The organism is bacterium (assembly GCA_030699905.1).
Classification (GTDB): domain Bacteria; phylum Patescibacteriota; class Minisyncoccia; order Phycocordibacterales.
Window position 1 is genome coordinate 1 of the sequence record JAUYKQ010000002.1, and the last position, 48259, is coordinate 48259.

A 48259-nucleotide genomic window follows, 5' to 3' on the forward strand; every position below is an offset into this window, starting at 1 on the left:
AATCCGCGTCTTTCTTTTCAATTTCGGCTACGTCTTTGCAAAAATTATTCAACAGATACTCTGTATATGCCTCATAATTTTTGCTTCGCCTCGCTCGAAATTGAAAAGAAATCCATCGGAAGCGAGTTTCGTAACTCAAAGCGGTTGAGACAAAGTCGGTTGCAAAACGAAAATACAGACCTAAAATCGCGCCGAGTGCACCTAAAAAGACAGCAAAAAACGGCCCCAAGTCAACAAAAGAACGAAAGAAAACCCCAATGATAAAGCCCGCGACCGAACAGTAAAAAACGCGAAGAAGCATTTATTTATAATACTACAAGTTTGTCCATGAATTTATTATCTCCTTTTCTTCTTTTTCGTTTAACGCTTTTTTAAATTTCGCAGGTCTGCCTTTGACGCGGGATTCGCACTCTGCCCATGTTTTGTGAGTTTGAATAACGCCATGAACCTTACTGACATACGAATAGGCCTTTGCTTTTGAACGCGCTCTGTTTTGTGATTTTGACTCTTTAGCCGTACGGTCAGAGGTTATATTCAAAATATTTTTGACGGGATAATTTTCCAGATTGCCGGAATACAAAACTTCTTTCTTGCCATCGGCAAAATTACTGGCAATTTCATCCGCCCTTTCGTTGCCAGCGACGCCGATATGTCCGCCGACATGTTTCCATTCAATTTCCATAGGGTTCTTAGTTCCAAGGAGCTCTTTAAGTTCAGCCAAACTCTCCCACAAGTCCCTGTTTTCAACATCTTTTTTTTCTTTGGTCTTCCAGCCGTTTTTCTGCCAACCGTAAATCCATTTGGTAATACCATTTATCAAATACGACGAGTCCGTGTACAGGATGATTTTGGTGATTGATGATTGATGATTGGTTATTCCCTGCAATGCTTTGATTGCGGCGGTGAGTTCCATCCTATTGTTGGTGGTATCTCCTTCCCGCCCTCCAATCTCTGTAACTTCATAATTCATACTTCCTACTTCATTATTCTTCGGCGCGATTATTATCGCGCCGAACCCGCCCGGCCCAGGGTTTCCCCGCGAAGCGCCATCAGTAAAAACAACCGCTCTTTTAAATTTAAATTCCATTGTTGTTCGCCACAACTAAAAACATTCTTTCGTCCTTGTATAATATTCTTGAATTGCGAAATACGGCAAGCGCCACCCCCCCACGAGGAAAGTCACAAAAACGCTCTAATTATCTCACGAAACGCTCCGACTATTTACGACTCTATTTACACAAAATTATAACATTAAAAAAAACCCGAGCGCGGTAACCAACAAAAACCGCGCTCGGGCCCCAACAAACAGAAGGAGTCGTGAATTCTTTACTCCCAGTCCGAAGTCCCTAACATGCAAGGAAGCTAAAGAACTTCACCGAACAACTCTCAATCGACCGCCTTCCTTTCCCCTAAGGTCGAGAGCCATCTTTCTCTATAATACTGTTTTACGGTAATATGTCAACAACTCTAAGGCGAAGCTCTTCTCTATAGCCGAAAAATGACTTTTCCAAAGTGGCCGAAATGTTTAAATGGTCGCCCATCTTCAAATTGGCACATATGCTTCTCTTGTCTTCCGGCGCGAAGAAAGAGATAGCGGATACTCTATTGCCTTTTTCGCTTTCAAAGATTATTTTCAAATGCTGTTTTTCTTTGCCGAAAAATTCAACCGCCCTCACGTAAGCATCCGATATTTTAAAAACCGGCTTTTCGTTGCCCATACCGAAAGGAGAAAGCCGTTCCAACACGGAAAACATTTCACCGGTAATTTCTTCCAAGGAAACCGCCTCAGAACTTTCGGGCAAGGAATCGGCGGAGTTTTCTGCCGTTTTGTCCGAAATGGACAGTCCGTCCGCGGCCGAGTAAAGTTTTTCTTCAAGTTTGTAGACCGCCTCATCGGAGACGGTAAACCCGCCGGAAGCGCGATGCCCGCCATATTCCGTAAAAGTTCCGTCTTCCGCGGCCCCAAGAATTTCAAGTACATTTATTCCCGCGGGAGCTCTACAAGAGCCCTTTAATGTTTCGTCGCCATTTCTGCCCCAGAGAAAAACCGGCCTCCCATAGTCCTCCATAAGTTTATTGCAGGCCAAACCCAAAAGAGATGGTCTCCACTTCGGATTTCCCATGACAATAACCGGCATTTTTTCTTTTTCTTTAACCCGTTTTTCCAAACGCAGGCGCATTTCTTTCACCATCGCGGCCACGGTGCCTTTTCTTTCGTCGTTTATTTCGTTTAAATGGTCTATGTGCGCTTGCGCTTCTTCTTCCGTCTCGGCCACAAGCAAAGAAAAAGCATCCATTGGCACCCCCATTCTTGAGGCGGCATTTATTCTCGGGCCTATGGAAAAGCCGATATCGTCTTCTGTCAGTTGGCGTTGGTTTATGCGCAAAGAACTGCAGAGTCGCATGAGACCGATTCTAGGCGACTTACGCAAAACCTTAATCCCGTAGTACGAAAGGGCTCGATTCTCACCCGTTAAAGGAACCATGTCGGATAGAGTGGCGACACCCACCATATCAAGCAGCCATTTCTCCCACCCCGGAAACGTCGCTTTCAACGGCGATTTTATGTCTTTTAGTGAAGCACAGAGGGCCTGAACCAATTTGAAAGCCACGCCCGCGCCACAAATGTCTTTATTGGGATAACCACACCCTGGCTGTTTGGGGTTTAAAACGGCAAATGCTTTAGGCAGTCCCCGCGGAGACGCTTCGTGATGGTCAGTTACTATTACGTCCATTCCGAGCTCGTTGGCTTTTTCAACTTCTTTTAAGTCGGCAATTCCGCAATCAACGGTTATGAGGAGTTTTCCCCCTTCATTTGCCAACTTTTCTATGGCTTGTAAATGCAGTCCGAACCCTTCGTTATGACGGCTGGGGATATAGTTTTCAAAATTGTTGTAGCCGATTTTTTTAAAAAAATCATGAAGTATGACCGCTCCGGGTATGCCGTCAGTGTCATAGTCGCTGTAAATTATTATTTTTTCATTATTTTCCACGGCCATCTTTACCCGAGAAACGGCCTTGTCCATGTCTTTAAGAAGAAACGGATCGTGAGTGTGTTTTTCGTAATCGGGATTTAAAAACGCTTCGGCTTCTTTAGCTGTTTTCAATCCTCGTTTAATCAAAAGCCGCTCCAAAAGCGGCGGATAAACTTTAAGCTCATCCAAAGATTCATTCATCACGAGATTATATCATGACCTTAAAATGCCTGTTTTTGACCCGCAATAACTTTATAACTAAAAAGCCGGCTGGTAGTGTTCGTTGAGTTTTACCTTCCGCAAATTTACGTTTGCAATCTCACCGTTCCATACAATCGCCTCTAAAAATCCTCCTTCCATTGTCTCTTCCGAAAAATACTGGTCAAAGATAAAGTTTCCCAAACTGTAAGCAATCCATCCATCGCCGTATCTTTCAACCGGCTGTATGACGTGAGGATGATGACCCACCACCAGGTCAGCCCCTTCGTCTATGGCCAATCGGCTGATTTTTTTTTGAAAATCGTTCGGAAGTTTCGCGTATTCGTCGCCATAATGGAAAGATGCTATCACGATATCAGCCATCTCTTTTGCCTTCTTTATCGACCGAGAGACGTTTTCTGAAGAAAGCATGGCTATGCCGGCTTTTTTTTCATTAGCTTCAAAATATCCGTGAAATTGACTGAAAGACACAAATGCCACAGATGTACCGTCTGCAAGAATTGCTACAGCCGGGTCATAGGCATCTTCGTCGTAAAATCCTCCGCCAGAATACAATATACCCTGGCCTTTCAGCCGGTACAAAGTGTCTTCAAGAGCCGCTTTGCCCCAATCGCTCATATGATTATTCGCAAGCGAAAGAACTGAAAAGCCAGCCTCTTTGAGAGCCGGCGCGGCTTTGACATCCATATGGAAAGAATACAAAGAACCCGTGTCAGTACCTCTGTCTGAAATGGTTCCTTCAAGGTTTCCAAAAAGCAGGTCGTAATTTTTAAGCTCATCTCTAATAAGTTCAAATGGAAAACCGAAATCTCCTCCTCCATGCTTTATGATTTTGGCCTCAACTCCTCTGTCCAACATTATATCCCCCACAAAACCCAAAACGAAACCTCGCGCCTCTTCATGAAGGTCTTTCCATTGTTTTTGCTCCTCCAAGAAAGAGACCGCCTCGGTTCTGTCGGTTTGAAAATTTTGGCTGTCGGTGTTATAAACCGCCACTGCCGCTCTCGTGTTTGCTCCTTCAAAATAAAAACCAGTCCACCACACGCCGGCGGTTAAAAAAACAACCATCATAAAGAACTTTACAACAAAAAAGAAACCGTGCTCATCAATTTGATGACCGTAAGACATATACAAATATTATCACGCGATAAACGAGAAGTAACGGGATAAAATTTTACAAAAACATTGTTCAGAATTTTCGCGCGTTTGAATGCCCTGTAAACTTACGGCTGTGATATACTGACTTTATGAAAGAAACGGAAACGAAAAATTGCGTATTTTGTAAAATCGCTAAAAGAGAAATCCCCGCCGAAATCGTTTATGAAGACGAAAAGTTTTTGGCTTTTTTGGATATTCACCCGCAATCTCCGGGGCACACCCAAGTAATTCCCAAAAAACATTACAGATGGGTATGGGATATGCCTGCCGAGGAAATCGGAAAATATTTTGAAGTCGCTCAAAAAATAGCTTTGGCTCAAAGAAAGGCCTTCAGCACCGAGTGGATTTTAAGCAAAACCATCGGAGACGAAGTCCCTCATGCCCACATATGGGTATTTCCAAACGACAAAGTAGAGGGCGACAAAATGAACTTCAAAGAAAACGCGGAGAAGATCAGAAATAGTTTGTAACTTGAAACATGTAGCGTGTAACATGTAACATTTTCCAAACAAACGGCTCACACTACCAGTGTGAGCCGTTTTGGTTAGCGTAACATGAGTGTGCGTTGCGCCAGTTTCAGCCAGTTCTCAAAAGTTTCCATTAATTTCAAGCGCCTTAATGCCGGGAAGCGTTTCATCTGATAAAAATTTAAGCATCGCTCCGCCTCCCGTAGAAACAAAAGAAAATTTGTCGTGAATCCCGAGAGATGAAACAGCGGCTAAAGTGTCTCCTCCTCCGACCATCACATCTCCCGCCACTCGGCCTAAAATTCCGGCTAATTTTTCCGTGCCTCCCGAAAATCCCTTCTCATAAAATCCCAAAGGGCCGTTCCATATTATAAAAGAGGCCTTCTCGCATAGAGTTCTCAAGAAGACCAGAGTTTCCGGCCCGACATCGCGGACGGTTTCGTCCTTGGAAATATTTTCGCTTTTTTTTACCGATATTCGCCCTTCCAAGTTTTCCACCAAAACATCCTTTGGAACCAATACCTTTGAACTTTTCACAACATTTGCAAGATCCACCTTTTCCTTGGCAAGAGGCGAAAGGCCGACTTCCATGCCTTTAGCCGAGAAAATGTCGTTCGCTAAAGCGCCTCCCACAAAAACGGTATCGGCCGTTTGCATGAATTTTTCAACCAAATGCAATTTCGTCTTAAACTTGGCTCCTCCCATCAGAAAAAGGAAGGGACGAGTCGGTTTAAAAGCCCTTGAAAGATTTTCAACCTCTTCCAAAAAAAGAGGTCCGGCGTAAGACGGCATAAGTCGCGCCACGCCGACAACGGAACAATGTTCTCTGTGCGAAACGGAAAATGCCTCATTTACGAACACATGGCCGAGCTCGGCTATTTTTTTGGACAAATCGGCGCTGTTCTCCTTTTCTCCTTTTTCTCTGCGGATGTTTTCAACCAAAATAAACTGTCCGTTGCGCAAATCGCGAATTTTATCTTTGGCCTCTGAAAGCGACTTGGCGAAAGAAATTTTAAACTCGGTCTGGTTTTTAAGATACTCAAAAACCGGCAACAGCGAGGATGTGTCGTCCTTCTTTTCGTCTCTGCGATGGGAGAGAAGGATACTGCGCGCGCCGGAGCGCGCCAAGAATTCCATCGCCGGAAATGTTTTCTTTATCCTAAAATCGTTCAGAACTCGGCCCGCGCCGACTGGCACGTCAAAACCGACCCGTACAACCGTTTTCTTGCCGGCCAAATCGGAAAGATCTTCAAGTTTTTTCAAATTGAAACTCATTTCAGGACTTTTCTACGATTTCTACAATTTCACCGAAATGGGTCGGAGACACGCTTTCTCTGCCCACGAGAAAACCGTCCGCCTTTCCCTCTTTTAACAACTCGCCGGCGTTTATGGAAGAAACCGAACCTCCGTAGAGAACAGGAACGGAAAGGACGTCCTCGTTTTTGTACAGATCTGACAATATTTTTCTTATAAAAAGAGCCGTTTCTTCAAATTCTGCGGGTTTCATGGCATCTTTAAAAGGCCTGCCGATAGTCCAGACCGGCTCATAAGCGATAATCAGTTTGCCCAAAAACCGGCCCGATACTTTTGAAAGAGATTCTCTTATCTGCGTCTCAAGAAAAGAAAGATACTTGCCCGCGTCGTCTCTTTCTTTTTCTCCGACACAAATGACAGGGGTAAGATCAAAAGACAAAGCGACAGCTATTTTTCGGGATACCACCTCATCGCTATCACCTCGGGCGCGTCTCTCGGAGTGTCCGATTATGACAAAAGAGGCACCCGCGCTTTTTACCATTTCCGGTCCGTTTTCTCCGACAAAAGAACCTTGGTTTTCAAAAAAAACATCCTGACTGCCCAAAAAAAGGTTGCCTTTCGCGGCAAGCGATAAAGAACCGAGAAACGAGACGGGTGGACATATAACCGTCTTGACCATTTCCACCTTCAACATTTTCCTCTTTATTTTTCCGAAAATCTCTTTGGCTTGCCGTTTGTCGGTTATGTACATTTTCCAGTTGCCCACTATGATTTTTTTCCGCGTTTTGCCTGATGAAAGTTTTCCTTTTTTTACCATGATTAAAGTATACCAAAAAGCGGTCAATCAAGTAACATGCTTTAAGCCCCTCATTTTAAACGTGTCGTCTGAGGGTTACTCCACCTCTTTCCACTTTCCGACAGTATACCCCCCACCGGGACCGGAGCTAAAAAGAAGGTTAACAAGCCCTGTTTCGTATATTATCTCGGCGTTATTTTTAGCGGTTATTTTGTAAGCGCTCGCTTCTTTTATTTCCAAGTTGTTTTGAACCATGATTTCTCCGTGACCGGCATAAAGAAGAATGTCGCCTACCACGTTGTTTTGAGCATTTATCGCGATTTCACTTCCGCTGTTTTCGGCGCTTTGATTTTGAGAAATAAACATTATGTACGAACCCGCCTCTCCGGTACCTGAAAACACGGCATTGTTTGAAAGGTCAATTTTACTGCTTGTAAGACGGTTTGATTCTTTGTCCGCTATAAAGGCCACCACTTCCCCCCCAAGAGAAGGTGATACTACAACTTCTGAATTGCCCTTTATGTAGATATTTCCGGAAACCCATATATTGCCCGTGAGGGTGACCGTGCCGTTTGTATCTATTTCAAGGTCGCAATTTATTTTTTTTGGACCGATGGTCTGGCTACTTGTGATTGTGTAAGGGCAGGGAGAAGATATGGTTCCTCCGGTTAAAGCGTCTGCCTTCAAGTCCTCAATAAGCGAATCCGGTATGGGTAAATCGGCTGTTTCCTGGTCGGCGCTTCCCGGGTTTAAACTTCCGCCAACGCCGGTATTGGATATCACATTGTAAAAAGCGTCTCCGCCAACATTGGAGTCGGTAATCGTATGAGCGTAAGCGTCTCCCGAAAGGTCTATACCGTCTATAATACCCGTGGAACCGGAGGAAATTACGTCCCCGAATATCTCATTGTTGTTTTCTCCCGTTACAGACCCGTTTGAAAAAACATTTCCTGAAACGAAAGAGTTGTTGAGAAGATTAACACCTCCGGTGCTAACCTGAAGTCCGTAATGAAAAGACGCTCCGCTTCCAAAAGACAATACGGCTTTGATTCTTCTAAACGACCGGTTCGCCTCACCCTCTGAAATCACTTCCTTTCCGCCGGAAATGTCAGAGATAGTAGTAGTGGCAGTGTACCCGCCCAAAGTTACGACCAGTGTGTCCTGTGTTTCCATGTCTTTTATCACCCTGTACAAAGCGTCTTCCACTCCGGCCTGGGTCGTGAAAAAACTCTGCCGTGACAAGTCAAAATGAGTGGCATTTCTCACCGATTTGGCCGCGGGCAAAAGCACGCCGAAAACTATCGTGGACGAAATAAACAGAAAGAAAATAACAACGGAAATAAGCGCCTGACCCGAACTTCTTTCGCGCTTAGGTCTGTTTTTCTTGTTTTTTTTGGCGTTAAATTGCATAAACATGGAAATAATTGTCGCAAACCGCAAATTTTAAAAAGTTAAAAAGATAAACGCATGATTTTAGTAGGACTCTTTCAAAATAGCCGTTCCGTAGAAATTGTCCGTTCTAACTCTGTCACCTTGAGACGCGTGAACCGTCATTTCTATTTTAACGCCTTTTGAAATTCCCGTATCCACTTCTCTGAATATCAAGTTCGTAACGCTTGCCGAAGCCACGGTCAAAGGCCCTTTGTCCACGCCGTCTTCCTTTAAACGAAGAACATTGTCCTGAATAAAAAATTCAACTGTCTGGTCTCCACCGGTTTCATCGGTAGTTAAAATGACAAGTTTGCCCGGATGAGAACCGAGTATTGAATTTGCTCCGTCTATGCTTTTCGCATCGCGAATTTCTCTCACCATTCGCTCCATTGAAGAACTGGCCGACTGCTCTATTATTCTTACAAGTTTTACGACTCTGTAACTTTGCAGTATGGACGCGAGCATGCTGACCACAACACCGAGAAGTATCGCCAGTACCGCTATATATATTATACCCTCCACAAGACCTATTCCTCGTTTAAAAGTCAAAGCCCGCGAAGTTCGGCCGGATTTTTCAGGCGAAAAAGATGTCGCGTTTTTAATTAATCTTTTTAAAAACATGTATGTTTACTTTGAATTACGAAACTCAAAGTTATTCAAATAAATTCGTGATATAAGTTGTCATTGACTTGGTCTTAACCTCCGAAGCTTCGTTCCAAGAAACGATTACAGTGATTTTTTTTGTGCCGTTATCCAAAGTGCCACTTACCGCTATGTCATCGGAACCGTCCCTATATACATCTTCCACTATAAAATGTCGCGTGAAGGAACCGTCTATCACTTCTTCCGTTGACGTGGAAACAAAACGATTGCCGTCCCAGTCGAGATAGTATGTTGCGCCACTCGTCAAAGAAGCGATTTCGCTGTCCCAGCCAATATCACGCAGAGAAGTTACCGCCTCCAAACCCTCTTCCGCCAAAAAGACCGCCTGTACGGAAGAAGTGGTGCCAAGCGCCGATTTCACAGCCACGTGGTACGAAGCAATAAGGCCCGTAAGAATCACAAGCATGATGGCGGTACCTACGACAACTTCTATCAAACTGATGCCTCTTAAATCCCGCCGTTTGAAACAAGGGAAATTTTCCGAGCCGGCGCGGGGACAAAACTTCTCTTTCTTCGGGAAATATTTTTTGTTATCTTTATTTTTCATGTTACAAATCGCTTGTTCTGCGTTTAATTTTTATTCAACAACTCCGCTCGCGTGCACCGTCACGGTTTTGCTTTCTCCTTGAGGCGTGGAGAATGTAATCGTTCCGTAGTTATCGGTCTCGCCGGAGAGACGCTTAAAAACGACTTCACTGCCACCGCCGGAAAGAGAGATGTCGGAGATGGAGACCGTCGGACCGACAGAGGTAGCGTGATTGGAACTGTCGTCAGGGTCGTAGGTCTCTCCTTTAAATCTTACCATGAGTTCCTCTTCAAAATGAATACCATAAACTGTGTTTTCGCGAGAAGACAGCGTCAAGGTTTTTGCTTCCGTCAAAAAAGAAATCGCTGTGGCAGTTTTCTGCTCAAGCGATTGTCTTCTGTTAAAACCGCCAAACACAAAAAAAGAAATGGTTACCAAAATGGCAAGCACCGCCACAGTTATGATCAATTCTACGAGAGTTGAGCCCTTTTTCATGTAATGTTCGGATTGACGCGGAACACCCTGTTTCGCTTATCAATATATTTATAAAAATCATCCATCTGAATGTTTCTGTCCCCAACTACAGGGCGTTTACCAAGGAAAGCGTCGGGCTAAGCATTGAAATGGCGAAAAATCCGACGCCAACACCTATGGCTATCATGAGAAACGGCTCTATAAGAGCGGAAAAGTTTTTGGTTTTCTGATCAACGTTGTTTTCATAAAAAATCGCCACTTCCGAAAACATTTCCGAAAGTTTGCCGGTCTCTTCCCCGACGCTTGCCATTTCCCCGACAAAAGGCGGGTAAAGGTCCTCGTGAGCGGCAAAAGCGGTGGAGAGAGGCGAACCTTTTTTTATCTCTTGCGATGCTTCCTCCAAAACAGCTTTGTAGTGGACGTTTTGCACCACCTCCCCGGCAATGGATATGGCGGACATTACGTCAACTCCGGAGTACAAAAGGGAAGACAGTGTGCGCGCCGTTCTGGCGGAGTTTACCTCTTTGACAAGCTCGCCTATTAACGGGACTTTGACGTAAAAAAGATGCAGAAAAAATTTTCCCTTTTTGGTCCTCGCCAGATAAACAACCGACGTAAGAAACAGAAGAATGGCTCCTAAGACCATAATTCCCTGGTTTTGGACCAAGTCACTAAGAGAAATTATAAATCTGGTGCTTAGTGGCAAATCCACTTCCAAGTCCGCAAAGGTTTCAGTAAGATTCGGAACAACATATATAAGCATCACGACAGTGATGACTATCATAAGGCATATGATAATTACCGGATATATGAGAGCCCCTCTCACTTTTCTCTGCAGAGAATATATTTTATCCATCTGGTCGGCAACAATGGCAAGCGACTCCGCCAATGAACCGCTCTCCTCTCCCGCTTTGACCATTGAAACAAAAAGCGCGGGGAAAACCGTCTGATGTTTGGCCAACGCTTCATGCAATGTTTCCCCTCTGCGGACATCGTCGCTTAGCCGACCCACGACCGCCTTTAATTTTTTGTTTCTGGAATCCCTTATTATGACATCAAGAGCCCGAGAGAGAGAAAGGCCGGCTTTAAGCATGGAGCCCAAGTTTTTGGCAAAAAGAATTTTCTCCCTCAAAGCGATATTGCCAAAAAATCCCAAAATGAAGCCGAGGTTGAATTTGCTCTTTTTACCCTCTTCCACGGCAGAAATCACGATGTCACCCTCTTTTTTCAACTCCCTATACAGGGCAAACTTGTCAGGTGATTCCCTTCGTTCTTCATATACACTGCCGTCAGGTTTTTGAGCTTTGAATTTGAAAATCATGGAACATGTAGTATGTAACATGCAGCATCGGAAATAAGGACTTTATCTTATTGTTCCGTGTCGCATGTTACATGTTTCGTATTATTCCGACACCACTCTCAACACTTCCTCAACCGAAGTCAGTCCCTGCACCGCCTTGAAGATGCCGTCCTCTATCATCGTAAGCATTCCGGCTTTTCTTGCCGTATCTTCCACTTCGTCAGATGTTTTTCCCTGTATTATCATGTCTTTAATGGCCGGAGCGACTTCCAAGACCTCGTGGATTCCAAGTCGCCCTCCATAACCGTCTTTGCTTTCTTCCGATGGTTGCGGTTTGTAAAAAGGAATTTTTTCCCATTTGGCATCCGCCCCGACTATTTTCTCCTCTTTTAGCGCTACAAGAACCCTGTCTAAGTTCACGGTTTTTGCCAATGCCTCTATTCCGGCCTTGTTTAAGAAATATTTCTCCTTTGAGTCGCAGAGTTTTCTGACTAAACGCTGGGCTATGACGCAGTTGACCGTAGACACGATAAGAAACGGTTCCACTTTCATGTCTATAAGACGGGGGAATGCTCCGGCGGCGGAGTTGGTGTGCAAGGTTGAAAGAACCAAATGACCAGTCAAGGCGGCATTGACGGCCAAAGAGGCCGTTTCGTTATCTCTGATTTCTCCGACCATTATTATATCGGGGTCCTGACGGACAAGCGACCTGATACCGGAACTGAAAGTAAAACCGATTTCCGGCTTGACCTGCGTCTGGTTGACTCTTTCCATTTGATATTCAATCGGGTCTTCCACTGTTGAAATATTTACGTCAGGCGTGTTTAATATATCCAAAACAGTGTACAGAGTGGTTGTCTTTCCGGAACCGGTAGGACCCGTTGTCAGTATCATTCCGGTTTTTGCCCTCATGGCTTTATGTATTTTTTCCAAACCACCGCCATGGAAACCCAGCCCCTCAAGGGTAAACCCTGAAACATTTTCACGAAGCAGACGCATGACCGTCTTTTCGCCAAAATGTGTAGGAAGAACAGAAACACGAAAAGAAACCTTTTCGCTATTCATTTCAACCTTAAACCTGCCGTCCTGTGGCAGACGTTTTTCGTCCAGCTTTAAGTTAGCCAACACTTTCACTCTGGCTGTAATACTGCCTGAAACATTTCTGGGCAAAACCATCGTGTCGTGCAAAATACCGTCAATTCGGTAGCGGACCAAAAGTTCGGTTTCGTGTGGCTCTATATGGATGTCGGAAGCATCCTGAATTATCGCGTGCTTTAAAAGAGTGTCCACTATTTTAACCACAGGGACGTCTTCAGCCATTTTTTTAAGCTCCTCTCCGGTCTTTTCTTCTTCTCCCGTTTTATCTATAACGCTTTTCAAGCTTTCGGATTCTTTTTTTATAATGTCGCCGAATTCGGCTTTTAACGACTTCTGATACTGCAAAAGAGCCGTTTTCATGGAGGCACTGTCGGTCAGGCGCGGCAAAATTTTCAAATGGGTTTTCTTTTTTATAAACCCTATGGCGGCCAAGTCGTCCGTATCAAGCATGGCCACTTCCAGTGAGTCGCCGGTTTTTTTAAAAGCCACGATGTTGTGGGTGCGCGCCACTGGCTCCGGTATTATAGACAGAACTTCAAAGTCAACTTTTTGACCCTTTAAGTCAACAAACGGAATACCTAAAATGTACGCCTGAACTTTGCGGAGGTCGTCGTCGTTTATTTTGCCTTGACTTACAAGAATCGTCCCGACACTTTCGCCTTTTTTGTCCGCCTCTTCTTTGGTCGCGTCAAAATCCTTGCGGGAAACCAGTCCCGAGTCGCGAATGAATTCTCTTAGTTGTTTTTCTTGAATAAACATGGGTGAGTTTTCATTCTAATTATACAACACTCAAAAAAAACCACTTAAGAAAAGTGTGAATAGCCCATTTGTTCTACACGGCTACTAAAAATCTTTGGAGACGCTTTTATTGAGAAGTGGCTGTTCTGTTTAGCGCTTCAAAAATCAGTTTTCTTTCCTGGTCTGAAAAGTTAAAAACTTCAGATTCATCTGAAATTATGTCTACTATTCTCTGTCTTTCATCATAGGACAGTGGCTCTGTTCCGCGCGCTTTTTCCAAAATAACGGTCTTTTCTTCGGCAACCGACGCGCTCTGGTTGTTACCGGACGATTCTCTTTGTTGATTTTCCCCCTTAGCCGCGCCACTAAACAAACTTCCATTGCTACCGCCCAGCAAATACAGCATAGTCGCGCCTAAAACAAAAACAGCTACAAGTCCCGAAATAATTGTTTTTTTGTCGTGGGACATCTTAATTAAATTCAAAAGCTCTTTTACCGACTTTGATTTACTAATAATACAATACAAAAACAGGTCTTGAAAGGGTTTTGTGTTGATAAGATTTAGAACCTATCTCCAATCTCACATCCGAATAAAACGGCGCAATTTTGAGGTAAAAAACAAGCTGGAGTCCGAGGCATATCAGGATATGTAGAGGACGAAGCGAAGTTTTTTAACCAAAATTGCGGCGTTTTAGCGGATGAGTTTTTATTTATTTATGACCGCATATTTAGCGCTGAGATTGGAGATAGGTTCTAAGAGCAACAAAAAACCAGCGAAGAGCGTCGCTGGTTTTGCGTTTTTTACGATCCGCACAAGAAGGCGGAACGGTGGTGGGGAATCCTCCACCTAAGTTCATTTCCCCGCAGAAGGCGGGGATGCGATTCTGTAGAATCGGGCGCTGTCGCCACCGGATTCTATTTCCACCAGGTGCTGGGCATTGCCCCTTAGCGCCTGAAGCGGGGAACCCGGAACTGACTTCCAGGGACCGCTTATTGAAGTGGAGTGTTCCAAGAACACCGACTGTCCTTGAACATTCTCCACCCGAACCGAGAGGATCGAACCGGCGCGCTTTATTGAAAGCAACGCGGAGCGCCGTCTCTCTCCCGTCATGAGATCGTATGTTACGGTAGAACCGTCTTCCACGGTAACGACGACTTCGCCGGGAAACCCTGATAGGCAGGGCTCCACGGGCAGGGAGAAAGCGTCTTTGTCCCAAGTTATCATAGGCCACTTGGCCCATGAGTCCGACCACCCCTCCTTCTCATAGAGCGGATTGTACAATCTTACCACCCGATCTAAGTAGTCAGGAAAGGCATCTGAATCCCACTCTTCCAAGAGGGTGCCAGCTGTATCTCGCACAAGAACTTGCACGCGCGCTACCCCGATGGCAGGGACCAATACACGGTCGTATGTCTCCCACGACAGTTCAAGCGAAGGGCTGTAGGCCTCATCCGGATTTAGAATCCGAAAGTCGCCGTCAGCACCCCTGTCCAACCGAAGAGGAGTGCCGTAGGCAAGGACAAGATTTTCTCTTGAAGGCAAATCTGCCCAGATCCCACCCGAGACGTAAAAATATGGCGACCATTCTTCAAAAATCTCCGATGTGATTTTCTCGGAGACCGCCTCCTCTAAAACCCTACGGTGAAGCTCGGCCACTTGCTCGCGAATGTCGCGAGAACGGTCGGCTGGGACCTGCCGTCTGGTGCCGGCAATTGTTGTCCAGCTGTAATAGTCGTGAATCGCACGGACATCAATCTCGATGGTCCTTGCGACACTGCTTATGTGTTGCCACCACGCCTCTTCGCTTCCGATGGGAAGCGACTCGGGTAAATTCTGGGCGGAAACAATTCCGCCCAAAAGAAACCGGAGTATTACTACTGCTAAAAGGACTTTTTTCATTCCTTCTCCTTTCTTTTTCGGTTGTTTCCTATCGTTGCCATCAAGCAACGAATATGCTAAATTGTCAAAACTATTTTGAGTATACACTATTCTCCTGAAAAATCAATGGATTTATGCACATATAGAAGTTTTTTCCTGAATTTAGGCCGAAAACACGGATAAAACGGCTCCGCAGAGCCGTTTTATGATTTAGAGAATATAAGTTGATTCGTCTCTTGGTATTTAGAATTCTTCAAACGTCGGCGGGGCAGAAGATGATGCTCTTAAATTGACGTTAACAGTGTCTCTGAATATTCTCTCTGGGTCATTGGATAATCTATTTTCGTCGGTGCATTCTATTTCAAACACTTTATTGCTTTCCATGACTTCTCCTTCTACGGCGGTTTCATTCGGTCTAAGGTCCTCTCCCACAAAGCCCGGCTCAGATGGAGTTTTGGCTTCACAACGGGTATTCGGACTGTAATCCCCCCGTGAGAACCATTCAAATTGAACACTCATGCCTGCCGGCACTTCCGCGGGGTCGCTGTAGTTTGCGGCCGAACCCATAGCGCGAGCGCGCAGGTCAACGGACGGCGGTTCGGGTCCCACAAGAACCGTTACGGTATCTTCGGCTCTTTGACGATTGGACTCTTGGTTGGGGCCGTTCGGGTCTATCAGGTTGTAACAACTTATTTTATAAGTGGTATCTCTTGATAGGTTGTTGCCGGTGTGATAGTGCGGTTCAACGCTTAAAGACGGACGAATGACAAAAGTTGACCAGCTGGTATCAACCCCTTCCGTTATGGACGACTGGCAGGTATTGGTAGTAGAGCCACCAGTACTGTCAGTGGTGATGCCGGTTGTCGTCCATTGAAGCTCCGCTTGGTCGCCCCAGTCAACACTTGTTGAATTTAAATAAGAACCGCCAACGCTTTTATTTCTGACTTTTAAGTCAACAGTAGGTGGCCCCGCCACGGTAAATTCACACGCCTTCCAGTTGTTTGATTCGTTACTCTCCGCTATGTTATTTGAAAACGGGTTTGAATCGGCAAAAAGAACTACGGTGTGAACCTTGCCCGGCTCGTTTGCCACAACGGTCCATTTGTCACGAGAGGTCACTGTCTCTTCTTGGCCGGGGAGCATGCCTCTTATGTCCGGACTGGCGCCCAGAGATTTTCTGGGCACTCCCGGCGTTTCACACTCGGCATAATGACGCTGGATGAAGGTATCATTTTCGCAGATTACAAAATTGTTGGAAAACACTTTGGACGCCTCTATCTCTTTGCCCAAGTTCTTTATTTTACCAATAAAGTCAACCTGCTCACCCACCACCAAACTTCCGGAATTTATTTGAGGACAGGTGAAGGCGGTTATGTCGTAGTCGTTGCTCGAAACCGTTACATTCCCGCAGTCCGCTTGACCTGCCAAACTTATCGCGTGTCCTTGAGAATTTTTATTATAAACCCTTAAGCTTAGAGAGTACTCTCCCGGGTCGGCGACGACATTAGTGGCGAAGTGATAATATCCCTCCGGTCCTCCCCAAACATATGACTTTTCGCCGGTACTTTTCATAAGCAACCATGAATAAAAGTATTCATGCGGAGGGTCATTGGCAGAGTCGGTTTCTTCTTCTTCGTAATAACCGTCAAAGGTAACGTGACTTCCGGTAAAGATACTGGAATTTGAAGCGGAAGATGCGCAACTTATTCCTGAACCTTCTTCCGTTATGAGCTCTTCTTCAGGGTCTTCTTCATAGATATCCAGTGGCATAGCCGAACAGTTGTTGTTTTCATTTGACTCCGAAACTTCTTCAAGTCGCATATCGGCGCAAAGCATAATAGACCAGAGGCCCGCACCACCCGGATTTTGAGTGGGAGAAACAGCTCTGCCTTCCCCCGGGCTAAACGGCAAAGCCGTATCTGTAAGAGGAACTTCGTACAGGAAAGGCAGATATCCTGACTTGTCATTTAGAGGTTCTGGGTTGCTTCTGTTTTCCAAACGATAGTAGAAAGTGTTTTTGGAAATAGGCGAGGCATCCGCTTCACCGAAATTTGAAATCCGGCCACCGTAAGTAAATGTACCCTCTATAAACTGCCCCGCGGAATTTTTAGGCCCGCTTATTGAAATGGAGGACTGCAAATCAGACAATTTGACTTCCGGTGGCACGACACTAACGCTACCGCATGAAAACAACCTGCTTTGATTTCCGCTTACTACCGTTACTGAAGCCGTTTTTGTGCCGGAGTTATTGTACGTTTTATTGTAACTCGTACCCGAAGGGGCGGGGTTTGTCGGAATTTCCGTACCCGACCAGCTAAATCCATAGGTTGAATTGTTGCCTCCCGAATAACTCGTAACGCGCCACGTTACGGACCCCCCTAAAGGCACGGATGCTTGGCTTGGAGAACATACTGCCTGAATGGGATTCAGTACAAAATATGCTACTGCAAATTTACTGTCGCTCATGTTTACACTACAATTCGGATTCGTTCCGGAACACGCGCCGTTTGGTCCCCAACCATAAAATATTGATTCGTTATTGGCCGTGGCGGATAGATTGACGGTTGAATTAAAGTTGAATTCTGAACTGCAAGTGCCGGTATTTGCGCTTTGAATGGAATTCTTGGAGCAGTTTATGCTTCCGGAACTGGCGGAGCCCGTTACCGAGCCCCCTCCTTCTCCTTGTAAAATTACAGTCAATAATTTTTTGTCACCTGAAAGAGCATCGGAAAATGTTACGGAAACATTTTTATGCGCGCTCATGGATACGCTGCAATTTTTACGGTCAAAGGAAAGCGACTCACATCCGACCCATGTCATGACATCAGTGGCCGTGGTCGGACTGGCGGTCAGAGTTACGGTCGGATATTCCGCTACATTATCATTGTTTGTATCCGTCGGAGCATATTCCGCGCTACATGTGGAACCGCATTGAATTCCGGAAGGGTTGCTCGTAACGGTGCCGGGATTGCCGTTTTTTGAAACAGTCAGTTTTGGATTTACGATTTTCACGGACGAAGGGAGCGAGCAGTTGTTGCTTTCGTTTGACTCGGAAACACCGCTTCCGGTATCGGCGCACAACATGAAATACCACTCTGTACTACCGCTTGAACCGGCTATCCAGCCCCTATTCGGGTCTTGTGGGTATTGAACTACAGACCTGAAACCGCCGGCAGAAAGAGTGGCAGAACTCGTAAGAGGAGCGGATACCCAGTTGCCACTATAGGCGCCTCCACCTAAACTGTATCTGTAATGGTTGCTGAAATTCCCGGGAGCTGAACCGTTTCCCCTGTTGTCAATTCTGCCGTTTATGGCAAAATTGCCGGCGTAATATTCATTGGCATTGCCGGTGCCTCTACCTGTAAAACCCGTGACTGTGGCGGTCAAGTCGGGACTCACGGCCGTTTCGGTCGTACAAGTTACGGAAACATAAGGAGTCGCGCTGGAGTTGGAACCATTCCTCAAATAGTATGTGTAAGAAGTGCCCGATGCTCTTCCCGTATCGGTAACCTGACCGGAGCCGTTTGTTCCTCCAAAGGTCTGAAACAAATCATTACCCCTAAACAGAGAAACATTGGTACCGTTTGAAAAACTATAGCCCAAGTAAACCGAATTGGTGGTTACGGCGCCACATGTCAAGGTAAGCCCTACGGTTCCGGCATCATCCACTGTTACATATACGACATCCGCGGCTTCCGACCCTCCAGTGCCTGAACAACTGATGTTATATGGATACGTGCCGGCCACTTGAGGCGCGTAAACAACGTCGCCACTTAGATTTTGCGCCGAAGTTCTGCCACTCCATGTATTTACAGGACAAGAACTGACTTCAGAGGATGCCCATGAGAAAGTTATCGGGTCTCCTTTTTTTACTAAAATGCTTTTATTACCATTGACCCGCAAGTCCACTGTCGGAGTTACGAAATTCGCAGTGACATTCTGGATTTCTCCATCAGAAACTGACACATTGCAGTTTAAACCGAGTGAACTGTCGCATCCCGACCAAGCTTTAAAGCCCGCGGCTTTGTTATTTATCGGTGTTGTTACGGAAAGGGTTTCTGACACACCGACCGGTAAGTTGAAATTGTAAGACGTGTTGCCTCCGTATTGAGAAGACAGAGCGGATACGGGAATTCCGATGTAACCCGCGCCATCAAGAACAGAAGAAACGTTCACTCTGCCTGTCTGTTTGTGGAACGTGGCGGAAACATCAGTGTTTGAATTTATGGTAAGAGTGCAAGAGCTTGACGACACGCCAAGACAAGCTCCTGCCCATATTACAGAGCGCGAACCGGCATCGGCGCTTGCCGTAAGCGTAACTTGAGCGCCTTCAGTAAAACTTTTTACGCAGACCCCTCCGGTTTTACCGCAGTTTATGCCGGAAGAAGATGTTACCGAACCGGAACCTGTACCCAAAACCGAAATGGACAAAGAATACTCGTTCTGTCTGACAAAGCTTACGGAGACCGTTCTATCAACATCCATCACTATGTTGCTACAGGTATTTCCGGAGGCGTTACCCGGACAATTTAGCCAAACCGTATTGTATCCGCCGTTTGGATTGGCTGTTAAATTTACGGTCTTGGCAGAACCGTCGCTGTTTGGCGCGAATTCGTCAACACATTGAGTTCCGCAGTTTATCGGCGTTCCGTTATCGGCAGAAACAGAGCCACCATCACTTCTCTGGACTGAAAGGACAGGATTTCTGACTCTGACAGATACGAAATTTTTACAGTTACTTGTCTCGGAAGCGTCTTTTTCGGAAATAGTGCTCCCCCTCCCCTCCAGCGCCCTGTTGGCGCAAAGGCGGAAATCCCATGTGCCGGGTCCCATCGGTGTACCACCACCTAAAGCGCCGAGGTATGGCGAAACGTCCCGAGAGCCGTTTTCGGCTATTTCTCCGGATGAAACAAGAGAGCTATTTACAAGGTCTCTCCAAATAGAACTGCTGGACAATTTGTATTGATAGTTGTTGGTAAAAGTGCCGGCCGCCGGAGCGTTTCCTGTATTCTTAACATAACCGGAAACTACCATGTTGCCGGAATACACATAACCGTCTCCGGTATCACGCCCGCCGCTTATTGGATTTATATAACCCTCAAGGTCAGGTTTGGGATTTTCACTCGGCGAACAGTTTATGGAAGAAAGCAAAGTAGAGTTGGCGGAAGTGCCGTTTCTTAAATAAAAAGTGTAAGGTGTAAGCTCCAAAAGACCGTTTTGAGTGAAACTTCCGGAACCGCTTCCGGAACCGATGTTTAGGAGTAAACTGCCTCCGTTCCACAAAGTAACATCGGAGCCGTTTTCATAGTTGTACAGGAGAGTAACGCTGTTTGGTGATGGGATTCCGCAAGTTAAAGCCCCGGACACAGGGTTGTTTTCAGTGGTCTTGAAGAATTTCACCACTACAGTTTTGTCGCTGTCCACAACCACTCGGCACTTGTTTGGAGAATTTGGCACGGGGGTACAGTTGCTTGACCAGCTAAAAAAGTTTGAGTCGGAATTTGGAGTGGCCGTAAGTTCAATTTCCAAGCCATTTGTAAAGGTCTCTTCACAGTCGTTTTCGCAAGAGATTCCCGGAGGGTTGCTTCTCACAACCCCGGTTCCGTTGCCATCTATTACGACAGAGAGTCGTCTGGCCACGGGTGCCGTACCAATAATAAGCGTAGGAGTGGGAACTGACTCGTTTGGGCAGGAGATAGAGCCATATGTCTGGTCGTATGATTTATCTGAACAAAACGACTCAAAGTAATTGTCAGAACCGGCTGAAGCAAAAAAGTTTGAAGGTAAGGAAAAACATTTTCGTGTCTGTACGACCATGGTTATTGACCCGTTTTCTCCGTTTTGGCATTGATAATTCGCTTTAGCGGAACTTTCAGTCCACAAGCTATAATTACCGAAATAGTTAAGCATGTTGGCTTTTATCAAAGTGTTAGAACCTCCTCCACTTGAAAGTTGAAGTCCGGTATATTTCCTACCTCCGGTCAGGTCGGTCTCAGGCATAGATATGGCGTTACTGTTTCTACCCACCGAAGAATCCGGCTCTACCGTTAAATCCACTTGCAGACGAATATCAGAATTTTCTTGGCTTGTAAGACCCCTGACACTCCACGAACTAACATCGGGAAACTCTACTCCGTAGTCGGACTCCGGTCTTTCTCGGATACTCGTTGGCGCCACAAAAAAAGCGTCCGTTTGGAAATTCGCGCTCCAATTTCCGCCACAACCCACCGACTCCGCGTCCGTGAACACTTCATACTGGTTATCGCTATTGAGTACCGGCCTGTGATTTATATATATATCACAACCGGCGGCATCTGCTTTTTGAGCGTTCAAGAATGAAAAAACAGCCAAAAACAAAAAAGCTGATATGAACAGCCCTCCAATCAGTATTTTGGGTAAAAAAAGCAGTTTCCTGTTTAGAAAAAAGGACATATATTGAAATTTCAATCGGAAGCGAGCTTGAGGAGCTTTTAGTAAAATTCTGCGAAACTCGTGAGGCCTTGCCGAAACAAGACAACGAAGATTTTACAAGAAATTAACGAAAATCATCAAGCGTAGCGAGAAAGTATCTACTGGGACGCGCTGTTAGTCAAGGCGGAGAAAATCTCTTCTCTTTCTTCCGAAGAAAAATTGTATATGTGGGCCTTAGCGAACATTATTCCGGAAATTCTCTGACTTTCATCTGCTGAAAGAGGTCTGCCTGAACGGACAATCGCCAATATCTCCGCTTTGTCGCTCGCCACATCACCGCTCTTTTCCTCTTCTGTCAGACGAAGTTCGGGAGCAAGTCTGTCTTCATCGGCCATTTCAGCGTCCTGAGAAGGTCTGTAGTAATAAAAGAATGCCGCCACCGCTACTGCTAAAATTATTACGACAACAAGCCACAAAAGACCTCTCCCCGGTTTTTTGCTTCCCATATTCATGGATTCGTTATTTATAGATTCATTCATATGAAACTGATTATACGGATAATTACAGTAATGAACAAGAAAAAAATGTTGATAACTTAATGGATTCTATTGCTGAACGAGCCCCAAATAAGAGGAAAATGACGTAACCCCTCACACCTATCAGAAAGTGGCTTTATTCCTCCTTTTCTACCGCGTGTCGCCTTAGCTTTAGCGGTGGCGCAAAGGAGGGTGGTCATTCTGATGACGGAGGATTTATAAATCCCTCGGCTCATCGGAATGAGCCCCTCCCTTTAGAAAAGGGAGAATAAGAGTGTGAGGGGTTACAAAATGGCATGTTGACAAATTTTGCAGGTCTTGCTATGCTTTTTATATGAACGTTCGCCTCCTGGGCGGACATTTTTATTAAAAATTAAAATATGTAACATGTAGCTTGTACCATGTAACGCCATATCGCAAAACGCAAAACTTGTAACGTGTAACGCCGGAAAAGAAATACTCTGACGCTACACACTACACGCTTCTCGCTACACGATTTTGACGCTATACGCTACACGCTATACGCTACACGAATATGTTATTCGACCTAAAAGTAATAAATTCGGTTCTTGACCAACTTGAAGACGAGCGAGGGATACCGAGAGAAAAGGTCACCGAGGCCATTGAGGCCTCTCTGGCGAGCGCCTACAAAAAAGAGTACGGAAAAAAGGGACAGATAGTAAGGGCCAAATTTGACCCTGAAACAGGAAAAACGGAGTTTTTCCAAGTAAAAATTGTCGTGGACGAAACACGTGTTATTTTGCCTGACGAAAACGGGGAATTCCCCGATAGGGCGGATGACGATGAGCGTCTTTTCTTTAACGCGGAACACCACATAATGATAAATGACGCCTCTCTTATCAAAAAAGACGCTCAAATAGACGACGAAGTCATATTCCCACTTGAGGAAAAACAGGACTTCGGACGCATAGCGGCCCAAACAGCCAAACAGATAATAATTCAGAAAATTCGGGAAGCTGAAAAGGTGTCCGTAATGGGCGAATTCGGAGAAAGAGAAGGTGAAATCATATCCGGTACGGTTCAGAGAATAGAAAGAGGCAACTTGTTTATAGACCTGGGCAGAGCTACGGGACTTCTTTCTTACGAAGAACAAATCCCGGGGGAGCGTTATAAACAAGGCGAACGTATCCGCGCGTATCTATATCGCGTGGAAGAAACTCCAAGAGGGATAATGTTGCGTCTTTCTCGTTCTCACCCGAAATTTCTTTATGAGCTTTTCAAAATAGAAGCGCCTGAAATAGCTTCTGGGGCAGTGGAAGTGAAAGCTATCGCCCGCGAAGCGGGATCTCGTTCCAAAATAGCCGTAACCGCCACAGACCAGCACGTTGACCCTGTAGGTTCTCTTGTGGGACAACGCGGAGTCAGAGTAACAACAGTCATGTCCGAGCTTGGCGGAGAAAAAATAGATATTATTGAGTGGTCGGAAAATCCGGCAAAATTTGTTGAGGAAGCCCTCTCGCCCGCTAAAATACTTAATGTTAAAATAAAGGAGGAAGAAAATAGCGCTTACGTGGAAGTGTCCGAAGACCAGCAATCTCTTGCCATAGGCAAAGGTGGCCAAAATGTGCGTCTTGCGGCCAAGCTTACCGGCTGGAAAATAGACATAAAATCAGCCAAAGGAGATACTTTAGCCGAGGTGGCGGAAAACGGCGAAACAGAAGCAAAAGAGCCCGTAGAAGATGGTGGCGAAAAGAAGGAAAAGGAATTATAATAATTAAGCAAATCGTGTAACTTGTAACTTGTAACGCCATATCGCAAAACGCAAAACATGTAACGTGTAACGCCATAATATACAACGTGTAACTTGTAACGTGTAACGCCGGAAAAGAAATACTCTGACGCTATACGTTATACGCTTCACGCTAAACGATTTTGACACTACACGTTATACGCTTCGCGCTACACATTATACGCTTCGCGCTACACGATTTTGACGCTACACGCTACACGCTACACACTATGAATCTACTCCATGACATTTCTTCGGGAGAAAAAGACAAAATCAATGTAATCATTGAAATCCCGAAAGGTTCCAAAAACAAATACGAGATAGACAAGGAAACGGGAATTATTGCTTTGGACAGAGTGGCCCATACGGCCCAGGATTTTCCTTTTGACTATGGTTTTATTCCACAGACACTTTGGGACGACGGCGATGCCATTGATGTAGTCCTTCTTACCACATACCCTCTTTTGCCGGGGATTTTGGTACGAGCCAGACCCGTGGCTCTTTTGGAAATGATAGACGGTGGCGACTCAGACGACAAAGTCATAGCGGTACCGAAAGACGATCCTCGTTTTGACGACACGCGGGACTTGAAAGACCTGAACAAACACACACTCAAAGAAATAGAACATTTCTATTCAACCTACAAAAAACTTCAGAACAAAGAAGTTGAAGTCCGCGGATTTAAAGAAAGATCGGCAGCTGAAGAGGCATTTACCAGAGGACGAGCCCTTTACCAAGAAAAATCAGGAAAATAAAAGCGTTAACAGCAAATTAGTTATTAACAACAAAACCCCTTGAAAAGGGTTTTGTTGTTATATAATAACTATCATAATGAGAACGCATACATCTTGTTTTCTTGTTGGACTTTATTAAGATACTTTGAATCACGAAACTCAAAGTAAAGTATTAATTAATCAAACACACAATGATACTAAGTCAAAAAATAGTCGGGGTGGTAGTTTTGGCGGGACTTTTAGCGCCGACGGCATTCATTTCCGCTCAATTGCGGGCTGATGTTGACGTAAACACACAGGCGGAAACAAGAGTCAATGCTGACCGCCAAATACAAATTTTGGAAACGGTTCGCCAAAGGCAAGAAATGACGAAAGAGGAGATTTTGGAGAAGAGAAAAGCGATAGAAGCGCAAAGATTGGCAGACCAGAAACGAGTTATGGAAAAACGAGAGGCGAACAGAACCGACAAAATGACAGTTGACGGCAGAGCAGTAACTTCTGTTGACACTATGGAAATAAGGGCGGAACAAAAAGAACGGCTTCAAACCCGCCACGAAGAACTGGCCGAGAATCGACAGACGGTGCGTTCAGAAATGGAAGAGAAGAGACGAGAACTTATTGAGGAACGCGAAAGCAGGATCGAGGAAAGACAAGAACAAAGAGACGAACGGCGTCAAGAGCTTGAAGAAAGAGCGAAGGAAAGAATTGAAGCTCATATAGAAAAATTGGTTGCACGTTTTGAAGCGGCAATAGAGAGATTGGTCGGACTGTCTATACGAATAGAGTCAAGAATTGAGAAGTTTTCCGAAAATGGAGCTGATACGTCAAGAGCGGAGACCAGTTTGGAAATGGCCAAGGCGAAGATAAGAGAGGCGCAAAACAGCTTGGCTTCCGCCGCCGTTTTGAGCATTGAAATTCTTGAAGGTGAAACTCCCGGGGAGGCGCTTACCAGAGCGAGAAGAGAATTTGAGAACGCAAAACAGGCCGTGAAAGACGCTCACTCGGCGCTTATAAACGCGGTGGAAGCTCTGAAAATTTCAGCTGACGCTCGGGTTGAAGTGAACACGGAAAGTGACGAAAATTAATCTTTTCACAGACGGGATTATAATTAATTAAAACAATCTAAATCATGACAGAAGAAAATCAAAACCAAAGTCAAGACCAAAATGTCACGCCCTCCTCCCCTGTTTCAAACAACCAAACCCCTCCCGTTCCGGAAACAACCGACGGTGGGACGGAAAAAACCGGCGCCGGACCGATTTTGGGCGCCGTAATTATTGTGATTCTTTTGGCTATAGGCGGATATTATTTTTGGACAACCTATTTGGAAGAGACCACTTTTACTGACACGACAAACGAACAGATAATGGAAGAGGAGCCACCGACAGCGGAAGAGCTGCAAGTTCAAAGTTCTTCGGATGCCATAGACGACATAGAAATGGACTTGGATGCTTCAGAATTTAACAACTTGGACGCCGAGCTAAACGACATAGAGGGCGAACTGACCTTCTAACTAAGCCCGTAAAAAACCCGCGCGCCACCAAAAGGCCTGCGGGTTTTTTCGTGGAAGGTGAGTCACGGAGGCATGGTTTTGACTCCGCCCCGCGGTGAAATTCAATGCGAATTACGAAATGTCTTTTTCGGCGAGGTCTTCGTGGCGCACGAAGATTTTTTACTAAAAATCTTCTCTCTCCGGCGCCAGCCGCGCCTCCGAAGGCGCCTCTCAAACCTCGCCTCAACACCATTTCGTAATTCAAGATACTTTACGGTTGCGAAACACGAACAGACGGGTTAGTATGGGCAGAATATGAATAAAAATTTATATTCTATCAAAGGCAGAAAAGACCTTCCGGACTCACGTGCGGAATTTGAATTGGAAATATCGCCTGAAACCGTAGCTATTCACCGAAAAGAAGTTTTGCAGGAATTGAACAGCAAAACAGAAATGGCCGGTTTCAGACGAGGCCATATTCCTGAAAAAATTCTTACTCAGCGATTCGGGGAATTCAGAATATGGGAAGAGCAAGCGCGCCAAGCGTTGTCTTTCGCGATTACCTCTCTTTTTGAAAATGAGAACATCTCCTCCTTGGGACATCCCGATATCATCATTACGAAAATAGCTCCAAAAGAAATTTTGGAAGCCAAGGTGACAATAACCGTTCTTCCTAAAATTGATTTGCCCGATTACAAGGCGCTCTCCAGAGAAGTCAACGCCACAAAAGAAAAAACTGAAAACGTTACGGAAAAAGAAGTTGACGAAACCATAGAAAACATAAGAAAACAGCTATCCGCCAAAGACGCTCCTGACTCGGAGAAAAACTCCGCTTCGGAGATTGCGAAACAGGATTTGCCGGAGTTAAACGACGCTTTCGTCCAAACGCTCGGCAACTTTAAAAATGTTGAAGAATTTAAAGCGAGAGTTAAGGAAAATTTGATGAAGGAAAAAGAACATCGCTCTTTTGAAAAACATCGGATAAAACTGGCCGAAAAAATTTCCACCTCAGTTGACTTCCCCATTCCCGACATTCTGATAGACAGCGAACTGCACCGCATGGAGGCAAGATTCCGCGGGGACGTAGAAAGAATGGGAATAAAATACGACGACTATTTGGCGCACATAAAGAAGAGCGCTGATCAAGTTCGGGTTGACTGGAGACCGGACGCCATAAAAAGAGTAAAGATTGAGCTTATCCTCAATAAAATTGCCGAAAAAGAAAAACTTTTTCCTGACGCGGAAAAAGTGGAAGCCGAAGTAAACCATATAATGGAGCACAATAAAAACGCCGACCGGTCGCGAGTAAAATCATACGTTGAATCGGCGCTTGAAAACGACAAGGTTTTTGAATTTTTGGAAAAACAACAGTAAAACTTTGAAGTGTTAAATCCGCTTTTCTGTTTTACTGTGAATTACGAAATGTAGCAGGCGCTCCCCCACTAGGAAAGTCACAAAAAAGTGACCTGAGCCCTGGGCAAGCGCCCTTGGAGCGGTCACTTTTTTGGGAGCTTTCCGAGTGGGGGGGGTAAAACAGGTGTTTAGTAATTCGCAGTTATAAAAGTAGCAGTGCCGCCGCCGCCACGGCGGCTGTTTCGGCTCTAAGCGTCTGGCTACCCAAAGATACAACGGCAATTTTCCTTTCCTTAAAAAACGAAATCTCTTTTTCACTCCACCCCCCTTCCGGACCCACAAACAAAGCAACCTCCCCAAAGTGGGGAATTTTTGATTTTTGGAGTTTTTCTCCGCCCATATCCAAAGCAAAAGACGGCATTTCAAATTTTTCCTTAAACAAATCCCGCAAGTTTTTCACGCCATGAAACTCGGGTACCGTCCCTCTGCCCGACTGTTCTGACGCCTCTTTTATTATCTTTTTTACCCTGTCATCGTTCAATCCTTTTTTCTCGCTTCTTTCAGATAAAACGGCCGTAAAATCGGCAACTCCTATCTCCGTGCATTTTTCCGCCACCCACTCAAACTTGTCTTTCTTTATTACCGACTGAAACAAAAAAACCCTCAAAGCCGGACTTTTTGCGGGAGAATCGGTCGTCTCCGCCACCGACAGGAGCGCGTTATTTTTTGCGATTTCCTTGATTTCACAGACAAAATCGGTGCCACTACCGTCAAACAAGATGACTTTATTACCCCTCTTCAGGCGAAAAACCTTCAGCCACTGATGAAGGATTTCTTTATCGCGGACTTCCACTTCCCCACTTTCAATTTTTTCATTTATATAAAAACGATGTAAGCGCATATAAAGAGCATAAAGTGAAAAGTAAAAAGTGTAAAGATAGCCCCATGAAACTGCTATTATGCCGTATTCTCGCAATTCAAGGCAAAAATGGAAAAAGCGACAACGACAATTTTGTTGTAAAATCGCCCAAATTTGGTAGTATTATTATCACTGGCAATAGAACATGCTGTATTTGTAGCCATTGTTACATGTTACAAGTTTAATGTTACAAGATTATGCTTATCCCCACCGTTATAGAAAAATCGCAATTCGGCGAACGCGCGTATGACATTTACTCGCGTCTTTTACGAGAAAACATAATTTTCTTGGGCGGACCGATAGATGATCATAGCGCAAACATAATAATAGCCCAAATGCTTTTTCTCCAAGCAGAAGACCCGAAAAAAGACGTCTGGCTTTACGTCAACTCCCCCGGTGGTTCCGTTACTTCCACTTTGGCTATAATAGACACCATGAATCATATAAAAAACGACGTGGCTACGGTTTGTATCGGCATTGCCGCCTCGGGCGGTGCCATCGTTCTTTCAGCCGGCAAGAAGGGCAAACGCTACGCCTTGCCTAACGCGGAAGTCATGATACACCAGCCCCTCGGAGGCGTAGAAGGCCAAGCCACGGATATTGCCATTACGGCAAAACATATTTTGAAGACAAGAGAAAATCTGAACAAAATTTTGGCTGTAAATACCGGACAATCTGTTGAAAAAATAGAAAAAGACGTGGAACGCGACTTCTTTATGGATGCTAAAGAAGCGGTAAACTATGGAATTATTGACAAAGTATTGCCAAAAAATAAATAGAGGTGCGGAAGATAATTTGCAACCCCTCACACTCTTATTCTCCCTTTTCTAAAGGGAGTACCGCCTTCTTAGGCGGGGAGGGATTTATTCTCCTTTCAAAAATCCTCCGTCATCAGAATGACCACCCTCCTTTAGAAAAGGAGGAATAAAGCCACTTTCTGATAGGTGTGAGAGGTTACGATAATTTTTATTGCCACTACCGAGAGTAAATTGGACAGTTTGGAACAACTCCTGTATGATGAAAATGTTACCATAATATTTTCGACTCTGTCTTAGCTTAAGCCAAACTGCAATGTTTAAGAAACCCATAATTTGTAAGGTTTTTCCAACGAAAACGAAACTTTTCTCTTAATATTTTGTAGTCAAAAAATGGTGCGGAAAGCCAGAGTCGCGTCGTACCATGTCATTAAAATTAGTAGTCGTGCTCGCGGGACTTTCGGGTCTTGTGGGTATTGCGCTTGGCTACTATCTGCGTCTTATCATTTCTCTTGGTAAAAAGGGCTCCATGGAGCTTAGAATCAAAGAAATGGAGCTCGCGGGTAAAGAAAAGGCCAAGCAAATCATAGTCAAAGCGGAAGAGGAAGCGGTTGATGTTTTGAAAGAAGCGCGCGTTGAGATGAAAGAAAGAGACGAGAAACTTAAAAAAACAGAAGAGCGTCTCATAAAAAAAGAGGATTTTTTGGACAGAAGACAGACCGATATTGATAAAGAAATAGAAGGATTGAAGTTAAAAATCGTTGACATTAAAAAAGTCAAAGAGCGGGTTGATAAATTGTCCGAAGAAAAGCAGGCGGAACTTGAGAAAATCGCTTCTCTTAGCGAAGCTGAAGCCAAACAAGAACTTTTGACTCTGGCCGAGAAAAGATATGAGGCCGACATATTGTCCAGAATGCAAAAAATGGAACAGTATGGCGAAGAAAAGCTTGAAAAAAGAGCCCAAGAAATACTTTCCACGGCCATACAACGTCTTGGAAATTCCGTGGCTTCCGATGTTTTGACGACCACCGTTACCATCCCTTCCGACGAGTTGAAGGGCAAGATAATAGGAAAAGAAGGTAGAAATATCAAGGCCTTTGAACGAGCGACCGGTGTTGAAATTATTGTTGACGACACTCCGGGAGCCATAACTATTTCTTCTTTTGATCCGGTACGCAGGCAAGTGGCGCGAGTAGCCCTTGAGAACTTGATACTGGACGGCCGAATACAGCCGGCCAAAATAGAATCCGCGGTGGAAAAGGCCGGCGCTGAAATAAACAAAGTAATAAAGGAAAAAGGAAGCCAGGCGGCATACGAAACCGGCGTCATAAACATGGACCCGAGAATAATCGCTATTTTAGGCCGTCTTCACTTTCGCACAAGTTACGGCCAAAATGTCCTGCAACACTCTATTGAGATGGCCCATATCGCGGCTATGATCGCCGAAGAATTGGGCGCCAATGTAGCCATAGCAAAAGCCGGAGCGTTGCTTCATGACATAGGCAAAGCCGTAGACCACGAAGTCCAAGGCACCCATGTGGAAATCGGACGCAGGATTTTGCAAAAATTCGGCGCGCCGGAAGAAGTCATAAAGGCCATGCAGGCCCATCACGGAGAATATCCTTACGAAACAATAGAATCTGTTATAGTGCAGGTTGCTGACGCCATCTCAGGAGCTCGCCCGGGCGCGAGACGGGACACTGTGGAAAATTATCTGAAGCGCCTTGAAGAGCTGGAGACCATTGCCTCTTCTTTTGTTGGAGTTGAAAAGGCCTACGCTTTGCAAGCAGGACGCGAAATAAGGGTCTTTGTCACACCAACCGAAGTGTCCGACTTGGATGCCAAAAAAATGGCTCAAAATATGGCTGAACGGATAGAACAGGAGCTTAAATATCCCGGGGAAATCAAGGTTACAATCATCAGAGAGACGCGAATAGTGGAATACGCCCGATAGTAATAAGGGCTTTTGGTTTTCGTTTGTTAAAAACAGAAAACAATATAATCATTTTGTCAATGTTTACTGTGCTATTGCGTCAATATTGGCTTGGTATATAATGTTTTCAGGCATCACTGCCAGACAAAATAAGCGTTGGTGTTGAAGGGAAACATTTACAAGTGTTATTAGGTCGCTTAATAGTAAAAAAACTCGGAAGGTATGATTTCGCCACGGCGGATTCGTACCGTTCGCAGTTAGTAGCGTTATGAATAAACAAGCAATAGTAGAAGCGGTGCATGCAAAACTCGGCGGCACCAAAGTACAGGCGGAAGAAGCGGTGGACACGGTAGTTGATTCTATAATAAACTCCCTTAAGAAAGGAGATGAGGTTTCAATAGCCGGTTTGGGTATCTTTACGGTCAAGCAACGCGCGGCTCGTCAAGCCCGCAATCCTCGCACAGGTGAGACCATCCAAGTTCCGGCAATGAAAGTGCCGAAATTTAGAGCGGCCAAAGCCCTCAAGGAAGCAGTGAAATAATCCTTCAAATTTCGTGATTAAAAACAAAAACGGCTCACACTGGTAGTGTGAGCCGTTTTTGGTTTGGTGCGGGATACCGGAATCGGACCGGTGCCAAGAGTTTGGAAAACTCCTATTCTACCATTAAACTAATCCCGCTTTACTACGACACTTTGAATTACGAAACTCCTAATCCCTCGTCTTTCTTTTCAATTTCGGCAAGGGCTTGTCAAAAATTATTCAACAGAACTCTCTCATATGCCTCATAATTTTTGCTTCGCCTCGCCCCGTTAGAAGCAGGGTTTCTAACAGGGCTCGCTCGAAATTGAAAAGAAATCCATCGGAAGCGAGTTTCGTAACTCAAAGTACGACAATCAAAAAAACTATAACAAACTCCGCCCCGTTTCGCAATGAAACGGGGCGGAGTTGTGACTTACTACTTTGTCTGCTCTCCTCCTGTCTTCTTTTCTTCTGTCTTCTCTTCTTCGTTTTTAAACAACATTTTTATGTGGCGGAACTCGTTTTTATCTGGGCGACTCTATCTTTCCCAGACGAAGCTCCATTAACAATTATACCACTGAAAACAGCTTGATTTTTTACTCGTAACATTCATTGACACGACGTCAAAAACCGCAATCCAGTTTATCTCTGTTTATCAACGCTTTTGACATTATGTTTTTTGAGTCGTCAAACTTAAAACACAATACTGGACTTGTAGCAAGGTTTACCACCCTTGCCTTACTCTGAAGCAGACCTTTGCTTCAAAATATCTCGGCAAAAGTTTGGAACAGATTTTGCGGTCATCATTCGTCTGAACTTCAGAAGCGAGGACGAACCACGGCAAAAAAACTTAACCTATTCCAAGACCCCCGCTTCTTTCCGCCACTTTGATAACTGCCTCAAACGAATCTTCGTCTTGCATTCGGTTTCTTTTTTCTGTTCGACACTCACTGCACCGGTGTATTATTACATGCTCGCCATTTTTTGTCTCCACTCGTACCGGCTCCATCAAAGCCCCGCAGTCGGCCTGCCTGTCTCCCGGATTTATATCCACGTGTTTGCTCCAGAGGCACTTGGGACAGTGGTTGGTGTAGCCCGTGCCGTCAGTGTTTTTTCCACAGTAACCGCATCGGAAGTTTTCTTTCCTGCGCTGAAATTTTTTTGTTTCCGAAAATTTACCGCCTGCGGAATTATTTTTCCGCGTGGATACCGATGTCGCTTTCACCGAAATTTTTTTCTTTCCTCTTGTGACGCTTGATTTTTTATTAGTCAAGGAGCGTTTGCCGGAATTTGCTTTTTTCTTTTTTGACTTTACTTTTTTATTTTTTGTTTTTGCCATTGTATTGAATTGTATCTAATATTAACACGAGAAAAAAAGTTCCTTAACGTTGTCCAAAAAAGAAAAAAGGCAGAGTCAACTTAACCTCAAGGGTAAACTGAAATTTGTGAAACGGTGTTTATGGCTAAAACAAAGGGTTTCACTCGGTAGCAAAGTTTCTTCCCGTGACTCTGGGCTCTGGTCTGTTTCACGTCCTGAAAACAGGCAAAAGGACGATGAACCTCACAGGAGTCAAAAAAAACGCCTGAATCGCTTCGGATTTTTAACCGAAATTTTTTATTCACTCCTGCCGAGTGTCGCGCCCACGTCTTCAAACATTTTTCTCATGGCACTTGCCACGATGTCCCAGTCGTATTTTTCTTTCACAAGATTCCTTCCGTTTTCTGAAAGTCGTAAATGTAAATTCTTATCCGTTAAAATTATTTTTATTTTTTCCGCCAAGTCGTCCGCGTCTTCCATTTTACAAAAAAGTCCTGTTTGGCCGTCTTTTAAAAAATCAGGTATGCCTCCAACGGGCGTACCGATAATCGGAAGCCCCACCGCCATCGCCTCAAGAAACGAGTTGCCCAAACCTTCCGAACGCGAGACGCGAACAAAAACATCGGCAACAGAAAGGTACTCCGGAATTTTTTCATGTGGCAGAAACGGAACGAAAATAGTTCTCTCGGCAATCCCTTCCTTCTCGGCAAGTTCCTTAAGCTCTTTTTCTTCTGATCCGGAACCGACTATAAGCAAGCGGAGTTTTGCCTCCAGTTTCCCATTCTGCAAATTGGAAATTGGAAATTTGAAATTTGAAATTTCCCCCATCGCTTTTATCAAAACATCCACCGCGTTTTTTTTCTCCAACCTTGAAGTCGTAATCACAACTTTCTCCCCTTCCCCAATCCCCAACTCTTTTCTCAATTCTTGTCTCCTTGATTGAAAATTGAAAATTGAAAATTGAAAATTATTTACATCCACTCCATTCGGTATCACCCGCACATTCATATCACCGCCTTTGAATCCGAACTTTTTCCACTCGGCGAGATATGAACTGATAGCTTGAATTCCGTCCGCCCTTTCAAAAATTTTATAAAAAAGTTTTTTGAAAATTCCAAGGCGTTTAAAAATATGCTCAAGCGAATCCCCTTCTTGAAGCGTCAAAAGAAACGGAACGTCGGGATTTTTCTTTTTAAAAAAACTTGCCGCAAACCCGCCATAAGACGCCATCACAGCCCACACCAAATCATATCCGCATGATTCTATTCCTCCTTTACTAAAGGAGGTGGCGAGTCCGCGAGCCGGAGGATTTTGCAATGCCCTCTTTTTCATTCCATTGTGAATTTTCCCCGCCACCCTCGCCCCAAACATCGACAACAAATATTTATCCAAAAAACAACCGAAGCCGATTCTTCGGATCGTAACATTTCCAATCGTTTCCTCTTTCGGTATTCTCCCTTTGTTAAAGGGAGCACTTGCTGTCTTCAGCAAGGAGGGATTTTTTCTCCTCAACCTCGCCACATACAAATCAAAATGCACATCCGGCATTCTCTGCGTAATTTCTTTTATAGCCAATTCCGCCCCGCCGACATAAGGAGGCAAAAAATCCTCCGTCGTAAATATAGCAATTCTTTTTATTTCGTTTTTCATAACTCAAAGCAAATTTCACATCTCAAATGTTACGATATATCGTAACATTTTTTTCTTTATCAATTTCTACCGATTTTAATACCACCACTCTAATCTTTTTCTATCCTCTCCGCAAGTTTCCACATTGTCTCATATATCACCCTCATATTCTCCGGCAACTTTCTACAGAAACAGGGTTCCAGAAGAAATTCCTTACAACTTCCTTTTATGCGCCAAATCATAAACATCTTTTCTGTGCGCGATAATCAGTACGTAAACATCGTTCCCTTTTATAAGCGACGTAGAGCGAGCGAAACGAAAATGGCTTTGCATTTTCATTTCTGAGCCGAGGAGCTTATATACGCCCTGTTTAACACTCTGCGCTTGCGCAGGGGTGTATATTTCATAAACCACTCGCCAGTCGCCTACCCGCAGTTTCCAGTATTTTTTTAGCGTACCACGCAAAGGCAAGCCGTATATTTCCGGTCTTGCTCCAAGTTTTGCCTCAATCACGCGCCGAATGTTTTTTACAGAGAATCTGTCAAGACGAGGTATGTCCTTTTTTACCACAAGCGGATGATAGAAAATATTACTTCCAGGCCGATCCATGTTTTATATATTTCACTTTTTTGGAAGAACGACTGTCGGCAATGGCGGAAAGTGCCATATCTTCCTCAAGTTCCAATCCGATAACGACAAACTCGGCCGCTTTGGTCGCAACCGGTACCCCCTCCCTTTTGGCGATTCTTTTAAGAGCCGCTTCGGTATTCGGGTCGGTTGTGATATTTATTCTTTGTTTTGCTGTTGGCATATATTTAAGTGTATCAAAAGTGTATCACTTCCGCAATGAGGAAAAAGTGAATTATTCCTTAACCATCCTAGGCTCCCCCGAGAGTTCAAATATGAGCCGCATCATTTTTTGAATCTTCTCATTCCAACATTCTGCAGAATGTTGGAATGATGGTTTTTTAAAATGCTGAGATTTTTGTCGGGGCGCCGAGACGCTTCGCTATCTCACTCGTCGCAAGCTCCTCTTTGAGAACCCACGGTTCGGAGTGCCGAGACCGCGAGTACACTTATCGGTCATTACATGACCAGTACAGGTTTCCCGTTTTTTCACTTTAAGAAAAGTTCAAAAACATGGGAGAACCTCTTCGATTCTCGACGCAAGTGAAGCAGTTCACTTGCTGCACCCCGCCAAAAAACCGCTTCGCTATTTTTTTGTCGGGGTGCCGAGAATCGAACTCGGACCGTACGCTCCCAAAGCGTATATACTACCACTATACTACACCCCGTAGAGACCTATCCTATCACAAGAAGACAAATTAAAGAATCACATTGTCATGCAAAAAAACTCGAGCTAAACGTTTTTTTTCATCAACCATAACGGTGACGACATCAAATTGCCAATCGGGGTCGTTTTTCTGATTTGCAAGATAGGTCTGAATAACACGGCGCAGACGTTTTACCTTCCACGCGTGTATGTTATCTTCCGGTTTATATCCATCAACTATCCCCTTCTTCCGCGCTATTTCCAATGACTCCAAATCTCTTGAAACGGTTTTCACTTCCACAAAATGCAACTTCCCTCTTTTGACCGCCACTATGTCCAATTCCCCCCATTTTCGGCTGTAATTTCTATCCAAAACCCGAAATCCTTCTCCGGTCATGAATTTACAAGCAATATCCTCTCCCAACCGGCCTGTTTCGTTATGTTTAGCCATATTAATCCATGGAACATGCAACACGAAACACTCAACATAAGAAAAATACAGGAAATCTCATTCTTTGTCTTTATGTTCTATGTTCCATGTTACAAGCTACATGTTACATGCGCGAGCGCCTCCCGCGTATATTCGTCCAGTCCGTCAAATCCCATCATTTCATCAAGTGTCAGCCACCGAAAGTCCTCCTCTTCATCTGATAACCGCGGCTCTCCCTCCCCTTCCCCCGTATAGGTCAAACGGACAATATGTTTGTCCGGACGCAAAATGTCCTGCGCGGTAATCAAGACAGGAACGGAGTCAAGTTCAATACCGGTTTCCTCCCTGACTTCCCTCTTCAAGTTTTCCAAAAGAGAAGAGCCGGGATTTATCCTACCGCCCGGAATGTCCCAGAGATTTTTAAGTCCTGGATATCTCTTGGCAGAACGCTTGAGAATTAAGTATTTATTCTCCTTATTTCGGAGAAATATTTTTACGCCTACTTGTAAAGTCATATTTGTTTCACGTGAAACACTCTATTAGTCAAGGACTTTCTTCATCTGTCCTTCATGTCTACTTAACGCCTATTCATAGCCGTTTTATCGTGTTAAAGGGACAAACTTCATTCTTTTTTCAGACAAAATAAAGTGTCTTTTATACACATATCCCCAGAGTTATCCACATTTAATGCGGATAAGACGCAGATTTACGCAGATGAAACGCGGAAAGTAATGACTGTGAGGCACCCACAACTTTCGTTTTATTGCATACTTTCAAATATCTGGTGCGGGTAGGGAGAATCGAACTCCCGCCAACTGATTGGCAACCAGTTGTTCTACCACTAAACCATACCCGCTCATTTTACACCAAATCCTTGGCTACCAATTGAAACCATATTAACATTTTTTCTTTAAAATATCTATTGTGAAAACCCACATTACAAACACCATAATGTAGGCGTTTAATGGTACTTTTTCCTTTAATAATTATGCTTTTAGTAAAACGAATATTATCCAGACCGGCTTCCTTAACCCAAAAATTTCGGCAAACACTCGCATCTAAATCAGGATATAGCAGTATCCACCCGACAATCCGATCATATTTAACGCCACACAATACCAGAAATTTAACAAATATTCTTATCATCTTAGGTTCTGTATTGGCTACAGAACACCTATATTTCGAAAGCTTATCTCCTTCTCCCCAATATATCATTAAACCGGCTATAAACAATGGATTCTCTCGAAATTTTTTGTATTCATCTTTAGCTTCTCTTCTTGCTTTTTCGTATAAATTCTTCAACTGCGTAGACCTTGCTTTATGCATCAATTCTAATTTGCAGGCATTCTTTGCTGAAGCTTTCGAAGCTAATCTCGATTTAATTTCATTTGACCACGGCTCATTTTTAAACCAGTCAGAAAGAGTAGACAAAGACATGCCCAACAATTGGCTAATTTCCTTATAACTTTTACCCTGCTTTCTTAATTCAAAAGCTCTAACTTTATCAAACCGCATATTATACTTATATTATCATAAATCTTACAGTTGCATTATGGGGAACTAACATTTTTAAGTAAAATGGCATATAATTACCATGATGCGCCCGTAGCTCAATGGATAGAGCACTTGGCTTCGGACCAAGGGGTTGTGGGTTCGAGTCCTGCCGGGCGCATAAATTCAATGGATAGGGAGACATTTAACATTCCAAAGGAGGTTGCAAACGTGGCAAAAACCCTTGAAAACAAGGGTTTTGAGGCGTATTTGATAGGTGGTTGCGTACGAGACACCCTTCTTGGGAAGAAGCCGAAGGACTGGGACATAACAACAAATGCCAAACCGGAAGAAATACAAAAGCTGTTTACAAACACTTTTTACGAAAATGAATACGGTACGGTGGGAATAGTGAACGAAAACGTTTCAGATGAAACATTAAAAGTCGTAGAGGCCACTCCATACAGAGAGGAAACATCCTATTCGGATAATCGCAGGCCCGATTCGGTCAAGTTCAGCACAAAACTGGAGGACGATTTAAAACGACGGGACTTTACAATAAACGCCATAGCTTTGAAATTGGAGACGACGGAAGGCAAGGACGGACAGGGAGAATATAAAGGACAGCTTGTTGACCTGTATAAAGGACAGCAAGATTTAAAAGACAGGGTCATACGAGCCGTAGGCAACGCAGACGAGCGTTTCAAAGAAGACGCCTTGCGAATGCTAAGGGCAGTACGTTTGGCGGCAGAACTTGGCTTTATTATTGAAGAAAATACAGAAAAGGCCATTTTAGAAGACGGACACCTCCTCAAGAAAATATCAGCCGAGCGTATAAGAGACGAGTTTTCACGTGTAACAATGTCAGAAAGGCCGATGGAGGGTATAAAATTGGCTCAAAAGTTGGGTCTTCTTAAGCATTTCCTTCCGGAACTTGAGGCGGGGGTTGGGATTGAACAGAATCAAGCGCACTCTTTTGATGTCTGGGAGCATATTTTGCGCACTGTTCAACACTCCGCAAAGAAGGGTTTTCCTTTAGAAGTACGGCTGGCAACACTATTTCATGACATAGCAAAGCCAAACACAAGGGTCTGGTCTAAAGAAAAAAAGGACTGGACATTTTATGGGCACGACGTAGTCGGTTCACGTGTAACCGAAAAAGCTCTGAAGCGACTGAAGTTTCCCGTGAAACTCATTGAAAAGGTGTCAAAATTAGTTAGATGGCATATGTTTTTCTCTGATACGGAAAAAATAACCTTATCTGCCGTTAGGCGACTTATTTCAAAAGTTGGTACGGAAAACGTCTGGGACCTTATGGATGTGAGAACATGCGACCGCATAGGAACAGGAAGACCCAAAGAGAGCCCTTACCGCCTACGCAAATACCATTCCATGATAGAGGAGGCCAGTCGCGACCCGGTGTCTGTTGGAATGTTGAAAATAAACGGGGGAAGGGTAATTGAGGTTACACATGAAACACCCGGGCCACGAATAGGGTACATACTCCACGCGCTATTGGAAGAAGTATTAGACGATCCCAAAAAGAACACTGTTCAATATATGGAAGAAAGAGCTTTAGAGTTGGCTAAACTTCCGGATAGTGAACTTACAACTTTAGGGGAGGCCGGGAAAAAGGTCAGAAAAGAAGAGGACTCTAAAAAAGTGGCTGAAATACGGAAAAAATACTGGGTGAAATAGTGGACGACTCAAGACCAAAGTCGGAAATCAAACGTTACACGTGTAACGTTTCAAATACCTGAAATTAAAAAGATAGGGACGCGTATTACACAACAAAAAGCCGCTTGCGCACGAGTTTTTGAAAAAATGTGCCACCAAGCGGCTTGTAGGAGAGTTGAAAAGCTTCAGAGCTTTTGAGGAAATTATGCTCATGAAGGGAATTTTGGGAGCGCATTTCCGGCAAAATATTATAGAACTGGAGCTTTTCCACAAAGGAGAGAGTGCCTTTGTATGTTTAGAATCAGCCACCAAGGCAAATTCTATTTGTTAAAAAGAACAATTTGGTTCCCAGAGGAGATTTTTGTCCACATAATGATAGATGTCTTTTATGAACAAAAATCTCCTCTGAAAATGTCTGATAAGATTTTACCAAGCATAAAGGACATCGTAAAGGACATAGGTGTGGATAACTGTTTATCAAATACGTTCCTGTGGGTTACATTCTTGTGGTGGTTGTCGGACTTTTGCTTTCAGATTTCGCCACCCGGAGCACCACCCTCGTGACTTTTTGGCGAGATTTCTCTCCTCTTATCTTGGAGAAAGTCGGCTTCGGATGAACAGGGTAGCGCGCAGGGAAAGCTTTTGTAAGTAGATACGCTTACGAACAGCGCATGCGAATGGGGGACACCCTGCGCTTGCGCAGGGTAAGTTTGGGGCGACCCGCGGGGTTAACCCCCGCAGTGTCGCTCTTAACTTTGTAGTAAGGTTTAGAAAACTATGAAAAAAATTAACAAAAACTTGCCGAAAAACGAAGACGAAGAAAGAGAATTCTGGGCCGGTTTTGACTTAAGCGAAAATTTCAGTCCAAAAGATTTTAAAGATGTCTCATTTCCAAACCTAAAACCGACCACGCGCTCTATTTCTATCCGTGTTCCGGAATACCTACTTGCGAGAGTGAAAGAGCGCGCAAACAAACTCAATATTCCGTATCAGTCTCTCATCAAAGAATATATCGCGGATGGGACTAAAAGGAGATAGCTAAAGAAAACCCCGTCCGAAGACGAGGTTGTGCGAAGCTTTTTTAACCATGGGTAGCTTCAAACCAAACCCGTGAGGTGATGCTCCGCTGAAGCATCGTCCGGTTTCGCGTAGAGGTAGCGGCGCGAGATTGGGTTTTGACGGTTGACCCGGGACCGAGTGCCCGAGGACTACTTGCGACGCAGGAAAACCCAGCTCGGATTATCACGCCGCATTAGGTCAAGACGGGCACTGTAGCCGTCGAGAATCCGCTCGCCGTCATTGAGTCGCCCAACGTTGAAGACGCGGCTACCGTTGAATGAGTCGGTAATAGGTTCCATCGCAACGAGGAGCCATTCACCTTTCGGCTGGTCCTTATACTGCAAGCGTAGTTGCGGACCGACTTCGTTCGGGCAGAGCTCAAGTCCGAACTCCTTGGCGCGGGAGTAGGTCTCTTTGACAGTCGCACCGTTCTCGAAACCGAGTTCAGCATTAGAGACAATGACCAGATCCACTTCCGTTTTCTTATCAGCCACCTTAAAGGTAGGCTTACCGAGAATGTCGTAACCCCAGACGTTGATGTTGCATTTGAGGTTACAATCGGCTTTCATCAGGGCTTCGCAGAAGTCATCGGCGGTCTTGAGACCTGTGCCAAGCATAATCGTCAACAATTTCTCATAATTCATAGCTTTTCCTCTTCTGGTGTTCGACGGCACATTTACCCGTTAACTTGCTCTTCCAAGAGCTAGTGATTTCGGGCCTACTTGAAGCCGTTTGGTTGTGAAAGAACTACTAACTCTATGGATTCACCAGCCCAAGCTGACGAATCCAATGAAGTGGGGAATATTCCGCTGAAATATTCCCCGAGTTTCGCGTAGAGGTAGCGGCGCGAGATTGGGTTTTGACGGTTGACCCGGAACCGAGTGGAGGGACCACTAATCGTGTGACACGAATACTGCCACCTTGAGTTTGGCGTTTTTATGACAAACCCCTTCAACCCATCCCGGATTAGATGCGGCGTGATGTGAACGCACCCCGAAAAATTCGAGGGAATCATCGCCAGGATCACATCCATTCGGAACCCAGTAGTCGCCGACGGGCAGCATACCTTCGGCGATAAGATTCTTAAGCTCTCTCCCGTCACCCCGATGCCAAACCAACATGTCAGAATGAAAGTTCCTATTCCTCAGTAATTCCAAAGCCTCGTAGTAGCTATGCTCACCGGGAAAAATATAGACTTCCGTTCGCTCGTTAGCATTCATGTAATTATCCTCACGAAGGCGTTCTGTGTACCCCAAAACGGGACCTTATCAGCGCGCGTTCGTTGCGGGAATCGGGGAAGTGAATGAGGGCGACCGCCCCGGTTCCCGCAACGATTTTGCTACCTGAATTTCAAAGAACTTTTCTGTTTCGCTCTTTTGAGCTCATCAGCTCCGACACACATCGGAGGACAGTGGGCAATGTTCCGCTGAAACATTGCCCGGATATCGCGTTCAGGTAGCGGCGCGAGATTGGGTTTTGACGGTTGACCCGGAACCGAGGGGAGGGACCACTACGTACCAATTACACTTGGAAGACCTCTCAACTCCTCTTCCAGTGACGCCCGTTGTGCCTCAAGCTGACGAATACTTGAGTGAATCTCACAGCGCCTTTTCTCGTCACGCGCGGACTGCCGTGCATCTTTCGCAGCCCTCATCACCTCCTGTGGCACATCCTGATCCTGCGTTAAGACAAACTCCTTCCGTTTCACCGGAAAATATTTGTCTATATCGCACTCGTCAAGATGGTTATGCCCGCCGGTTACCCAATGAATGGGCCGGCTCACCTCATTTGCCGCGGTTGCCAACGCAGGATACATTTCTTCCGAAATGCACGACCCGCACGGACATGCCGCACCACCGCGCGCCATGATGTAACCCTTACCTTCTGAGGTAGTCACCATAAAGATTCCATGGCCTTCACCGAGACAAATCACTTTGCAATTGTTCGCGTTCATAGTAATTCCCTCCCGTTCGCTTGCTGTGTACCCCAAAACGGGACCTTATCAGCGCGCGTTCGTTGCGGGAATCGGGGAAGTGAATGAGGGCGACCGCCCCGGTTCCCGCAACGATTTTGCTACCTGAATTTCAAAGAACTTATCTTCTGGCATAATTATATCAAGCAACATTTGCGTAGTCATGTAAAGCGATTTAATGTCACGAAAATTGCCGATTTGTCGCTTAATAAAGCCACCGTACGCAATTCATATTTGACTAATTTTTAGTCATTTGATAAGATTTGCGTATGAAATGGGACGATGAATCACTCGCCGTCTTCGGTTTGAACAAGACGGAAACGAAGATACTGGGGGTGTTGAAAACGGCCAAAAGCATCCAAGAAGTCGCCAAAGAGGCCCGTATATCAAGAACGGGCGTTGCGTATAGCCTTTCTCTCCTCACAGAGCGGGGTCTTGTGGAGCGCCATAAGCGGGGAAAGCGTCACGTGTATGTGGGTATAGGGATGTCGGGTCTGGCTCGCAAGCTTGAGCGGGTAAGCCAAGGGGTGCACATTGCGGAGGGAGGTGTGCGGGGAGCTCGTATCAGAACGTCCAAGAAAAACGAATTCATTATTCATGTCGGCGCCAAAGAAATCATACCGGCGTATTCGCGTATCGCTTCCGTCAATAAGAATGAACGGGTGCGCGGGCTCCAACATCACCGCTCGTATAAAGAGATTGTAGAGAAGGCATCGTCAAAACTCTTGGCGGAGTTCAACGGGGCGATTATCAAGAACGACATCATTTTGGACGGTATTCTGAACGAAAGCGCCTACAAGGCCTATGCGGAGGAATTGAAAGCCGACCCGAAAAAATTCAAGAGCGCTGTGGAAAGTTTGGAAGGTAGAATGGCCGATTACACTGTGTTCCCGGACAATTTTTTTGATTATGATGCCGAGATTTGGATATTCAAAACAACGACGCTCATCATCAACTGGCAAGAAGAGGTGGCGATTGAGATAACAAACACCAATATGACGGGCTTTCTGAAAGACATGTTTGAGTTCGTGAAGATGGGCGGGAGGAAGATTGACCACAATCAAATGATGCGCGAGGTACTTGCGGAAGTAGAGAAGGGCACTACGAGTGGTACAGATGGTGAATAGGAAAGGAACATCCCGATATTTAACCTGTCTCAAAGCAAAGAGACAATGTTCGCTCACAAACTATCTGCGTTGACCGACCGCTTCAAAAAACAGGGAAGATCGCAGGGCGCGATGTTTATGATATCCATCACTTTTTTATGAGCGGTTTTGAATATGACAAGGCGATTGTGGAAGAGCGCGCAGGAGTTCCTGTAAAGCAGTATCTTTTTGATACGGCTGATTTCATTGAAAAAAATGTTACGGAAAAAATCATAGACGAGGACTTAAACGCTCTTTTGTCGCCAGATAAATTTCAGCGATTGCGTAAAGTATTGAAAAGGGAGACGATTACTCTCTTAAATGATGAAGCGGCGAGGAAATAGGACTTTGCCATATTCCAAGCAGATGCTATATTAAGAATAACAGATTATGCGACAGGCAATGAACATGACCAAAAAGACCATTAAACAGCGCTCGCGTTGAGGGTTTCTTTTTGGCATTTTAACGAAGATATTAAAGAAAAGCCCTCAATGACGAGGGCTTTTCGTTTGGCATAGCGCCGGACAATGAAATAGATCTTTGCAAAACCATCTCCTAACCATGACAACCCGCCTAATCGTTTTCCGCAGTCCCGGGTCCGACAAACTTTTCGCTCATATTACGAGAGGTGAGACCCCGGATATGAGTACGGCTCCGGTATGCGACGCGGTCGTTGTCTACGTGGCATTTGTTCCGACAGATGCGAGCGACGAAACTTCCGTCCGCCGTCTGGCCGAATCCGACCTCAAACGTCCCCATACTACAAGGATTGAGTGGTTTGAAAGCGGTGTGATTTGGAAGTTTTAAAATTTCAGAAACTTGGTTTATGTAAATTAAAAACCGCCGAGATGTTTATCCGGCGGTTTTATGAATATTCGTAAATACCCAACCATAAACTCAAATTTAGCGGGAACACAGGGCTTCTTCATTGACTTTTTAGGTGGTTTGTATATGATAATATAATATTAGAATATCATACAAACATTATGACAACTTTATCTACTCCGGTTCCTTCCCATATGGAGGAATTTATAAAAAAGCAGATCAAGGAAGGGAAAGCGGCAAACAAGGCCGATGTTGTTAGGCGCGCTCTGAAAATGCTTGAGGAAGAGGAAGCGGTGCAAGCTATATTAAAAGCCCATAGAGAACCAACTCTTAGGGGCGATTTGCGTGATCTCTCCAAAAAAATAAAATGATAAAAATCGGCTACAAACCGTCTTTTGTAAGACAGTTCAAACGGCTTGAATCAGACCTGCAGGAGGAGATTATAACAAAAATTGAATTGTTCAAAGATCGCGCCAACCATAAAATACTGAAGGTCCACAAATTAAAGGGCGCGCTCAAGGATTTCCACAGCTTTTCAGTAAACTATAAATTCAGAATCGTTTTTGAATTTGAAACAAAAAACGAGGCGGTTTTACTTTCTGTAGGGGATCACGATATTTACAAGTAGATGAAAACAGGGTTTTAACCTATCTCCAATCTCACTTCAGGCGGTTTTACCACTATACGCTTAACGCTACACGCTAACCACTAACTCAACCGGACAATGGTCGGAGCCAAAAACTTCGGGAAGTATCTCGGCTTTTTTTACTTTAGATTTGAGAGTGGGGGAGATGAGAATGTAATCTATACGCCAGCCGACGTTTCGGGCGCGGGCGTTGGCAAAATGCGACCACCATGAATAGTGACCGGAACCTTTGTGAAATATCCGGAAAGTATCAATAAATCCGGCGTCTATAAAGGACTGAAACCCTTCACGCTCTTCTTTCGTAAATCCCTTAAGTCCCTCATTGGCCTTTGGGCGAGCCAAGTCATCGGGAGTGTGGGCAACATTTAAGTCCCCGCAAAAGATCACGGGCTTCATCTTTTCAAGCTCTTTGCAATGCGCTAAAAAAGCCGGATCCCATTGTTTATGGCGAAGGGGAATGCGGGAAAGGTCGTCTTTGGCGTTCGGCGTATAAACAGTAACTACAAAAAACTTTTCATACTCGGCAGATATAACACGGCCTTCAGAAAGGGGGTTGCCATATTTATCCGCGCAAAGTCCGTATTTCTTCACAATATTTTCCGGCAGGCCGTTTATTACCGCCAAAGGTTTTGTTTTTGTAAAAATAGCCGTCCCCGAGTAGCCCTTTTTATCGGCCGAATTCCAGTATTCTTCGTATTGAGGCAAGTCAATCACCACTTGACCCTTTTCGGCTTTTGTCTCCTGAAGACAAAGAATATCTGGGTCGTGTTTTTCAATAAACGGTAAAAAAAGGCCTTTTTTCATAACGGCCCGAATGCCATTTACGTTCCAAGAAATTATTCTCATAGGTACATATTAACACAATTCGCTTCCCCGCAATTGACGTGGCAATGGACAAATTATGCCTAAGAGCATATCTCCAATCTCAACGCTAAAATAAGGATCAGATTAAAGCTCATCCGCTAAAATGCCAAAATTTCCGCCAAAAGCCGTCGCTTCACCCGAGCCATATCTTGATATGGCTCGGGCTCCAGCTATGCTTTTGCCTGGAAATTATGCCATTTTATTCGGATGTGAGATTGGAGATATGCTCTAAAATAGGCCGTTTTTAGAGAAAATCGGCCTAAAACATTGACAAGTGGCAGTTGTCTGTGTTATACTTAAAGTATAAAGTTCGTTTTAAATACGGACAATAAACACGACATTTTGACTATAAAACGTTCAAAGTGCCGGTTAAAGTAAAAACATGACAACACAACTTCTTCAACTTATAATTTCTTCAATTATTGGAACGACTTTCATAGTAAACGGCGTGGTTTTGAAAACTGACGATATTTTGGCTGCCGCTACCGAATCGGTAAACGGAGCAAACATTCATCAAATAGCCACAGTGCTTGAAATGTACTACATGGATAATGGCGAGTATCCGGCCGTTTCCGGCGGGGAAGAGCTTATAGACCTTTTTGAAAAGGAGAGCCGAATAAGAAACAGGCCTCTTGACCCGAACGTTTTCTCTTATCACATAACAGAGAACGGACAAGATTACAAACTGGAAATCACAAAATAGCCCCTCGAAACAAGCCCTGTGGTAAAAGCAGTGCTGTCGTCTGATACTTATAACCGACTTTTTACTGAATTTCAGTCCTTGCTTTTTTCATTGTTTCGTGCTACTCTACAAAAATGTTAACCAAAATTAGGAAACAGCGAGTCATGAAGGAGACAGCCGTTCACGATAAAGATACGGGTTCTGCTGACGTTCAGGTGGCCATTTTAACTAAAAGAATCACTGAATTGTCCCGTCATTTGAAGAAAAACCCGAAAGACAAGCACTCCAGAAGGGGACTTCTCGGTATGGTGGCCGACAGACAAGCTCATTTAAGATACCTTCAAAAGAAAAATCCGCGCAGATACGGTACACTGATTAAAAAGTTGGAATTAAAAAAGTGAACAAAATCGGAATTTCTTCTTTTCACCCGCTCTGTGTCGCCAACAAAACCTCGCGTGCGAGGTTTTGTTTTTTCTGATAAAATTTAGTTAGATTACCTTGAATTACGAAATGGTGTTGAGGCGAGGTTTGAGAGGCGCCTTCGGAGGCGCGGCCGGCGCCGGAGAGAGAAGATTTTTAGTAAAAAATCTTCGTGGCGCAAAAAGACCTCGCCGAAAAAGACATTTCGTAATTCACAGTAGATTAGCATTTTAAAAAATTATTTTTAATAAGGAACGTATGCCAATAATAAAACACAAAGAACAGAGAGTTGGAATTTTTATAGACACGCAAAACATGTACCATAGCGCCAAAAACCTATACAGAGCGCACTTGAATTTTGGCCATGTGGTAAAAGACGCGCTTGCGGGTCGGGCCCTTATACGTGCCATTGCGTATGTCATAACCACGGAAGACGGGGCGGAAAGAGGGTTTTTTGACGCTTTAACAAAGGCCGGTATAGAAACAAAAACAAAAGACCTGCAAGTTTTCGCGGGAGGAGCCAAAAAGGCGGATTGGGACGTAGGGCTCGCGGTAGACGCCATTACAATGGCCCCCAAATTAGACACAGCCATAATAATATCAGGAGATGGCGATTTTGTTCCTCTTGTACAATATCTGCAAAAAACCGAAGGATGCCAAGTGGAAGTGGTGTCTTTTGGCAAATCCACGTCAGCCAAATTAAGAGAAGAGGCGGATGATTTCTTTGATTTGGACAAAGCGTCAAGAAAATACCTCATGTCTTCATATTCGGGCGTCAGGAATAAACGAAACAACCCAAGCGAATAGCTGGGGTTGTTTCGTTTCTTGTAGATTTCGTTCGGAACGGACGACTTTAAAAAGTCACCGTTTTCCACGAACTTAAAGATCTCTGGTAAAAGATTACTTTTCTTTAGTGAATTTTCTGTGAAAGGTTCCGGGTGAGGACAAGGTGATTAACTTTGAATTACGAAATATTTGCTTTTTACCCCCCCCACCAGGGAAAGCTCCCAAAAAAGTGACCGCTCCAAGGGCGCTTGCCTAGGGCTCAGTCACTTTTTTGGGAGCTTTCCCTCGTGGGGGGTAAAGCAGGTGTTTCGTAATTCAAAACAAATAACATAACAGAGTGCTTGTTAATTGACGGGGACTCAAACTGACGAGGAGTGGCAGGCCGTTGCCGTTTTGCAAAAACCGTAGTAAAGTACAAGGATTATAAGATAGTTGGCCCTTGGATATAGGTTTGAAGGATAACCTTTCAAACTTGAGTTCCAAAGACCAACATAACGGAAAACCGGATTCGCTCTATTTGACTTTGAATTACGAAACTCCAGATCCGCGTCTTTCTTTTCAATTTCGGCTACGGCTTCGCAAAAATTATTCAACAGATACTCTGTATATGCCTCATAATTTTTGCTTCGCCTCGCTCGAAATTGAAAAGAAATCCATCGGA

Annotated in this window: 48 protein-coding genes and 4 tRNA genes; 20 read left to right on the forward strand and 32 right to left on the reverse strand. The window is 44.6% G+C overall.

Translation table 11 applies throughout. From position 1 onward, the window contains the following. From Q8P86_00255 to Q8P86_00270, 4 genes are all read right to left on the reverse strand, one after another. The coding region (locus Q8P86_00255) for a hypothetical protein (GenBank protein MDP3996114.1) at positions 1–301 on the reverse strand (301 nt) is incomplete at its 3' end. Between the two features lie 12 nt (positions 302–313). After that, complete coding sequence (locus tag Q8P86_00260; GenBank protein ID MDP3996115.1) at positions 314–1087, reverse strand: ribonuclease H; 774 nt, start codon at positions 1085–1087, stop codon at positions 314–316. A gap of 358 nt (positions 1088–1445) precedes the next feature. Then, on the reverse strand, positions 1446–3176 hold the full coding sequence (gene recJ, locus Q8P86_00265) for a single-stranded-DNA-specific exonuclease RecJ (GenBank protein ID MDP3996116.1): 1731 nt from the start codon (positions 3174–3176) through the stop codon (positions 1446–1448). Between the two features lie 57 nt (positions 3177–3233). Then, on the reverse strand, positions 3234–4322 hold the full coding sequence (locus Q8P86_00270) for a CapA family protein (GenBank protein MDP3996117.1): 1089 nt from the start codon (positions 4320–4322) through the stop codon (positions 3234–3236). 119 nt (positions 4323–4441) lie between these two features. Here Q8P86_00270 and Q8P86_00275 point away from each other — a divergent pair, with 119 nt between their 5' ends. After that, entirely contained in the window at positions 4442–4822 is a 381-nt protein-coding gene (locus tag Q8P86_00275) for an HIT domain-containing protein (protein ID MDP3996118.1), read from the forward strand. Between the two features lie 117 nt (positions 4823–4939). On the opposite strand, the gene pgk is transcribed toward Q8P86_00275, so the two are convergent. From pgk to Q8P86_00335, 12 genes are all read right to left on the reverse strand, one after another. Continuing rightward, positions 4940–6094, reverse strand: coding sequence for a phosphoglycerate kinase (pgk, locus tag Q8P86_00280; GenBank protein MDP3996119.1), 1155 nt, complete (start codon positions 6092–6094; stop codon positions 4940–4942). 1 nt (position 6095) lies between these two features. Beyond that, a complete protein-coding gene (locus tag Q8P86_00285) occupies positions 6096–6890 on the reverse strand; it encodes a triose-phosphate isomerase (protein ID MDP3996120.1) in 795 nt (264 codons plus the stop codon). A 75-nt stretch (positions 6891–6965) separates the two neighbouring features. Next, positions 6966–8285 (reverse strand): hypothetical protein, encoded by a 1320-nt coding sequence (locus tag Q8P86_00290; protein MDP3996121.1) that lies wholly within the window; start codon positions 8283–8285, stop codon positions 6966–6968. A gap of 57 nt (positions 8286–8342) precedes the next feature. Beyond that, positions 8343–8921, reverse strand: coding sequence for a hypothetical protein (locus Q8P86_00295; GenBank protein ID MDP3996122.1), 579 nt, complete (start codon positions 8919–8921; stop codon positions 8343–8345). Positions 8922–8952: 31 nt separating this feature from the next. Beyond that, entirely contained in the window at positions 8953–9510 is a 558-nt protein-coding gene (locus tag Q8P86_00300; protein MDP3996123.1) for a hypothetical protein, read from the reverse strand. Between the two features lie 30 nt (positions 9511–9540). Further along, positions 9541–9984 (reverse strand): prepilin-type N-terminal cleavage/methylation domain-containing protein, encoded by a 444-nt coding sequence (locus Q8P86_00305; protein ID MDP3996124.1) that lies wholly within the window; start codon positions 9982–9984, stop codon positions 9541–9543. Positions 9985–10069: 85 nt separating this feature from the next. Further along, positions 10070–11284 carry a type II secretion system F family protein gene (locus tag Q8P86_00310; GenBank protein ID MDP3996125.1) on the reverse strand — a complete coding sequence of 405 codons (1215 nt, stop codon included), beginning with the start codon at positions 11282–11284 and terminating at the stop codon, positions 10070–10072. Positions 11285–11365: 81 nt separating this feature from the next. Next, positions 11366–13120 carry a GspE/PulE family protein gene (locus tag Q8P86_00315; GenBank protein MDP3996126.1) on the reverse strand — a complete coding sequence of 585 codons (1755 nt, stop codon included), beginning with the start codon at positions 13118–13120 and terminating at the stop codon, positions 11366–11368. Between the two features lie 106 nt (positions 13121–13226). Next, positions 13227–13568, reverse strand: a complete 342-nt coding sequence (locus Q8P86_00320) for a hypothetical protein (protein MDP3996127.1) — start codon at positions 13566–13568, stop codon at positions 13227–13229. Between the two features lie 384 nt (positions 13569–13952). Next, on the reverse strand, positions 13953–14999 hold the full coding sequence (locus tag Q8P86_00325; protein ID MDP3996128.1) for a hypothetical protein: 1047 nt from the start codon (positions 14997–14999) through the stop codon (positions 13953–13955). Positions 15000–15221: 222 nt separating this feature from the next. Further along, on the reverse strand, positions 15222–21410 hold the full coding sequence (locus Q8P86_00330) for a hypothetical protein (protein MDP3996129.1): 6189 nt from the start codon (positions 21408–21410) through the stop codon (positions 15222–15224). A gap of 137 nt (positions 21411–21547) precedes the next feature. Next, positions 21548–21928: a hypothetical protein gene (locus tag Q8P86_00335; protein MDP3996130.1), complete on the reverse strand. Its 381-nt coding sequence runs from the start codon at positions 21926–21928 to the stop codon at positions 21548–21550. Positions 21929–22460: 532 nt separating this feature from the next. On the opposite strand from Q8P86_00335, the gene nusA reads away from it, so the two are divergent. The 5 genes from nusA (at position 22461) to Q8P86_00360 (ending at position 27275) form a co-directional block, all read left to right on the forward strand. Then, a complete protein-coding gene (gene nusA / locus Q8P86_00340) occupies positions 22461–23657 on the forward strand; it encodes a transcription termination factor NusA (protein MDP3996131.1) in 1197 nt (398 codons plus the stop codon). 248 nt (positions 23658–23905) lie between these two features. Next, positions 23906–24430, forward strand: coding sequence for an inorganic diphosphatase (locus Q8P86_00345; protein MDP3996132.1), 525 nt, complete (start codon positions 23906–23908; stop codon positions 24428–24430). A 170-nt stretch (positions 24431–24600) separates the two neighbouring features. Next, entirely contained in the window at positions 24601–25494 is an 894-nt protein-coding gene (locus tag Q8P86_00350; protein MDP3996133.1) for a hypothetical protein, read from the forward strand. Between the two features lie 44 nt (positions 25495–25538). Then, positions 25539–25922 (forward strand): hypothetical protein, encoded by a 384-nt coding sequence (locus Q8P86_00355; GenBank protein MDP3996134.1) that lies wholly within the window; start codon positions 25539–25541, stop codon positions 25920–25922. A gap of 294 nt (positions 25923–26216) precedes the next feature. Further along, a complete protein-coding gene (locus Q8P86_00360; GenBank protein MDP3996135.1) occupies positions 26217–27275 on the forward strand; it encodes a trigger factor in 1059 nt (352 codons plus the stop codon). Between the two features lie 181 nt (positions 27276–27456). On the opposite strand, the gene Q8P86_00365 is transcribed toward Q8P86_00360, so the two are convergent. Continuing rightward, entirely contained in the window at positions 27457–28155 is a 699-nt protein-coding gene (locus Q8P86_00365; protein ID MDP3996136.1) for an RsmE family RNA methyltransferase, read from the reverse strand. 212 nt (positions 28156–28367) lie between these two features. On the opposite strand from Q8P86_00365, the gene Q8P86_00370 reads away from it, so the two are divergent. From Q8P86_00370 to Q8P86_00380, 3 genes are all read left to right on the forward strand, one after another. Next, positions 28368–28952 carry an ATP-dependent Clp protease proteolytic subunit gene (locus Q8P86_00370; protein ID MDP3996137.1) on the forward strand — a complete coding sequence of 195 codons (585 nt, stop codon included), beginning with the start codon at positions 28368–28370 and terminating at the stop codon, positions 28950–28952. 400 nt (positions 28953–29352) lie between these two features. Further along, positions 29353–30882 carry a ribonuclease Y gene (rny, locus tag Q8P86_00375; protein ID MDP3996138.1) on the forward strand — a complete coding sequence of 510 codons (1530 nt, stop codon included), beginning with the start codon at positions 29353–29355 and terminating at the stop codon, positions 30880–30882. Between the two features lie 247 nt (positions 30883–31129). Continuing rightward, positions 31130–31402 carry an HU family DNA-binding protein gene (locus tag Q8P86_00380; protein MDP3996139.1) on the forward strand — a complete coding sequence of 91 codons (273 nt, stop codon included), beginning with the start codon at positions 31130–31132 and terminating at the stop codon, positions 31400–31402. 64 nt (positions 31403–31466) lie between these two features. On the opposite strand, the gene Q8P86_00385 is transcribed toward Q8P86_00380, so the two are convergent. The 11 genes from Q8P86_00385 to Q8P86_00435 form a co-directional block, all read right to left on the reverse strand. After that, positions 31467–31540 (reverse strand) — tRNA-Gly (locus Q8P86_00385). A 70-nt stretch (positions 31541–31610) separates the two neighbouring features. After that, the gene (locus Q8P86_00390; protein MDP3996140.1) at positions 31611–31745 is read right to left on the reverse strand and encodes a hypothetical protein; all 135 of its coding nucleotides are present in this window, start codon (positions 31743–31745) and stop codon (positions 31611–31613) included. A 486-nt stretch (positions 31746–32231) separates the two neighbouring features. Beyond that, complete coding sequence (locus tag Q8P86_00395; protein MDP3996141.1) at positions 32232–32720, reverse strand: RNHCP domain-containing protein; 489 nt, start codon at positions 32718–32720, stop codon at positions 32232–32234. A 276-nt stretch (positions 32721–32996) separates the two neighbouring features. Continuing rightward, on the reverse strand, positions 32997–34349 hold the full coding sequence (locus Q8P86_00400; protein ID MDP3996142.1) for a glycosyltransferase: 1353 nt from the start codon (positions 34347–34349) through the stop codon (positions 32997–32999). Between the two features lie 192 nt (positions 34350–34541). Beyond that, complete coding sequence (locus Q8P86_00405; protein MDP3996143.1) at positions 34542–34937, reverse strand: hypothetical protein; 396 nt, start codon at positions 34935–34937, stop codon at positions 34542–34544. Continuing rightward, the gene (locus Q8P86_00410) at positions 34918–35139 is read right to left on the reverse strand and encodes a hypothetical protein (GenBank protein ID MDP3996144.1); all 222 of its coding nucleotides are present in this window, start codon (positions 35137–35139) and stop codon (positions 34918–34920) included. The genes Q8P86_00405 and Q8P86_00410 overlap by 20 nt, the downstream gene beginning before the upstream one ends. Positions 35140–35552: 413 nt before the next feature. After that, positions 35553–35623, reverse strand: a tRNA-Pro gene (locus Q8P86_00415). 30 nt (positions 35624–35653) lie between these two features. Further along, entirely contained in the window at positions 35654–36052 is a 399-nt protein-coding gene (locus tag Q8P86_00420) for a YraN family protein (protein MDP3996145.1), read from the reverse strand. An 89-nt stretch (positions 36053–36141) separates the two neighbouring features. After that, positions 36142–36546 carry an NUDIX domain-containing protein gene (locus tag Q8P86_00425; GenBank protein MDP3996146.1) on the reverse strand — a complete coding sequence of 135 codons (405 nt, stop codon included), beginning with the start codon at positions 36544–36546 and terminating at the stop codon, positions 36142–36144. A gap of 267 nt (positions 36547–36813) precedes the next feature. After that, a tRNA-Gly gene (locus tag Q8P86_00430) sits at positions 36814–36887 on the reverse strand. 5 nt (positions 36888–36892) lie between these two features. Then, entirely contained in the window at positions 36893–37546 is a 654-nt protein-coding gene (locus tag Q8P86_00435; GenBank protein ID MDP3996147.1) for a helix-turn-helix domain-containing protein, read from the reverse strand. 84 nt (positions 37547–37630) lie between these two features. Here Q8P86_00435 and Q8P86_00440 point away from each other — a divergent pair. From Q8P86_00440 to Q8P86_00450, 3 genes are all read left to right on the forward strand, one after another. Beyond that, positions 37631–37703 (forward strand) — tRNA-Arg (locus Q8P86_00440). 8 nt (positions 37704–37711) lie between these two features. Next, entirely contained in the window at positions 37712–39220 is a 1509-nt protein-coding gene (locus Q8P86_00445; protein MDP3996148.1) for an HD domain-containing protein, read from the forward strand. A 756-nt stretch (positions 39221–39976) separates the two neighbouring features. Next, positions 39977–40237, forward strand: a complete 261-nt coding sequence (locus Q8P86_00450) for a BrnA antitoxin family protein (GenBank protein MDP3996149.1) — start codon at positions 39977–39979, stop codon at positions 40235–40237. A 170-nt stretch (positions 40238–40407) separates the two neighbouring features. Here Q8P86_00450 and Q8P86_00455 read toward each other — a convergent pair whose 3' ends face one another. Both Q8P86_00455 and Q8P86_00460 read right to left on the reverse strand, forming a co-directional pair. After that, the gene (locus Q8P86_00455; protein MDP3996150.1) at positions 40408–40902 is read right to left on the reverse strand and encodes a hypothetical protein; all 495 of its coding nucleotides are present in this window, start codon (positions 40900–40902) and stop codon (positions 40408–40410) included. A gap of 866 nt (positions 40903–41768) precedes the next feature. Next, a complete protein-coding gene (locus Q8P86_00460; protein MDP3996151.1) occupies positions 41769–42212 on the reverse strand; it encodes a hypothetical protein in 444 nt (147 codons plus the stop codon). A gap of 287 nt (positions 42213–42499) precedes the next feature. On the opposite strand from Q8P86_00460, the gene Q8P86_00465 reads away from it, so the two are divergent. The 5 genes from Q8P86_00465 (at position 42500) to Q8P86_00485 (ending at position 44828) form a co-directional block, all read left to right on the forward strand. Further along, a complete protein-coding gene (locus tag Q8P86_00465) occupies positions 42500–43357 on the forward strand; it encodes a winged helix-turn-helix domain-containing protein (protein ID MDP3996152.1) in 858 nt (285 codons plus the stop codon). A 137-nt stretch (positions 43358–43494) separates the two neighbouring features. Next, on the forward strand, positions 43495–43719 hold the full coding sequence (locus Q8P86_00470) for a hypothetical protein (GenBank protein ID MDP3996153.1): 225 nt from the start codon (positions 43495–43497) through the stop codon (positions 43717–43719). Positions 43720–43936: 217 nt separating this feature from the next. Then, positions 43937–44182 (forward strand): hypothetical protein, encoded by a 246-nt coding sequence (locus tag Q8P86_00475; protein MDP3996154.1) that lies wholly within the window; start codon positions 43937–43939, stop codon positions 44180–44182. Between the two features lie 179 nt (positions 44183–44361). Then, the gene (locus Q8P86_00480; GenBank protein ID MDP3996155.1) at positions 44362–44571 is read left to right on the forward strand and encodes a type II toxin-antitoxin system ParD family antitoxin; all 210 of its coding nucleotides are present in this window, start codon (positions 44362–44364) and stop codon (positions 44569–44571) included. Further along, positions 44568–44828, forward strand: coding sequence for a type II toxin-antitoxin system RelE/ParE family toxin (locus Q8P86_00485; GenBank protein MDP3996156.1), 261 nt, complete (start codon positions 44568–44570; stop codon positions 44826–44828). The genes Q8P86_00480 and Q8P86_00485 overlap by 4 nt, the downstream gene beginning before the upstream one ends. A 66-nt stretch (positions 44829–44894) precedes the next feature. Here Q8P86_00485 and Q8P86_00490 read toward each other — a convergent pair whose 3' ends face one another. Continuing rightward, positions 44895–45692 (reverse strand): exodeoxyribonuclease III, encoded by a 798-nt coding sequence (locus Q8P86_00490; protein MDP3996157.1) that lies wholly within the window; start codon positions 45690–45692, stop codon positions 44895–44897. 400 nt (positions 45693–46092) lie between these two features. Between Q8P86_00490 and Q8P86_00495 the strand changes: the two genes are divergently transcribed. The 3 genes from Q8P86_00495 to Q8P86_00505 all read left to right on the forward strand — a co-directional run bounded on the left by Q8P86_00495 (position 46093) and on the right by Q8P86_00505 (position 47619). Continuing rightward, entirely contained in the window at positions 46093–46413 is a 321-nt protein-coding gene (locus Q8P86_00495; GenBank protein MDP3996158.1) for a type II secretion system protein GspG, read from the forward strand. Positions 46414–46526: 113 nt separating this feature from the next. Continuing rightward, the gene (gene rpsO / locus Q8P86_00500) at positions 46527–46793 is read left to right on the forward strand and encodes a 30S ribosomal protein S15 (GenBank protein ID MDP3996159.1); all 267 of its coding nucleotides are present in this window, start codon (positions 46527–46529) and stop codon (positions 46791–46793) included. Between the two features lie 277 nt (positions 46794–47070). Further along, positions 47071–47619: an NYN domain-containing protein gene (locus Q8P86_00505; protein ID MDP3996160.1), complete on the forward strand. Its 549-nt coding sequence runs from the start codon at positions 47071–47073 to the stop codon at positions 47617–47619. 338 nt (positions 47620–47957) lie between these two features. On the opposite strand, the gene Q8P86_00510 is transcribed toward Q8P86_00505, so the two are convergent. Continuing rightward, positions 47958–48259, reverse strand: a 302-nt coding sequence (locus Q8P86_00510; protein MDP3996161.1) for a hypothetical protein, incomplete at its 5' end; no start/stop codon positions are given.

Excerpts from the sequence above, each read along its gene's own strand:
- Q8P86_00320 (MDP3996127.1), bottom strand. The coding sequence starts at position 13,568 with ATGTCCCACGACAAAAAAACAATTATTTCGGGACTTGTAGCTGTTTTT.
- Q8P86_00475 (MDP3996154.1), top strand. The coding sequence starts at position 43,937 with ATGACAACCCGCCTAATCGTTTTCCGCAGTCCCGGGTCCGACAAACTT.
- Q8P86_00350 (MDP3996133.1), top strand. The coding sequence starts at position 24,601 with ATGATACTAAGTCAAAAAATAGTCGGGGTGGTAGTTTTGGCGGGACTT.
- Q8P86_00470 (MDP3996153.1), top strand. The coding sequence starts at position 43,495 with ATGAGCGGTTTTGAATATGACAAGGCGATTGTGGAAGAGCGCGCAGGA.
- Q8P86_00405 (MDP3996143.1), bottom strand. The coding sequence starts at position 34,937 with ATGGATCGGCCTGGAAGTAATATTTTCTATCATCCGCTTGTGGTAAAA.
- Q8P86_00460 (MDP3996151.1), bottom strand. The coding sequence starts at position 42,212 with ATGAACGCGAACAATTGCAAAGTGATTTGTCTCGGTGAAGGCCATGGA.
- Q8P86_00445 (MDP3996148.1), top strand. The coding sequence starts at position 37,712 with ATGGATAGGGAGACATTTAACATTCCAAAGGAGGTTGCAAACGTGGCA.
- Q8P86_00290 (MDP3996121.1), bottom strand. The coding sequence starts at position 8,285 with ATGTTTATGCAATTTAACGCCAAAAAAAACAAGAAAAACAGACCTAAG.
- Q8P86_00395 (MDP3996141.1), bottom strand. The coding sequence starts at position 32,720 with ATGGCAAAAACAAAAAATAAAAAAGTAAAGTCAAAAAAGAAAAAAGCA.
- pgk (MDP3996119.1), bottom strand. The coding sequence starts at position 6,094 with ATGAGTTTCAATTTGAAAAAACTTGAAGATCTTTCCGATTTGGCCGGC.
- Q8P86_00295 (MDP3996122.1), bottom strand. The coding sequence starts at position 8,921 with ATGTTTTTAAAAAGATTAATTAAAAACGCGACATCTTTTTCGCCTGAA.
- Q8P86_00330 (MDP3996129.1), bottom strand. The coding sequence starts at position 21,410 with ATGTCCTTTTTTCTAAACAGGAAACTGCTTTTTTTACCCAAAATACTG.
- Q8P86_00355 (MDP3996134.1), top strand. The coding sequence starts at position 25,539 with ATGACAGAAGAAAATCAAAACCAAAGTCAAGACCAAAATGTCACGCCC.
- Q8P86_00410 (MDP3996144.1), bottom strand. The coding sequence starts at position 35,139 with ATGCCAACAGCAAAACAAAGAATAAATATCACAACCGACCCGAATACC.
- Q8P86_00480 (MDP3996155.1), top strand. The coding sequence starts at position 44,362 with ATGACAACTTTATCTACTCCGGTTCCTTCCCATATGGAGGAATTTATA.
- Q8P86_00425 (MDP3996146.1), bottom strand. The coding sequence starts at position 36,546 with ATGACTTTACAAGTAGGCGTAAAAATATTTCTCCGAAATAAGGAGAAT.
- Q8P86_00275 (MDP3996118.1), top strand. The coding sequence starts at position 4,442 with ATGAAAGAAACGGAAACGAAAAATTGCGTATTTTGTAAAATCGCTAAA.
- Q8P86_00270 (MDP3996117.1), bottom strand. The coding sequence starts at position 4,322 with ATGTCTTACGGTCATCAAATTGATGAGCACGGTTTCTTTTTTGTTGTA.
- Q8P86_00450 (MDP3996149.1), top strand. The coding sequence starts at position 39,977 with ATGAAAAAAATTAACAAAAACTTGCCGAAAAACGAAGACGAAGAAAGA.
- Q8P86_00380 (MDP3996139.1), top strand. The coding sequence starts at position 31,130 with ATGAATAAACAAGCAATAGTAGAAGCGGTGCATGCAAAACTCGGCGGC.
- Q8P86_00465 (MDP3996152.1), top strand. The coding sequence starts at position 42,500 with ATGAAATGGGACGATGAATCACTCGCCGTCTTCGGTTTGAACAAGACG.
- Q8P86_00495 (MDP3996158.1), top strand. The coding sequence starts at position 46,093 with ATGACAACACAACTTCTTCAACTTATAATTTCTTCAATTATTGGAACG.
- Q8P86_00310 (MDP3996125.1), bottom strand. The coding sequence starts at position 11,284 with ATGATTTTCAAATTCAAAGCTCAAAAACCTGACGGCAGTGTATATGAA.
- Q8P86_00315 (MDP3996126.1), bottom strand. The coding sequence starts at position 13,120 with ATGTTTATTCAAGAAAAACAACTAAGAGAATTCATTCGCGACTCGGGA.
- Q8P86_00435 (MDP3996147.1), bottom strand. The coding sequence starts at position 37,546 with ATGCGGTTTGATAAAGTTAGAGCTTTTGAATTAAGAAAGCAGGGTAAA.
- Q8P86_00365 (MDP3996136.1), bottom strand. The coding sequence starts at position 28,155 with ATGCGCTTACATCGTTTTTATATAAATGAAAAAATTGAAAGTGGGGAA.
- Q8P86_00490 (MDP3996157.1), bottom strand. The coding sequence starts at position 45,692 with ATGAGAATAATTTCTTGGAACGTAAATGGCATTCGGGCCGTTATGAAA.
- Q8P86_00345 (MDP3996132.1), top strand. The coding sequence starts at position 23,906 with ATGAATCTACTCCATGACATTTCTTCGGGAGAAAAAGACAAAATCAAT.
- Q8P86_00325 (MDP3996128.1), bottom strand. The coding sequence starts at position 14,999 with ATGAAAAAAGTCCTTTTAGCAGTAGTAATACTCCGGTTTCTTTTGGGC.
- Q8P86_00305 (MDP3996124.1), bottom strand. The coding sequence starts at position 9,984 with ATGAAAAAGGGCTCAACTCTCGTAGAATTGATCATAACTGTGGCGGTG.
- rpsO (MDP3996159.1), top strand. The coding sequence starts at position 46,527 with ATGTTAACCAAAATTAGGAAACAGCGAGTCATGAAGGAGACAGCCGTT.
- nusA (MDP3996131.1), top strand. The coding sequence starts at position 22,461 with ATGTTATTCGACCTAAAAGTAATAAATTCGGTTCTTGACCAACTTGAA.
- Q8P86_00260 (MDP3996115.1), bottom strand. The coding sequence starts at position 1,087 with ATGGAATTTAAATTTAAAAGAGCGGTTGTTTTTACTGATGGCGCTTCG.
- Q8P86_00485 (MDP3996156.1), top strand. The coding sequence starts at position 44,568 with ATGATAAAAATCGGCTACAAACCGTCTTTTGTAAGACAGTTCAAACGG.
- Q8P86_00360 (MDP3996135.1), top strand. The coding sequence starts at position 26,217 with ATGAATAAAAATTTATATTCTATCAAAGGCAGAAAAGACCTTCCGGAC.
- Q8P86_00505 (MDP3996160.1), top strand. The coding sequence starts at position 47,071 with ATGCCAATAATAAAACACAAAGAACAGAGAGTTGGAATTTTTATAGAC.
- recJ (MDP3996116.1), bottom strand. The coding sequence starts at position 3,176 with ATGAATGAATCTTTGGATGAGCTTAAAGTTTATCCGCCGCTTTTGGAG.
- Q8P86_00400 (MDP3996142.1), bottom strand. The coding sequence starts at position 34,349 with ATGAAAAACGAAATAAAAAGAATTGCTATATTTACGACGGAGGATTTT.
- Q8P86_00455 (MDP3996150.1), bottom strand. The coding sequence starts at position 40,902 with ATGAATTATGAGAAATTGTTGACGATTATGCTTGGCACAGGTCTCAAG.
- Q8P86_00335 (MDP3996130.1), bottom strand. The coding sequence starts at position 21,928 with ATGAATGAATCTATAAATAACGAATCCATGAATATGGGAAGCAAAAAA.
- Q8P86_00300 (MDP3996123.1), bottom strand. The coding sequence starts at position 9,510 with ATGAAAAATAAAGATAACAAAAAATATTTCCCGAAGAAAGAGAAGTTT.
- Q8P86_00285 (MDP3996120.1), bottom strand. The coding sequence starts at position 6,890 with ATGGTAAAAAAAGGAAAACTTTCATCAGGCAAAACGCGGAAAAAAATC.
- rny (MDP3996138.1), top strand. The coding sequence starts at position 29,353 with ATGTCATTAAAATTAGTAGTCGTGCTCGCGGGACTTTCGGGTCTTGTG.
- Q8P86_00420 (MDP3996145.1), bottom strand. The coding sequence starts at position 36,052 with ATGGCTAAACATAACGAAACAGGCCGGTTGGGAGAGGATATTGCTTGT.